The sequence below is a fragment of the Enterococcus sp. RTP21361st1_A6_RTP21361_211029 genome (genome assembly GCF_040910045.1).
In the GTDB taxonomy this organism is placed as follows: Bacteria; Bacillota; Bacilli; order Lactobacillales; family Enterococcaceae; genus Enterococcus_D; species Enterococcus_D gallinarum.
Genome location: NZ_JBDGBK010000011.1, coordinates 1 through 53,184, shown reverse-complemented (window position 1 = coordinate 53,184; position 53,184 = coordinate 1). Strand labels below are relative to the sequence as shown.

49 protein-coding genes are annotated in these 53,184 nt (G+C 41.6%); 14 read left to right on the top strand and 35 right to left on the bottom strand.

Annotated features, from left to right (window positions below; genetic code table 11):
• Positions 1–271 precede the first annotated feature (271 nt).
• The 3 genes from copZ to AB5Z52_RS03400 all read right to left on the bottom strand — a co-directional run bounded on the left by copZ (position 272) and on the right by AB5Z52_RS03400 (position 2,032).
• Positions 272–481 carry a copper chaperone CopZ gene (gene copZ, locus AB5Z52_RS03410; RefSeq protein WP_086269458.1) on the bottom strand — a complete coding sequence of 70 codons (210 nt, stop codon included), beginning with the start codon at positions 479–481 and terminating at the stop codon, positions 272–274.
• A gap of 3 nt (positions 482–484) precedes the next feature.
• A complete protein-coding gene (locus AB5Z52_RS03405; protein ID WP_003127665.1) occupies positions 485–931 on the bottom strand; it encodes a CopY/TcrY family copper transport repressor in 447 nt (148 codons plus the stop codon).
• Between the two features lie 114 nt (positions 932–1,045).
• Entirely contained in the window at positions 1,046–2,032 is a 987-nt protein-coding gene (locus tag AB5Z52_RS03400; RefSeq protein WP_257602532.1) for an aldose epimerase family protein, read from the bottom strand.
• Between the two features lie 148 nt (positions 2,033–2,180).
• On the opposite strand from AB5Z52_RS03400, the gene AB5Z52_RS03395 reads away from it, so the two are divergent.
• Complete coding sequence (locus tag AB5Z52_RS03395; RefSeq protein WP_242387660.1) at positions 2,181–2,540, top strand: iron-sulfur cluster biosynthesis family protein; 360 nt, start codon at positions 2,181–2,183, stop codon at positions 2,538–2,540.
• Positions 2,541–2,630: 90 nt separating this feature from the next.
• On the opposite strand, the gene AB5Z52_RS03390 is transcribed toward AB5Z52_RS03395, so the two are convergent.
• The 3 genes from AB5Z52_RS03390 to map are packed head-to-tail and all read right to left on the bottom strand — an operon-like array spanning position 2,631 to position 5,585.
• A complete protein-coding gene (locus AB5Z52_RS03390; RefSeq protein WP_288551575.1) occupies positions 2,631–3,845 on the bottom strand; it encodes a glycosyltransferase family 4 protein in 1,215 nt (404 codons plus the stop codon).
• Between the two features lie 19 nt (positions 3,846–3,864).
• On the bottom strand, positions 3,865–4,788 hold the full coding sequence (locus AB5Z52_RS03385) for a YihY/virulence factor BrkB family protein (protein WP_003127661.1): 924 nt from the start codon (positions 4,786–4,788) through the stop codon (positions 3,865–3,867).
• A gap of 32 nt (positions 4,789–4,820) precedes the next feature.
• The gene (gene map, locus AB5Z52_RS03380; protein ID WP_003127660.1) at positions 4,821–5,585 is read right to left on the bottom strand and encodes a type I methionyl aminopeptidase; all 765 of its coding nucleotides are present in this window, start codon (positions 5,583–5,585) and stop codon (positions 4,821–4,823) included.
• Positions 5,586–5,756: 171 nt separating this feature from the next.
• Here map and AB5Z52_RS03375 point away from each other — a divergent pair, with 171 nt between their 5' ends.
• Positions 5,757–6,197 (top strand): flavodoxin, encoded by a 441-nt coding sequence (locus AB5Z52_RS03375; protein ID WP_003127659.1) that lies wholly within the window; start codon positions 5,757–5,759, stop codon positions 6,195–6,197.
• Positions 6,198–6,265: 68 nt separating this feature from the next.
• On the opposite strand, the gene AB5Z52_RS03370 is transcribed toward AB5Z52_RS03375, so the two are convergent.
• Entirely contained in the window at positions 6,266–6,853 is a 588-nt protein-coding gene (locus AB5Z52_RS03370) for a TetR/AcrR family transcriptional regulator (RefSeq protein WP_003127658.1), read from the bottom strand.
• A 231-nt stretch (positions 6,854–7,084) separates the two neighbouring features.
• On the opposite strand from AB5Z52_RS03370, the gene AB5Z52_RS03365 reads away from it, so the two are divergent.
• The 6 genes from AB5Z52_RS03365 (at position 7,085) to AB5Z52_RS03340 (ending at position 12,632) form a co-directional block, all read left to right on the top strand.
• Positions 7,085–8,320, top strand: coding sequence for an aminopeptidase (locus tag AB5Z52_RS03365; RefSeq protein WP_288551576.1), 1,236 nt, complete (start codon positions 7,085–7,087; stop codon positions 8,318–8,320).
• A gap of 197 nt (positions 8,321–8,517) precedes the next feature.
• Entirely contained in the window at positions 8,518–9,165 is a 648-nt protein-coding gene (locus AB5Z52_RS03360) for a metal-dependent transcriptional regulator (RefSeq protein WP_288551577.1), read from the top strand.
• 12 nt (positions 9,166–9,177) lie between these two features.
• Complete coding sequence (gene zwf, locus AB5Z52_RS03355; RefSeq protein ID WP_288551578.1) at positions 9,178–10,701, top strand: glucose-6-phosphate dehydrogenase; 1,524 nt, start codon at positions 9,178–9,180, stop codon at positions 10,699–10,701.
• A gap of 98 nt (positions 10,702–10,799) precedes the next feature.
• Positions 10,800–11,606, top strand: coding sequence for a bifunctional hydroxymethylpyrimidine kinase/phosphomethylpyrimidine kinase (locus tag AB5Z52_RS03350; RefSeq protein WP_288551579.1), 807 nt, complete (start codon positions 10,800–10,802; stop codon positions 11,604–11,606).
• Entirely contained in the window at positions 11,588–12,067 is a 480-nt protein-coding gene (locus tag AB5Z52_RS03345) for an ECF transporter S component (RefSeq protein ID WP_288551580.1), read from the top strand. Before AB5Z52_RS03350 ends, AB5Z52_RS03345 begins: the two co-directional genes overlap by 19 nt.
• A gap of 1 nt (position 12,068) precedes the next feature.
• Positions 12,069–12,632, top strand: coding sequence for a TIGR01440 family protein (locus tag AB5Z52_RS03340; protein WP_029487175.1), 564 nt, complete (start codon positions 12,069–12,071; stop codon positions 12,630–12,632).
• A gap of 137 nt (positions 12,633–12,769) precedes the next feature.
• On the opposite strand, the gene AB5Z52_RS03335 is transcribed toward AB5Z52_RS03340, so the two are convergent.
• The 19 genes from AB5Z52_RS03335 to AB5Z52_RS03245 all read right to left on the bottom strand — a co-directional run bounded on the left by AB5Z52_RS03335 (position 12,770) and on the right by AB5Z52_RS03245 (position 37,250).
• Positions 12,770–14,209 (bottom strand): glutamate synthase subunit beta, encoded by a 1,440-nt coding sequence (locus AB5Z52_RS03335; protein WP_288551581.1) that lies wholly within the window; start codon positions 14,207–14,209, stop codon positions 12,770–12,772.
• Between the two features lies 1 nt (position 14,210).
• The gene (gene gltB, locus AB5Z52_RS03330; protein ID WP_288551582.1) at positions 14,211–18,698 is read right to left on the bottom strand and encodes a glutamate synthase large subunit; all 4,488 of its coding nucleotides are present in this window, start codon (positions 18,696–18,698) and stop codon (positions 14,211–14,213) included.
• Positions 18,699–19,055: 357 nt separating this feature from the next.
• Positions 19,056–21,851: an isoleucine--tRNA ligase gene (ileS, locus tag AB5Z52_RS03325; protein ID WP_288551583.1), complete on the bottom strand. Its 2,796-nt coding sequence runs from the start codon at positions 21,849–21,851 to the stop codon at positions 19,056–19,058.
• Between the two features lie 375 nt (positions 21,852–22,226).
• A complete protein-coding gene (locus AB5Z52_RS03320) occupies positions 22,227–22,976 on the bottom strand; it encodes a DivIVA domain-containing protein (protein WP_003127647.1) in 750 nt (249 codons plus the stop codon).
• A 19-nt stretch (positions 22,977–22,995) separates the two neighbouring features.
• Positions 22,996–23,778, bottom strand: coding sequence for an RNA-binding protein (locus AB5Z52_RS03315; RefSeq protein WP_003127645.1), 783 nt, complete (start codon positions 23,776–23,778; stop codon positions 22,996–22,998).
• An 18-nt stretch (positions 23,779–23,796) separates the two neighbouring features.
• On the bottom strand, positions 23,797–24,069 hold the full coding sequence (locus AB5Z52_RS03310; protein ID WP_029487179.1) for a YggT family protein: 273 nt from the start codon (positions 24,067–24,069) through the stop codon (positions 23,797–23,799).
• A gap of 17 nt (positions 24,070–24,086) precedes the next feature.
• On the bottom strand, positions 24,087–24,701 hold the full coding sequence (locus AB5Z52_RS03305; RefSeq protein WP_288551584.1) for a cell division protein SepF: 615 nt from the start codon (positions 24,699–24,701) through the stop codon (positions 24,087–24,089).
• 13 nt (positions 24,702–24,714) lie between these two features.
• Positions 24,715–25,389 (bottom strand): YggS family pyridoxal phosphate-dependent enzyme, encoded by a 675-nt coding sequence (locus AB5Z52_RS03300; RefSeq protein WP_138371645.1) that lies wholly within the window; start codon positions 25,387–25,389, stop codon positions 24,715–24,717.
• Positions 25,390–25,401: 12 nt separating this feature from the next.
• Entirely contained in the window at positions 25,402–26,640 is a 1,239-nt protein-coding gene (gene ftsZ, locus AB5Z52_RS03295; RefSeq protein ID WP_003127641.1) for a cell division protein FtsZ, read from the bottom strand.
• A gap of 31 nt (positions 26,641–26,671) precedes the next feature.
• Positions 26,672–27,988: a cell division protein FtsA gene (gene ftsA / locus AB5Z52_RS03290; RefSeq protein ID WP_003127640.1), complete on the bottom strand. Its 1,317-nt coding sequence runs from the start codon at positions 27,986–27,988 to the stop codon at positions 26,672–26,674.
• Positions 27,989–28,142: 154 nt separating this feature from the next.
• Entirely contained in the window at positions 28,143–29,093 is a 951-nt protein-coding gene (locus AB5Z52_RS03285; RefSeq protein ID WP_003127639.1) for a cell division protein FtsQ/DivIB, read from the bottom strand.
• 86 nt (positions 29,094–29,179) lie between these two features.
• On the bottom strand, positions 29,180–30,274 hold the full coding sequence (gene murG / locus AB5Z52_RS03280; protein WP_003127638.1) for an undecaprenyldiphospho-muramoylpentapeptide beta-N-acetylglucosaminyltransferase: 1,095 nt from the start codon (positions 30,272–30,274) through the stop codon (positions 29,180–29,182).
• On the bottom strand, positions 30,271–31,647 hold the full coding sequence (gene murD / locus AB5Z52_RS03275; RefSeq protein ID WP_368243477.1) for a UDP-N-acetylmuramoyl-L-alanine--D-glutamate ligase: 1,377 nt from the start codon (positions 31,645–31,647) through the stop codon (positions 30,271–30,273). The genes murG and murD overlap by 4 nt, the downstream gene beginning before the upstream one ends.
• A 14-nt stretch (positions 31,648–31,661) precedes the next feature.
• Positions 31,662–32,624, bottom strand: a complete 963-nt coding sequence (gene mraY / locus AB5Z52_RS03270; protein ID WP_005471888.1) for a phospho-N-acetylmuramoyl-pentapeptide-transferase — start codon at positions 32,622–32,624, stop codon at positions 31,662–31,664.
• A 12-nt stretch (positions 32,625–32,636) separates the two neighbouring features.
• Positions 32,637–34,844, bottom strand: coding sequence for a penicillin-binding transpeptidase domain-containing protein (locus tag AB5Z52_RS03265; protein WP_005471887.1), 2,208 nt, complete (start codon positions 34,842–34,844; stop codon positions 32,637–32,639).
• Positions 34,845–35,264, bottom strand: a complete 420-nt coding sequence (gene ftsL, locus AB5Z52_RS03260) for a cell division protein FtsL (RefSeq protein WP_003127633.1) — start codon at positions 35,262–35,264, stop codon at positions 34,845–34,847.
• Positions 35,265–35,269: 5 nt separating this feature from the next.
• Positions 35,270–36,229, bottom strand: a complete 960-nt coding sequence (gene rsmH / locus AB5Z52_RS03255; RefSeq protein ID WP_041119495.1) for a 16S rRNA (cytosine(1402)-N(4))-methyltransferase RsmH — start codon at positions 36,227–36,229, stop codon at positions 35,270–35,272.
• Between the two features lie 14 nt (positions 36,230–36,243).
• Entirely contained in the window at positions 36,244–36,675 is a 432-nt protein-coding gene (mraZ, locus tag AB5Z52_RS03250) for a division/cell wall cluster transcriptional repressor MraZ (protein ID WP_003127631.1), read from the bottom strand.
• A 206-nt stretch (positions 36,676–36,881) separates the two neighbouring features.
• On the bottom strand, positions 36,882–37,250 hold the full coding sequence (locus AB5Z52_RS03245; RefSeq protein ID WP_288551586.1) for a DUF3397 domain-containing protein: 369 nt from the start codon (positions 37,248–37,250) through the stop codon (positions 36,882–36,884).
• Between the two features lie 331 nt (positions 37,251–37,581).
• Here AB5Z52_RS03245 and AB5Z52_RS03240 point away from each other — a divergent pair, with 331 nt between their 5' ends.
• Positions 37,582–37,701 carry a DUF4044 domain-containing protein gene (locus tag AB5Z52_RS03240; protein ID WP_005471881.1) on the top strand — a complete coding sequence of 40 codons (120 nt, stop codon included), beginning with the start codon at positions 37,582–37,584 and terminating at the stop codon, positions 37,699–37,701.
• 126 nt (positions 37,702–37,827) lie between these two features.
• Here the strand turns inward: AB5Z52_RS03240 and cls are convergent, their stop codons facing one another.
• The 5 genes from cls to secA all read right to left on the bottom strand — a co-directional run bounded on the left by cls (position 37,828) and on the right by secA (position 44,762).
• A complete protein-coding gene (gene cls / locus AB5Z52_RS03235; RefSeq protein WP_003127628.1) occupies positions 37,828–39,273 on the bottom strand; it encodes a cardiolipin synthase in 1,446 nt (481 codons plus the stop codon).
• Between the two features lie 109 nt (positions 39,274–39,382).
• Positions 39,383–40,267, bottom strand: a complete 885-nt coding sequence (gene ftsX / locus AB5Z52_RS03230) for a permease-like cell division protein FtsX (protein WP_003127626.1) — start codon at positions 40,265–40,267, stop codon at positions 39,383–39,385.
• On the bottom strand, positions 40,260–40,946 hold the full coding sequence (gene ftsE / locus AB5Z52_RS03225) for a cell division ATP-binding protein FtsE (protein WP_005471877.1): 687 nt from the start codon (positions 40,944–40,946) through the stop codon (positions 40,260–40,262). Before ftsE ends, ftsX begins: the two co-directional genes overlap by 8 nt.
• 117 nt (positions 40,947–41,063) lie before the next feature.
• Positions 41,064–42,171 (bottom strand): peptide chain release factor 2 gene (gene prfB / locus AB5Z52_RS03220; protein ID WP_103300934.1). Its coding sequence is split into 2 segments (ribosomal slippage): positions 41,064–42,098 and positions 42,100–42,171, totalling 1,107 coding nucleotides; the frame shifts between segments, so codons are not numbered across the junction.
• 92 nt (positions 42,172–42,263) lie between these two features.
• Positions 42,264–44,762 carry a preprotein translocase subunit SecA gene (gene secA / locus AB5Z52_RS03215; protein WP_003127623.1) on the bottom strand — a complete coding sequence of 833 codons (2,499 nt, stop codon included), beginning with the start codon at positions 44,760–44,762 and terminating at the stop codon, positions 42,264–42,266.
• Positions 44,763–45,270: 508 nt separating this feature from the next.
• Between secA and AB5Z52_RS03210 the strand changes: the two genes are divergently transcribed.
• From AB5Z52_RS03210 to AB5Z52_RS03200, 3 genes are all read left to right on the top strand, one after another.
• Complete coding sequence (locus AB5Z52_RS03210; RefSeq protein ID WP_288551587.1) at positions 45,271–46,530, top strand: extracellular solute-binding protein; 1,260 nt, start codon at positions 45,271–45,273, stop codon at positions 46,528–46,530.
• 81 nt (positions 46,531–46,611) lie between these two features.
• Positions 46,612–47,958: a carbohydrate ABC transporter permease gene (locus tag AB5Z52_RS03205; RefSeq protein WP_003127621.1), complete on the top strand. Its 1,347-nt coding sequence runs from the start codon at positions 46,612–46,614 to the stop codon at positions 47,956–47,958.
• 2 nt (positions 47,959–47,960) lie between these two features.
• Entirely contained in the window at positions 47,961–48,830 is an 870-nt protein-coding gene (locus tag AB5Z52_RS03200; protein WP_003127620.1) for a sugar ABC transporter permease, read from the top strand.
• Positions 48,831–48,921: 91 nt separating this feature from the next.
• Here the strand turns inward: AB5Z52_RS03200 and AB5Z52_RS03195 are convergent, their stop codons facing one another.
• Complete coding sequence (locus AB5Z52_RS03195; RefSeq protein ID WP_288551588.1) at positions 48,922–49,281, bottom strand: helix-turn-helix domain-containing protein; 360 nt, start codon at positions 49,279–49,281, stop codon at positions 48,922–48,924.
• 128 nt (positions 49,282–49,409) lie between these two features.
• On the opposite strand from AB5Z52_RS03195, the gene AB5Z52_RS03190 reads away from it, so the two are divergent.
• Entirely contained in the window at positions 49,410–50,252 is an 843-nt protein-coding gene (locus tag AB5Z52_RS03190; RefSeq protein ID WP_288551589.1) for an aldo/keto reductase, read from the top strand.
• Positions 50,253–50,270: 18 nt separating this feature from the next.
• The gene (locus tag AB5Z52_RS03185) at positions 50,271–51,065 is read left to right on the top strand and encodes an SDR family NAD(P)-dependent oxidoreductase (protein ID WP_041119499.1); all 795 of its coding nucleotides are present in this window, start codon (positions 50,271–50,273) and stop codon (positions 51,063–51,065) included.
• Between the two features lie 250 nt (positions 51,066–51,315).
• Here the strand turns inward: AB5Z52_RS03185 and raiA are convergent, their stop codons facing one another.
• From raiA to AB5Z52_RS03170, 3 genes are all read right to left on the bottom strand, one after another.
• Positions 51,316–51,873, bottom strand: a complete 558-nt coding sequence (gene raiA / locus AB5Z52_RS03180; protein ID WP_288551590.1) for a ribosome-associated translation inhibitor RaiA — start codon at positions 51,871–51,873, stop codon at positions 51,316–51,318.
• 133 nt (positions 51,874–52,006) lie between these two features.
• Positions 52,007–52,681 (bottom strand): ComF family protein, encoded by a 675-nt coding sequence (locus AB5Z52_RS03175; RefSeq protein ID WP_005471862.1) that lies wholly within the window; start codon positions 52,679–52,681, stop codon positions 52,007–52,009.
• Complete coding sequence (locus tag AB5Z52_RS03170) at positions 52,671–53,114, bottom strand: helicase-related protein (protein ID WP_353939397.1); 444 nt, start codon at positions 53,112–53,114, stop codon at positions 52,671–52,673. Before AB5Z52_RS03170 ends, AB5Z52_RS03175 begins: the two co-directional genes overlap by 11 nt.
• Positions 53,115–53,184 lie beyond the last annotated feature (70 nt).

Sequence of the window (53,184 nt, the reverse complement as noted above, 5' to 3'; positions counted from 1 at the left end):
ATCTTACTGTGATCCATCTTACTGTGATCCATCTTACTGTGATCCATCTTACTGTGATCCATCTTACTGTGATCCATCTTACTGTGATCCATTTCCGAATGTCCTCCGTCCATTTCGTTATGGCTCATCTCAAATTCCTCCTTTTTGCTGGAAAGTTTTGCGCCCTACTGGAACGCGTTGGGGGGGGTGACAGAAGTTGCCTACCGTCTTTCCGCAAACAATTAAATGAACTTTTTTCATTCCATATCTTTCAAGAACAGCGGTGAGAGACTTATTCAACCGTGGCTGTGTACCCCACCTCCGTTACTTTAGCGATGATGTCATCATCTGTAACAAGTTGTTCGTCATATTTGACTTTAGCATTGGCTTTCTTTAAATTTACCTTTGCTTTTTTGACACCTGGCACTTCAGACAATGCTTTTTCTACCCGAGCAACACAGTGGTCGCAGCTCATTCCTTCAATGTGATAGATTTTTTTCATGATTTATTCTCCTTCATTCATTGTACATTGACATTGTCCCGGTATACAGTTGCAAGCAATAGCGGCTACCGGTTCTTTTTGCGCCAGTGCCTCTTCCAACATTGTTAGATCTTCATTCGTTAGTTCCGATTCACGAATCATTTCTGCCAATGTTTGGCCGATTTTTTTTGCACAGATATGAGAGAATAAACTCTCTGTGGCACTTTGAATCGTAGCATCCTCGGAAACCAAAGGATAATAAACAAATTTTTTTCCTTGGGTTTCTGTCCGCAATACGCCTTTTTTCACTAGACGGCCTAGTAATGTTTTAACGGTTGCTGTTTTCCAGTCTTTGGATTCGCTAAGAAGTGCCGTGACTTCTTGGGCATCGGATTTTCCTAATGTCCAAATCACTCGCATGATCTCCCATTCGGAATCACTGATTTTTATAGGAGCACTTGATGATTGCATATTTTTTCCTCCTTGCTTGTTCACGATTTAAGTTTACATCTGTAATCGAAAATTGTCAAAAAAAACCTCTGCAGTGTTTGAGATCAACTGACAGAGGTCATATATTATCTATGATTAATAAAAAACACGATAACGAGTCACAGAATGGAAAGGTTTTTCTGGACGTAAGAGGATCTCCCCAAACTGAGGATATTTTTCTGTTCCAGGAACGCCTTGGGTCTCAATAGCCATTCCGCCATGGTTTGCAAAAGGTCCGGTTTTCATTGGTGCTCCTTCTTCGCCATCTCGTGTGGTATAGATGACTACAGCCGGTCGATCCGTTGTAACTGTGAGGGAAACTTTTTCATCAGGGCTCGTCACTTTCAAGTCCCAGTCCTGAGTATGGTCCAATAAGAATGGATCATCAAGTAATGTTGTGCCCATTTTTCGTGCTACACGAAAGTCAAACTTCGTATCAGCAACAGGTTGTTTTTTTCCTGTTGTTGTGACATCAGGATTCGTTTCAGCCACATATTCCGCATTGATTTGAACCATGTGATCATCGATTGGATTTCTAGTGTCACCGGTCAAATTGAAATAGCCATGATTCGTGGGATTATATAGTGTAGGCTGATCGGTTGTGGCATCGTAAGTAATCGTAAATGAATCATCATTTTCCAATGTATAAGTCACTGTGTATGAAACATTGCCCGGAAATCCACTATCGCCGTCTTTGCGTTCTGTCCGATAAATTACGCCAGCTGCGGTTTCTGTTTCAAATGTTTCAGCTTTCCAAGTATCGGTATCCAATCCCTTAAATCCGCCATGCAATGTATTGCCATTATCATTATCTTCTGTTTGATACTCTTTCCCGTCGATAGTAAATCGGGTTCCTGCAATTCTGCCGGCAACTGGCCCAATCGTTGCGCCATAATAACGCGCTTTCTGGTGTCCTGCGATCGTATCATACCCAACAACTAAGTCTCGGCCGCCATCAATCGGCACGATCCAATCCAGTAAGCGTGCTCCTTCCGGGCTTGTCACAAGTTTGACACCGCTATCATTTTCAACTTCATAAACTGTTCCCATTTTTTCTGTTTCTCGTTGCTGTACACTTGGCATTGACCATCCTTCTTTCTTCACTGAAATAACTTCTCATTCAGTATAGACGTTTTAGCCTCAAAACGTCAATAAGCTGAAAGCAGATTACTTTTGTTCTGAGGGAAATGCTCTTAGAATGAAAATGAAGAGAAAGAAGGAGGAACACATGATGGAACTAAAAATGTCACAAGCAGTCATCAACAAACTAGAAGGATATCATAGCAATGAGGGTGCTTTTCTGCTGGATCTGGATGACGGTGTCGGACCTTATTCGAAATTAGGGATCTGTTCTCTCGATACAAGTTTTCGTTTCTTGCTGGTCTCAGACAAAGAGGTTCCCGCACCTTACACCATTACTCTCTCATCTGCGGTTGGACCTATTTATATCAAAGACTATACAGCCAATTATTTCGACCAAGAACCAAAGCTTAATTTAAATGAGCGTTTCCAATCGATTATGTTAGAAACAGAATCTGGCGTTGTCGATCGTAACGTTGAAATAATCGATTTGCGCAAACAATCCTTTTAGGGATAGATACAAAAAAAACGACCCACACGTGACTTTCAGCTTCAACTGAACATGTCATGTGAGGATCGTTCTTTTACTGATGGACCGAGATTATTTTTTATGCCTAGCCCGTCGTTTTCTGCGCGAGGTCCGCTGAGGTTTTTTTGATTCTGTTGGTTCCTTTATTGGCTCCTCGGTTGTTTCTAGTGAGTCGCCTGTTCTCTTTGTCAAAACTTCCTGACGAAAGCGCCGATTACCTAGAAATTTCAAGGCGCACATCAATGGTTGGCGATTCTCTCCCACCAAACCAATCAATTCAATAAATAATTCAATCCCAAATGCGGTACTAATGATCAGTAGAATAATTGCCGTATTACTGGCATAGTTCATCAACAGTGCAATAAAAGAAAATACCATTGCTAACGCATAGATTGTCAATACTGCTCCCCGATGAGTAAATCCTAAAGAAAGCAAGCGATGATGAAGATGCATTTTATCAGCAGAAGAAATTTTTTGTTTGTTGAACTTCCGTCGAATCATCGCATAGACAGTATCGGTGATTGGTACGCCCAGAATCAGCATAGGCGTGATCACGGTAATAAACGTCGCATTCTTCAACCCTTGCAATGAGAGAACGGAAATCATAAACCCTAAGAATAAAGCACCCGTATCACCCAGAAAAATCGTTGCTGGATAAAAGTTATAGGGAAAGAATCCCACGATGGCAGCGACTAAAGTAAAGATTGTCATAGATATAAAAACCGCTGTATCAGGAAGAAAAAAATAGCTGATAATGCCCAAGGTAATCAAACTAATAATAGATACCCCACTAGCTAATCCATCCAAACCATCAATCAAATTGACAGCATTCGTAATTGCTAAAATCCACAGTATGGTCATCGGCATTCCGAACAAACCTAGATCAATCGTACCTATATAGGGGATAGAAATTGTACTGATCCTTATACCAGCAATAAAATAGATTTCCAAAGCTGCAATCAGCAAACCAGAGATCTTTTGCAATGGCGATAGTTCATGAATATCATCAATCAATCCAACAATAATCACAATTAGCGCCCCTAATAAAATGCGCCAAGCAAAGTTTATCGGAATCATATCGTTCAATTCCCACAAGATAGCAAACGAAAAGGATAGGAAAATAGCTAAACCACCAGCGGTAGGCATCGCTTTTTCGTTGATGCGTCTTTCTCCGGGCTGATCAACGGCACCAATTCTTAGAGCAATAAATTTAACAACTGGAGTTATCACTAAAGATATGATCATCGTGATGAAAAGACGTACAATAAATTTAAATGCAAATTCCATCGCTCATTCTCACTTTCATTTATTTCTCCTTATTGGAAAATGTATCTTCAAGTTTTGATGAGATACGTTCCACGGGATCTTTTCGTTCTTTGATCTCTTGTCCCGATAAATATTCTTCTACAACTGCGTTGATGATGCCGCCTAAAATAATGATCGTTGCTGCCAGATTCAGCCAAATCATCAACACAATGAAACTCCCGATGATTTGATAGCCGCTGATCCTAGCAGCAAAAAAGCGGGCATATAAGCCAAACACTTGCGACAGCAGCATCCAGCCCGCAGTAGCAAATACTGCGCCAGGAAGCGTTGACCGAAGTTTTACTTTGGCATTAGGCACCAACCAGTAGATTAACATCAAGATAAACAGCAACGCAATGATCGTCAAAGGCCATTTGACAGTTTGGAAGGTAGCAATCAAATCATCTTGAATATGGAAGATTGGTTGTAGAAAGTCTAAAATGATCTTCCCTAAACCAATAACCATCGTCACACCTACGATTGCAATCATAAACAAGAGAATAATGACAAAAGAGACCGCACGAACAACAATAAAGTTCGAACGCTGATCGACACCAAACGCTTTGTTCATGGCAATTTGTAATGCATTGATGCTTTGGCTGGCTGACCAAAGAGCTGCAAGTGCCGAAATAGACAACAAGCCGCCGGAACCAGAAGTCAGCAGATTCTCAATGGCCGGTCCGATAAATTCATACACTTGACCAGGAATCAATTCTTGGACATAGGGCAGCACGTTACTAGGAGCGATTGAAAGAAAAGGCAGCAAGTTTCCGATCGCGATCAGCAATGGAAACAAGGATAGTAATAAATAATAGGCTACGACAACTGAGGTCGTTCCCATTTCAGATTCCGTGATCCGCGTTTGTGTCGTTTCTATAAATCGCATAAGCTTTTGATTGCTTTTCGCCTTATCGATCCATTTCATTTGGGGTTCCTCCGACATCCATCCATTCTTTTCTAGTAGGTTCCTTCTTCTCCTTGAGAAGTCAAGATCCGTGGACCATCTTTTGTGATAGCTAAGCTATGCTCATATTGACAACTCAATCCACCATCAAGTGTGTACGCTGTCCAACCATTTGGATCCATCTTCATTTTCCAAGTTCCTGTGTTGATCATCGGCTCGATCGTGATGACCATCCCTTCTTTCAAGCGTAGGCCTTTCCCTGCTTCGCCATAATGAGGAATCATTGGTGCTTCGTGGATCGTTGGACCAATGCCATGACCGACAAAATCACGGACAACACCATAGCCTTCACCTTCCGCATACGTTTGGATCGCATGACCAATATCACCGATTCGATTCCCAACTTGTGCTTGTTCGATTCCCAAATACATTGCTTTTTTCGTTACTTCCATTAAACGATCGATTTCTGGGGTCGATTCACCTACGACATAACTCCAGCAAGAATCGGAGATTCCGCCTTTTAGATCAATACACATATCTACTTTGATCAGATCACCATTTTTTAATACTTTTTTTCGGGGAAACCCATGACAAATCTCATTGTTGATGCTGCAGCAAGTCGCATATTTATAATCTTCAAAGCCGATCTGTGCAGCGATTCCGCCATGGCTTTCAATATAATTTCTCACAAATACTTCGATATCCCAGCTAGTGATCCCTGGTTTAATAAACGTACGAAGTTGTTTATGAACGTCCGCAAGTAATGCGCCGGACTCAGCCATTTGATCAATCTCTCTGGCAGATTTTAATGTTATCATTTTCTCGTCTCCCTTATTTAAATTCCTCTTATTTTACCATAGAAAGCAAGAATTTTACAAAGTCTGCTGATTCACCTAAGACTTTTTTCAAGAATTGTTATTCTTGACTGGGTTTGCTATAATCAGAGAGGGTTTTTACTGTTGACCGTTAAAGGATCGGAGGACTTATTTATGACTTTAGCTAAAATCGTTTACGCAAGCATGACAGGCAACACCGAAGAAATAGCTGATATCGTTGCAGAAGCACTTGAAAATCTGGCTATTGAGGTAGATATCAATGAATGTACGCAAGTAGATGCCGATGAATTCGAAGAGGCAGATATTTGCATTGTAGCCACTTATACCTATGGTGATGGTGAACTGCCAGACGAGATCGTTGATTTCTATGAAGACTTGCAAGAATTAGACCTGAGTGGAAAAACATTTGGTGTTTGCGGTTCAGGTGACACGTTCTACGATGATTTTTGCAAATCTGTCGATGATTTTGAAGCAGCTTTTGCCAAGACCGGTGCTATCAAAGGAGCAGAAAGCGTCAAAGTTGATTTGGCTGCCGAAGAAGAAGACATTCAAAACTTAGAAGACTTTGCGAAAAAAATCGTTGCATCTCTTTAATGCGCATACATAAAAAAGCATGTATCCCACGCTGGGTACATGCTTTTTTCTCTTTACGTATGATTTAATTATTGATCGAATGACTTGTATGAAATATCAATCGGTGTTTCTCGATGAATGATATTTTCTGCGGTCTCGGTCATCAATTTTGCAATTTGGTCTTCTGTCGGATGAAGAATTCCCGAAGACATCAATGCGGCTAATCCAGTGGCAACGATCCATACACCCGTATGCAATGATTTCAGTTCGACTTCTGTTAAATCCTGATATTTCGGATCTTTTTTCACAGATTTGACGAATAAATCAAAAGAAAATTTTTGCATGGAATCGCCACCGCCATACTCTTCCAGGTAAAGCGCGCGATACAAGCGTTTTTCTTTATTCGCAAAACCAATGTAATTCAAAGTCAGATCGACGATCACGTCCCCACGTCTCTCAATGGGAAATACTTCTGTTGCTAGATAATCATAAATTTGATTGATCAAGGCACTTTTAAGGTCATCCATGTTTTTGAATTCTAAGTAAATCGGTTGGGTTGAACACTTCATTTTCGCTGCAATATTACGTGCGGTAAAACGTGTGAATCCTTCGGTTGCGACAACTTCATAGGCAGCTTTTAAAATCTGGTCTCTAGTAATTGTTTTCTTTCTTGCCATAATTTTTTAATCTCCTTAATTCTGCTATACATCGCTTTCAGAAAAACCTTTTATTCATTGTATCATGTTTTTTTAAGATTGCAAAACAACTTTTAAGATTGTCCTAGTCCCTATTTGCTTCCAATTCAGCATGAAAAAATCTGTTTTTTTGACTTCGATTTCATTTGTTTTCAAAAAAAGATAGTGCTATCATAGAGAAAGTTATAGTTAGAAAAATTAGGAGGAATTTTAATGGTTTTACCAAATTTTAATCAAAATCTTGAGAAATATGCCCAACTAATCACAGAAGTTGGCGTCAATGTTCAAAAAGGCCATACGATCGTCATCCAAATCTCTGTTGATCAAGCACCTTTGGCTCGCCTTTTGACAAAAAAAGCCTATGCATTAGGGGCAGCAGAAGTCATCGTTCAATGGACAGATGATGTCGTTCAAAAAGAATTTCTTGCCCACGCCGACAGCGATCGCTTGGAAACGATTCCCCAATACAAAATCGATCAAACAGACGATTGGGTAGCAAAAGGTGCGAGCCGTATCAGTGTGGTTTCAGCCAATCCCGATGCATTAGCAGGTGTAGATTCAGACCGCGTAGCGACTTATCAAGCCGCCTCGGGGAAAGCCATGATTAACTTGCGAAAAGCAACCCAAGCCAACAAAGTGAGCTGGACGGTTGTGGCAGCCGCTGGTCAAGATTGGGCACAAAAAGTCTTCCCTGATGCAACACCAGAAGAAGCGCAAGACTTGCTTTGGGATCAAATTTTCAAAACAACGCGCATCTATGAAGAAGACCCTGTGGCAGCTTGGAAGAATCATGATAAAACGTTGCAAGAAAAAGCCAATGAACTCAACGAAGAACAATTCACAGCGTTGCATTATACTGCCCCAGGCACAGACATTATTATCGGCTTGCCAAAGAACCATTTATGGGAAGGTGCCGGCAGCTTCAATGCCCGTGGCGAAAAGTTTATGGCAAACATGCCAACAGAAGAGGTCTTTACCGCTCCTGATAGCCGCCGCATCGATGGCTATATTTCAAGTACGAAACCATTAAGCTATGCGGGAACGATCATCTCTGGGATGAAGTTCACCTTTAAAGATGGGAAAGTGGTTGATTTCTCTGCAGAACAAGGAGAAGAAGTTTTAGCAAAATTATTAGCCATTGATGAAGGCGCAAAACATTTAGGCGAAGTGGCCCTTGTTCCTGATCCTTCACCAATCTCACAATCCGGAATCATTTTCTTCAACACCCTTTTTGATGAAAATGCTTCAAACCACTTAGCTCTTGGTTCGGCTTATGCATTCAGCTTACAAGGCGGAACAGAAATGAGCGAAGAAGAATTGGCCGCTGCTGGTCTCAACCGCAGCCAAACACACGTTGACTTTATGGTAGGATCTGCCCAAATGTCCATCGATGGAATCAAAGAAGATGGCACAACAGTCCCAGTATTCAGAAATGGCGATTGGGCTTAATACACACTAAAAAGACTGAGAGGATGAATCATTCTCTCAGTTTTCTTCTTCTTAAAAAAACTGACTGTCAGAATAAGCGAATAAAGTAAAGCGGTTTATAAAAAACCTTCTTCTTCCCACGGTTTTTTCCGTAGTAATCTGTGGCTTTTTTTGATAGAATTTAGTTTGATAGTCTTTGATAAGAGAGGATGAATACCATGACACCAAACCGCGAAGATTATTTGAAGCTCATCTTGGAATTGGGCGGTGATCAGAAGAAAATCAACAACAAACAAATCGTTTCTGGTCTGGATGTGTCTGCTGCTTCAGTAAGCGAGATGATTTCTAAGCTTTTAAAAGAAGGCTTAGTGGAACACTCTCCTTATCAAGGCGTCCAATTGACCGAAAGCGGACTAGCTTCGGCAAGTGCTCTCATTCGTAAACATCGTTTATGGGAAGTATTTTTAGTGGAGCATTTGAATTATTCTTGGAATGAAGTCCACGATGATGCGGAGGTACTTGAACATGTCACATCAGGGACATTGGCTGATCATTTAGAAGCCTATCTAGGACATCCTAAGTTTTGTCCTCACGGCGGAATGATCCCCGAACAGGGACAACCCGTCCACGAAGGAGAAAAAACGACGATGAGTGCTTACCCTGTCGGGACAAAGATCCGAATTGCTCGCGTGTTGGATGAACGGGAATTGTTGGACTATCTGGTAGCCATCGACCTGAACATTCATGAAGAGTTTGAGATCGTTGATACGGCTGCCTACGAAGGACCGATCACCATTAAAAATGCGGATAAAGAAATTGCTGTCAGTTATAAAGCAGCTAGTACGATTTTTGTAGATAAATTGTAAGGAGTGAAAACGATGGAAAAAAAGGTGCTTTTTACTATTTTTGGCGGAACCGGTGACCTTGCACAACGCAAACTTTACCCTTCCCTCTTCCGTTTGTATAAAAAAGGCGATCTTAAAGAAGATTTTGCTGTAATCGGTACGGCTCGCCGTCCTTGGTCAGATGAACATTACCGTGAAGTTGTTATGGGAACGATCGAAGATTTGATCGAGTCAAAAGAACAAGCTGAGACTTTCGCTTCACATTTTTATTATCAGTCTCATGATGTAACAGATACCACTCACTATGACTCATTGAAAGAGCTGGCAGATTCTCTAGATCAGAAGTATCAGCTTGAAGGAAACCAACTGTTTTATCTGGCAATGTCTCCAAACTTCTTTGGTACCATCGTCTCACATTTAAAATCACAAGGCATGCTTGAAACCGAAGGCTACCATCGTGTGGTGATTGAAAAACCTTTCGGAAGTGACTATGCCTCTGCGAAACAATTGAACGAAGAAATCAATCAAGTTTTCAGTGAGCAAGAGATCTATCGAATCGATCACTATCTAGGAAAAGAAATGATCCAAAATATTTCTGCAATCCGTTTTGCCAATAATATTTTTGAATCGCAATGGAACAACCGCTATATCGACAATGTTCAAATCAATATCGCTGAAGATCTCGGCGTTGAAGAACGCGGCGGCTATTATGATAAGAGTGGTGCCTTAAAGGATATGGTCCAAAACCACATCTTGCAGATTCTCTCTTTGCTAGCTATGGAACCACCAGTCGCTTTCTCAGAAAAAGAACTCCGTACAGAAAAAATCAAAGCATTGAATGCGATTCGCATTTATTCAGAAGAAGAAGTCAAAACCAATTTTGTCCGCGGACAGTATGCTCACGGGCAATTAGAGGATCAGCAGTTTGCTGGGTATCGTGAAGAAATGAATGTTGCGGAAGATTCTGCCACCGAAACATTTGTCGCAGGCAAGTTTTTGATCGACAACTTCCGCTGGTCAGGAGTCCCTTTTTATGTACGCACAGGGAAACGTTTAACAGAGAAAGGCACCCGTATCAATATCGTTTTCAAGCAAGTTCCAGTGAATGTTTTCAAGAAAGATGTGACTGATTGCGAAAGCAAGAAGAAATTAGCACCTAATGTCTTGACGATTTACATTCAACCGACGGAAGGCTTTTCACTTTCTCTAAATGGCAAAGAAATCGGTCAAGGATTCGACACCCTTCCTGTTAAACTAGATTACCGCAATAGTACTGAAATCGTAGATAATACGCCAGAAGCCTATGAAAAATTGCTCTTAGATGCTTTGAATGGGGACGGCACCAACTTTACTCATTGGGACGAAGTTGCTCAATCATGGCGCATCGTCGATGTCATCCGACATGCTTGGGATAAAGAAACACCTGATTTTCCGAACTATTCAGCAGGGACCATGGGACCAAAAGCCGCCTATGATCTATTAGCAGCTGATGGCTTTGAATGGATTTGGAAACCAGATGAATGGTATCGTGAACGAAACTTACTAAATAATCAATAAGCATCAGCCAATTGGATGGGTAAAAAAACAGCCAATTGGCTGTTTTTATTTTTGCTCCATTCGCTATAATAAAACGAAAGACTAAAGGATGTGAATCAATGAAACAAGTATTGACCATTGCTGGCTTAGACAGCTTAGCAGGTGGTGGTGCCACTGCAGATATCAAGACCTTTGAAGAATTCAATACCTTTGGTCACATGGTGCTCACTTGTGTCGCAGCCATCAATGAGGAAATCACCATTTATGATATCCCTCCTGCAACGCTGAAGGACCAATTAGCTTCAGTTACAGCTTTCACCCGTTTAGCAGCCATCAAAATCGGCCTATTACATACACTGGAAACGATCGAATTAGTGAAAAATTTCCTAGTGACCCAAGACTGCCCGATCATCTTAGATCCAGTCTTAGCTTTTAAAGAAGGACAGACAAAATCCAATCAAGAGTATCAACACGCCCTGCAATCCTTATTTTCCTTAGCCACTATCGTTACTCCCAATTTGGTTGAAGCAGAATATTTCGCAAATCAAGCCATTACTACTCGGGAACAAATGAAGATAGCTGCCAAAAAAATCAAAGCACTGGGGGCTGCTTTTGTGTTGATCAAAGGTGGCGCTCGTCTGAACGGGCAGCAAGCCTGCGACCTGCTCTACGATGGGGATGACTTTTTCTTTTTTGAGACACCAAAATCACCCAAACAGACAACGAACGGCGCCGGTTGTACGTTATCCGCTGCCATCGCTGCGCTCTTGGCTACTGACCGCTCAATGACAGATGCTGTACAGCAAGCCAAAGACTTTGTTTTTGCCGGCATTGAAAATGGGCTACAGCTGACAGAATCTTTAGGAAATGTCGATCAACTTGCTTATTTTAGGAAAGGAGTTACCTCATGTCTACCAAGAAACTAACAACGTTAGCTATGCTGACAGCACTGACTACCGCTCTTTCTTTATTATTTGTCCTGCCAGTTCCTCAGACAAAAGGTGTCGTGACCCTTTGCGAAGCCGGCATCTATACCACGGCTCTTTTATTAGGCGGTCCTTCAGGTGCGATCGTCGGCAGCTTGAGCGGCGGAATGATCGACTTTTTGTCCGGTTATCCAGAATGGGCATTGTTTTCTATTTTGATCCATGGCTGCCAAGGCTACCTTACTGGTCGTTTTCGTCACTATCCCCTGCTGGCACTTTGTTTGGGAAGCGTGACGATGATTTTAGGCTATGCCGCAGCAACGACCATCATGTTTAGCTTTGGAGCAGGCATTGCTTCGATTCTCAGCAATAGCCTTCAAAATGTTTTTGGTATATTGGTAGCATTTCCGCTTGTCAATTATTTAAAACGAACGCAAAAATTTTCTTTGAATGAGAGGTAAGATTCCAATGAATGATTTTCATCAACTTAAAAATGACTTAGTAACCATCACAACTGAAGTAATTGACGCAGCACACTTAACGCAAAATGATTTATTTGTTTTAGGCTGTTCTACTAGCGAAGTCGTTGGCGGGATGATCGGCAAAAACTCCAGCGAAGAAGTAGGCTACATCATTATTAAGACCATTAAAGAGGTGTTGGATCCGCTTGGCATTCGCTTAGCGGTTCAAGGATGCGAACACTTGAACCGTGCATTAGCTGTAGAGCGTAGCACTGCTCAGTATTATCAATTAGAAGAAGTGGCAGTTGTCCCTGCACTTCATGCGGGAGGTGCTTGTTCTGTAGCGGCATTTCGCTTGTTTGATGATCCCGTTGAAGTGGAGCATATCGTTGCGAAAGCTGGCATCGATATTGGTGATACTGCCATCGGCATGCATGTCAAACACGTACAGATCCCTATTCGGCCAAGTATCAAAACGTTAGGTGCAGCTCATGTGACTGCATTAGGCTCACGCCCCAAATATATCGGCGGACCGCGGGCACAGTACAAAGTATCTGCTATGTGACGAAAGATTCAACAAAACCGAAGGATACCTGCTAAGCTTCTTGGACGATTCTTCCTTCGCGCAAGATTGCGCATCGCTTTTCAGAGATAGCCTTCGGTTTATTTGTCTTATCTGTCGCATTTTTCCCGTTGTTTTTGCTAAATTTGTTGATAAATCAAGGCCCTCAGCGATTGATCGACTTTCTCCGCAGCGAGCCGCCCCTCTCGAATTGCCCAAATCACTAAGCTAGGACCTCTTTTTGCATCACCAGCTACCAAAACCCGTTCATTATTGGTTGTATAATCATCATAGATTTCACGGACATTGAAGGTGTCTAACAAGTGTGTTTCTGGACCTAAGAAGCCCATTGCCAACAAAACTAAATCGGCTTTCATCACTTGCTCTGTACCAGAGATTGGCTGAAAAATCTCATCTACTTTGACTGTTTCGATCCCAATCACCTGTCCCCGTTCCGCTCCTACAAAAGCAGTCGTCGAAATGCTGTGATACGTATGTTCCTGTAGAACCGCAGCAACTTCTTCCTGACCATACCCGATTTTAGCTGTCATTGGGTATTCAGGCCATGGATTTCCAGCTAAACGCTGTGGTGGAAGCTGTGGCGTGATTTCCAACTGACGAACAGAAGCAGCCCCTTGGCGCATCGCAGTCCCTAAGCAATCATTTCCGGTATCTCCACCGCCGATCACGACCACGTGTTTGCCTGCCAAGGATTCATTCGCAGCTTTTCCATGGTTCAATACCTCTTTGGTTGCTGCTGTCAAATAATCAACAGCAAACTGAATCCCAGTCAAAGACCTTCCTGGGATCTTTAAATCCCGCGGAACACTGGCGCCAGTAGAAATAATAACACGATCATAAGCAGCTTCTAATTCTTCAGCAGAAATGTCGCGGCCGACTTCGACATTCGTTAGGAACGTCACGCCTAGTTCTGCCATCAAATCGATTCTGCGCTGAACCACTGTTTTATCTAGTTTCATATTAGGGATACCATACATCAGCAACCCCCCGCAACGATCACTGCGTTCATAAACCGTCACTTGATGACCTAACTGATTCAAGCGCCAAGCAGCGGATAGACCAGCTGGTCCACTGCCAATGATGGCGATTTTGAAACCAGTTGCTGCTTGCGGTTCTCCCGATGCTCGGACCCAATCATTCTCAAATGCAGTGTCGATAATGAAACGCTCATTGTCATGAATCGTGACCCCGCTCCCATTTAGTGCCTCCGTGCAGCCTTTCTCACAAGGAGCTGGACAAACCCGTCCGGTCATTTCAGGTAATGGATTCGTTTTCGCTAACCGTTCAAAAGCCGCTTGAAACCTGCCTTGATAAACAAGATCATTCCATTCAGGAATCAAATTATCGTTGGGGCATCCAGATACTGTCCGTTGCCCACCATAGAAAGAACCGGTATGACAAAAAGGAATGCCACAATTCATACATCTTGCTGCTTGTTCTTGCCGCTCACTTGCTGGCAATGGTTCTTGCAGTTCTTGCCAATCAGTGATCCGCTCTGCTACCGGACGATACGGATTTTCTTTTCGAGGGTATTTTAAGAAACCAAAAGGATCTGCCATACTAGTCATGCTCCTTTCCTGGGATCGTCATCTGAGGACCGACAACTGACTCAAAAGCTTTAGCGATCAGTTCATCTCCTGAGAGACCTTGTTGCGCCAATTGATGAGTCGCTTCCACCATTTGATGATATTCCTTAGGATAAACTTTGATGAACAACTGCTTATGATAGAGCCAATCGCTTAGAATCTCGGCTGCTTTTAAGGAATCTGTATAGGCAAAATGGTTCTCGATCAATTCTTTCAATACCGCATCATCCCCGCTCTCATCTACCTTAAACAATTCCACCATTTCTAAATTGCATTGAGCAGCAAACGCTTGCTCCGGATCGTACACATAGGCGACACCTCCAGACATGCCAGCAGCAAAATTGCGGCCCGTCTTGCCTAGAATAACAGCGACACCTCCAGTCATATACTCGCAGCCATGATCGCCGATTCCTTCTACAACCACTTTAGCTCCGCTATTTCGAACACAGAAACGTTCTCCTGCCAGACCTCTGAAATATCCTTCTCCTCGATTTGCCCCAAAGCAAGCCACATTACCTACAATGGGCGACTGTTCAATATCATAACTAGCATCTGCTGGCGGTACAATGATCAAACGGCCACCACTCAATCCTTTGGCTACGTAATCATTGGCTTCTCCAACCAATCTCAGCTCAAGTCCTTGCGTTGCAAAGGCACCAAAACTTTGACCCGCAATTCCTTGATAATTGAATTGCAGCAATCCTGGAGGAAGTTCATAGTTCCCAAAACGTTCTGCAATCCATCCCCCTATGCGGGCACCAACAGAACGTTGAATATTGTTGATCGGTTGACTGATAGCAACAGGATGTTGTTTTTCAATTGCTGCTTTGGCAAAACTATCCAATTCTGGCCATTGTCGTTTCTCCAAAAAAGGATCCGTCACTTTACGTGCAATCGGAAGTGTCGTACCCAAGATGCGAGCGAAATCCAATGATTTTGCTTTCCCTTTGGCAATGAAACGAGGTACCAAGACTTCTGTGTGCCCCACCATCTCATCAATGGTACGAAAACCCAGTTCTGCCATGATTTCTCTGAGGTCTTCTGCTAAGAAAAACATAGTATGAATAATATGTTCCGGTTTACCAGCAAAAAACTTTCGTAAAGCTGGATTTTGGGTGGCAATACCCACGGGACAAGTATTCAGACTGCAGACTCTCATCATCACACAGCCGATCGCAACAAGGGCCAATGAAGCAAAACTGTACTCTTCAGCACCTAAAAGTGCCGCAATCGCAATATCCCTTCCCGTCATCAATTTACCATCCGTTTCTAAGGTCATCCGCTGACGAAGATGATTCAGTGCCAATGTTTGATGAGCTTCTGCTAACCCCATTTCCCAAGGCAAGCCCGCATCTCTGATGGAATTGCGGGGAGAAGCACCAGTACCGCCATCATAGCCTGATATTACAACAACATCAGCACCTGCCTTGACAACACCGGTTGCAATCGTTCCAACACCCATACTGGCAACCAGCTTCACATTGATTCGCGCATAAGGGTTGATGGTCTTTAAATCATGGATCAATTGTGCCAAATCTTCAATCGAATAAATATCGTGATGAGGAGGTGGTGAAATCAAGCGAACCCCAGGGGTTGATCCGCGAATCTCAGCGACCCAAGGGAAAACTTTATTTCCAGGCAGTTGACCGCCTTCACCTGGCTTCGCTCCTTGAGCCATCTTGATCTGCAACTCATCGGCACTCATTAAATACTCCGCATTAACTCCAAAACGTCCAGAAGCAACTTGCTTGATCCGACTATTGTAATTTTTGCCGTTGACCGCTTTGAAACGCTCGCGATGTTCCCCGCCTTCTCCACTATTTGATTTAGCTCCGATGGCATTCATTGCCTCAGCAATACATTTATGAGCTTCCTCACTTAGCGATCCATAAGACATTGCTCCTACTTTGAATCGTTTGACGATTTGGACAGCAGGCTCTACTTCCTCCAATAGAATTGGCTGACGCGAAGGTGTGAACTCCCATAGTGAACGAAGTGTCGTGGGTGTGCTTAAAGCCTCTTGATTCATGACAGCTGCATACTCCTTGTACAACTGATAATCTCCTGTGCGCACCGCTTTTTGAAAGTGATAGATGGTTTTGGGATTAAAAAGGTGATGCTCACCTTCTGCTTTAAACTGAAAGCTGCCTCCCGAATCTAGATAATCCTGTTGTTTTTCACCATAGGCAGCTTCGTATCGCTCAAAATACTCTTGTTCGATTTGTTTCAACGACAGGCCGCCAATCCGAGAAACAGTTCCCGTAAAATAAACCTCAGTGACTTGTGGTGAGATACCGACAGCTTCAAAGAGCTGAGCACCATGATAACCGGCAATAGTTGAAATTCCCATACGAGACATAATCTTTATGAGTCCCTTCTCACAGGCCTGTCGATAATTTTCGACATGATCACTCATGTCATAATAATGCAGCGTTTCGTAAGCCCCGTAAGGATGAATCCCACTGGCACCGTAGCCAACTAACATAGCATAGTGATGAACTTCGCAGACTTCAGCCGTGTCAACAATGAGTGAGGCAAGCGCTCGCTTTCCTTTTCGCACCAAGTAATTATGCAAACCCGAAACAGCCAACAAGACAGGAATTGCCATCTTACCTAGTTGTGGTGCAATGGGTTCGCGATCACTTAACACGAGAATCGTAGCCCCTTGATCAATTTTGGCTTCACTTTCTTTAAAAAGAGTATCCAATGCTTGGTGCAGTGTTTGTTGCTCATTGCCAGTCACAGAATAAAGAGTAGAGAGGACTGCCGCCGATTGTTGTTTCTGATTTAGATGTTTGATCTTCAGATACTCGCTTGTGGCTAAAATCGGACTAGCGATTTTTAATTTATGGCAATTTTGGCTAAGATCTTTTGTAACATCGCCATCTCGTCCCAGAAATAATTCTGTACCGATCACTAGCTTTTCGCGAATCGCATCAATTGGTGGATTCGTTACCTGTGCGAATTGTTGCTTAAAGTACGTAAAAAGCGACTGGGGACGTTCACTTAAGATTGCTAATGGTGAATCAAATCCCATGGAGATAACCGGTTCCTCTCCTGTTTGAGCCATAGGGATCAGCAGTGTCCGGATGACTTCGTCGGTGTACCCGTGAAGTTTCCATAACCGCTGTAGTGTCTCTGTCGATAATCCATCAGAAAAAGGGGGTTCTGGTAAGTCATCCATCGTTAACAAATTTTCTGTCAACCATTCGCGATAAGGATGAGCTTGCGCGTATTTTTCTTTGATCTCTTTATTTCTCAAAATCAAGCCATTTTTGGTATCGACCAAAAACATATTGGCTGGACCTAAAACCCCTTTTTCAATTACCTCTGCTGCGGGTAGATCAACCACCCCTGATTCGGATGCTACGACAACTAAGCCATCCCTCGTAATTGAATAACGGGAAGGCCGCAACCCATTGCGATCCAAAGCAGCACCCACCAGCTCACCATCCGTAAAACAAAGCGCTGCCGGTCCATCCCATGGTGCCATAAAACTAGCATTGTACTCATGAAAAGCAACTAGTTCTTCTGGCAAACCGGCTTCTTTCGACCAGGCTTCAGGTACCATCATCAAAAGCGCCTGAGGTAAATCTCTCCCTTGGCGATACAAGAATTCCATGCAATTCTCAAGTTTTGCGGAGTCCGAATTTTCCTCATCATAGACTTCGATTTGATGACTATGCATCCAATTTTCGGCTCCTCTTAACGTATTGATTTCCCCATTATGGGCTAAAAAACGAAAAGGCTGCGCGCGATTCCAGCTAGGAAAAGTATTGGTTGAAAAACGAGAATGAGTCAATGCGATACTGGAAGTCATACGCGGATCTTGTAAGTCCGTATAAAACAGTCCGACCTGATAAGCATGTAACATGCCTTTATAGACGATTGTTTGGCTAGAAAGACTGCAGATGGCTAGTTCCTTGGCTGCATAGTTTTTTTCTAATTGTCGCCGCAAATGATACAAACGGTCCTCAAAATCTCTTCCGACTGTCACATCGAGAGGTTTTTCAATAAAGAATTGACAAAAACTAGGCATCACTTTTTGTGCTCCTGGACCACATTGCGAATAGTCATAGGGAACTTCCCGCTGCCACAACACCCGAAATCCCATTTGCTGAATATCCTGAGCAACGGCCTTTCTTAATTTGACTGCGGATTCTCGTTCTTGCGGCAAAAAAAACATGCCTACTGCATAGTGACCTTTCGGCGGTAAAACAATCTCTGCCGCTAAAGCAATTGCTTGAAAAAAAGAATCAGGTAATGCCATCAACACACCAGCACCATCCCCTGTATCTGGTTCGGCTCCTGTTCCGCCACGATGATTCATTCGTTCTAACATCGTCAACGCATTTTCAATCAGTTTTCTCGAGTATAATCCATCTTTTTGTACGATAAAGCCCATGCCACAAGCATCACTTTCAAAACGAGGATCATACATTAATGTCTCTTTTTCCCTCATCCCCTCATCCTTTCTTTAAATATTCTGAATATTCCGATTTTTAACAGTTTACCTTTTCTATGTAAATCTTGCAATCTTTTTCTGCAAGTTGGTCTAGCTTCCTCTCAAAAACGCTGAACGGGTAAAACCGATTGGGACAAAGCAAGCACGATTGCCTAGCGCTGCATTTTTGTCACTTCTATGCTTCTTATCATCAGTTGCTATTGCTAGGAGAAAACGATGAAAAAGACACAAAAGCTGATAACTAAGTCAGCACAATGAAATGATCACAAAAAAAGTGTGCCATCGGACGATCTAAGTAGATCGTCCAACGGCACACTGATAATTTTGGGTTTACCTTTATTTCTCAGCTAATTTTTATTTCTCAAAGCCTTCAGCAACGGCTTCTGGATAATATTCTTCCACCAAATGAGCACAACGCCCGCAAAGTGTTGGCAGTTTCTCATCCACTCCGACATCTGTCCGCACTTGCCGACAACGGTCGCAAACTTCACCATCGGCTTTTTCGATCAAGATTGCACCATCTTCAAATTGTAGCGCTGCTTCTGGAGCGGCACTTCCTGCCTCTTTGATTTCGAAGAAGTCTGGTGAAATGATCAATAATTGGGCCAAATCAGCATCAACAGCCGTTAATAGGTCTGCCAGCGGTTGTGATGGATAGATGGTCACTTTTGCTTCCAATGACCTACCAATCAGTTTTTCATTCCGTGCTTCTTCCAGTGCTTTCAGGACATTGTCACGGAATGAAAGAAATGCCGTCCACATATCAAGCAACTCAGCTTGATTCGCAAATGATTCATAACTTGGCAATTCAGCTAGTTGAACATAGGCTTCCTCTTCTTTTAAGTGAGACCAGATTTCTTCGGCTGTGTGAGGAATGATTGGCGTCAACAATTTTGTCAAAGCCACTGCCGTTTGGTAAAAGACAGTTTGCATTGCTCGCCGTTGTGGATCATTTTCCGCTTCGATATAAACAACATCTTTCGCAAAGTCTAAATAGAAAGCAGAAAGATCGCCAGTCAAGAAATTGATGATCGTCTTATAGATATGCAAGAAATTGTATTTCTCATACCCATCTTCACGAATGGTTTTGATCGTTTCGTTTAATCGAACCAGCATGTATTTGTCTACAGAGCGTAAGTTTTCATAAGAAACCATATCCGTTTTTGGATCGAAATCAGCCGTATTGGCTAATAAGAAACGCATTGTATTACGGATCTTACGGTAAACCTCGGAGACTTGATTCAAAATATCCATTGAAACTCGGACATCTGCTTCATAATCTACACTGCTAACCCATAGGCGAAGGATATCGGCACCCATTTGTTTGATTACTTTCTCTGGAGCAATGGTATTTCCAAGAGATTTACTCATCTTCCGGCCTTCACCATCCAAGGTAAACCCTTGAGACAAGACTGATTTGTAAGGTGCTTCCCCATTGATCGCCACACTTGTGGTGATACTTGAGTTAAACCATCCACGGTATTGATCTGAACCTTCCAAATACATGTCAGCTGGGAAAGTCAACTCTGGACGTTGACGCAAGACTGCTTCATGAGAAGAACCAGAATCAAACCAAACATCCATGATATCTGTTTCTTTAGAGAATTTGCCATTTGGTGAACCCGGATGCGTAAAGCCTGCAGGCAATAATTCTTCGGCTTCTTTTTCAAACCAGATATTTGATCCGTGTTGTTCAAATAGCGTTGCAACATGTTCGATCGTTTCTGGCGTAATGATTGCTTCGCCGTTTTCGGCGTAGAAAATCGGCAGTGGTACCCCCCAGGCACGTTGACGTGAGATGACCCAATCGCCTCGATCACGAATCATGTTGTACAAGCGTGTTTTGCCCCAAGGAATGATCCAGTCCACTTTCTCGATTTCATCAAGGATGTTTTGACGGAATTGATCGATTGAAGCAAACCATTGTGGTGTTGCCCGATAGATAACAGGTTTTTTGGTCCGCCAATCATGAGGATAACTATGGACAAAGAAATCAAGTTTCAATAATGCACCTTTTTCTGCTAACAAATCGGTGATCATTGGGTTCGCTTTATCATAGAAGATTCCTTCAAATCCTGGTGCTTCTTCCGTAAACATCCCACGACTATCGACAGGAGATAGGACATCTAATTTGTATTTTTTGCTTACGATGTAGTCGTCTTCCCCGTGCCCAGGAGCAGTATGAACCAATCCAGTACCTGCTTCCAGCGTGACATGGTCACCTAGCATCACCAATGAAGTCCGATCATAGAAAGGATGCTGGCCAGTCATGTATTCTAGTTTTTCTCCAGCAATTTCTTGCAAGATTTCAACACTTTCCCATCCAATAGCTGCTTGAACAGTCTCCAACAAATCTTTGGCGATCACAAATTTACGGCCATCTGCCATGATTTGAACATAAGTAAACGTTGGGTTTACTGAAATTCCTAAGTTTGCTGGTAATGTCCAAGGTGTCGTCGTCCAAATAACGAAAGATGTATCTTCATCAAGGATTCCTTTTCCATCTGCTACAGGAAAAGCGACATAGATCGAAGGTGATTTGACATCTTTGTATTCGATCTCTGCTTCTGCCAATGAAGACTCGCTGGATGGTGACCAGTAGATTGGCTTTAATCCTTTATAGATGTAGCCTTTTTCTGCCATCTTTCCGAATACGCGGATTTCAGCAGCTTCGTAATCAGGTGTCAAAGTGATGTAAGGATGATCCCAATCACCTGAGATTCCTAAACGTTTAAAGTCCTCACGTTGGGTATCTACTTGTGTCAAAGCATACTCTTCGCATTTTTTGCGATATTCCGCAAATGTCATTTCTTTGCGTTTGATGCCCTTGTTTGTCAGCACTTGTTCGATCGGCAATCCATGCGTATCCCAACCTGGTACATAAGGTGAGCGGAATCCTGACATTGATTTAGAACGTACAATAATGTCTTTACTGATTTTGTTTAATGCATGACCAATGTGGATATTGCCATTCGCATAGGGAGGGCCATCATGTAAGACAAATGTTGGTTTCCCTTCGTTCAGTGCTTGTCTTTGTTGATAGATATTTTGTTCTTCCCAATCTTTTTGCCATTCGATTTCGCGATTAGGCAAATTTCCCCGCATCGGAAAAGCCGTTTTTCCCAGATGCAATGTTTCTTTCATCTTCATTGTATTCGCTCCTTTTACTGATTACTCATGATTATGGCATGTGCAAGCACATGTCGATCAAACAATTTTGTCTATCCTGCCTCAATTTCAGTGAATTCACTCATTGAATCGACCAAATCCTTCTAATAAGCCCATAGGCTATGAAGCTATAAAAAAAACACATCCATCCCGGAAAGGGACGAACGTGTTCGTGGTACCACCCAAATTTTATTGTCAGTGACAATTCTTTGTTGATCGGTAACGAGATCAAACGTTGGACTCTACCACTGTTCAAGACCAAGACTAACAGATGATCTAATTTCTTACAGGGTTTTATCCGGCTTCCACTCTCCCAGACTCGCTTTAAAAGTATAAGAAATTTTTCTGTTCTGTATATTAGTCATTTGTTTTATTTAATTCATCTAGTAATTGACGTGCATCATCCAATGTTTTCACTTCTGGATTTTCTTCTACATCAATTTCTTTCTCACTGGATTCCACGATTTCTACTGGACTCTCCACTGCTTCTGAGTTTACTTCAGAATCATTTTCGCTGTCAAGTTCTTTTGATAAAACTTCTTTGATTACTTGATGAGAATCTTTTACATAGCTAGAAAACGGCGCCAAAATTTCTTCCCATTCTGGACTTTTTACTTGCTCTAATTGTGTTTGCAGCATAACCAAAAGATTGTTGTGGAAAACGCGCGTTTTCTTCTTCAAATCATTGGTTTCAGTTGCCAATTGACGCGCATTATTGGTTGCATCCGTCAGAATTTCTTTGGCTTTTTCTTCTGCAGCTGTTGTCAATGCATGAGCACGTTTTTCGGCATTCGTTACTAATTCATCTGCACGGTTTTGAGCAGAAGTAACGATCACTTCAGATTCTTTGCTTGCGCTCGTTTTTACTTTGTCTGCGGTATCTTGAGCCACGATAATCGATTGGTTCAATGCATCTTTCAATTCATTGAAATACTCAAGTTTTTCTTCTGCATGCTTCAATGATTTTTCTAGTTCACGGTTCTTTTGAACAGCTTCTTCATAATCACGAACGATCATATCTAAGAAGTCATCGACTTCATCCTGATTGTAACCGCGCATTTTTACTGAAAAGCTTTTGTTTTGAATATCTAATGGAGTTAATGCCATAAGTTTACACCTCTTTGTTTTATTTACGTAATACACCTAATAACAATCTAACTTTTTCTTTTTTTGTCGTGCCTTCTAACCCCTGAATCTGGATACGCCCAAATCCTCTGATTGATACGATATCCAGTAGATCCAACATAAAATCCGGACGTAATGTTTCTGTCCAATTGACTTTCACTTTGCCAGACTCGATGAGTTGTTTGGAACGCTGGCGCGAAATATTATAGACAGCAGAAATGACAGTATCCAAACGGAGAGAGCTGACCGTTTCTCGTTCTTCGCTCCAGCCGTCTTTTGGTACGATCAATTCCGTGTACTTCGTTTCTTCGAGGCGAACTGAGACATTCCCGATTTTATCGACCTGTGTTTGGACAAAATGACTGATTTCGCTTGCCACAAATACTTGCCAATTTTCCCCATCAGAAATGATGTCACCAAAGTATTCCCTTTTGACCCCTGTGCCCATTAACGTTCCTAAAACCTTCCCATGACTTAAAACCGTGAATTTTTTTGGATAGATAATGGTGAATAATACCAAATCAAATTCTTCACTTGCTGGTTGGTAATAGTCTGGGTAGATCAGGCACCGTCTTCTTTCAGCAGCTTCATATCCGCCAAAAAATTGAAAACTCAAATCGGTTGATTGCCGAATCAGACTTTCTAAAATATAGGCTTGCCGCGGATCAAGAAAATCTGTTAAATAGGGTGCGTATTGCATCTGCACTTGTTCGATCCAGCCTTGCGCAGAATCAATAAAAGGGTGCTCATCGCTTCGAAAATGCTGATAGACATTTGCGTTCACCGATATTCACCCCTTACGTTAGAATAAGATTGCTTGTAGAAGAACGAACAGACCTTGCGTTGCTAGCTGCAGAACGATAATGGCAAATGCAATCGTAAAGTCGATGCCAGCGAAACTCAGATTTAGACGATCAAACAAACCTAAATATGGTTCACAGATTTTTGCTAAGAAACGTCCAAATGCTGATTGGTATCCTCCCGGAAACCAAGAAAGCAAGGCATAGATCACTAATAATACTGTATAGAGATATACTGCATCACTGAATAGATTTAATAACCTAAAGACTAAAATATGCTTTCCTCCTTGACTCAGATATCGAAGAAATTACTATCTGCTAATGTTTGAGCAGTTCCCTCGATCTCCATTCCTTTTGGCGTACATAAGAAGATTTCATCTCCAACACGCTTGATATCGCCATCTACAGCGTACACTGTTCCCGTCAAAAAATCAACTATTCGCCGTGCTTGGTACTCCTCAATTAAATGAAAATTAACAAGTACTGCATCGCCATTGATCACTTGTTTCGCGATTCCCATCGCTTCTGAATAAACTCTTGGTTCTACGATAGTAATCTTGCCTGCAGCCTTGGACTTTATTTCTTTTGTTTTGGGATTACTGCGTTGTTGGGCCATAGAAACGACCTTTTCCTCTGTCTTTTGGACAGGGCGTTGTTGTCTTTCAAAGGACGCACTTGATGCTGTTGAACGCTGCGCTTGCGCTTGCTGTGATGGCATATGGCTTCGTGAAAATGTATTCGTTGGATTTTCAGCACGAGTCGTGCGTGGTGCAACATAAGAACTACCTTGATTGACGGCGATATTTTGCGGGGATCGCACAGATTCTTGAGCTACCACGCTTTCTTCGTAATAATCTTCTTCATCCGTCAATCCAAAAAAATTGGTCAATTTCTCTTTTAAAGACATATGTCAACCTCCTTTACTCCTGAAATAATGCGGTGCCGATGCGAACAACTGTCGCACCCGCTTGGATCGCAACGGCAAAATCATTACTCATTCCCATACTTGTTTCTGTACATGGAGCATGTGCCAAGTGCAGCGCTGCGATTTTTTCTTGTAATTCTTTCAACTGATGAAAATAATGGAGCTGCTCTGCTTCTGAAGAAGCAAGTGGTGCCATGGTCATCAAGCCGATGACATTGATTTTATCAAAGGGCTGCAACTCTTCAATAAATGAAACAACGTCGTCTGGTGCAATTCCTTGTTTACTTGCTTCACCTGAAATATTGACTTCTACAAAACAAGCAATCGTTTTTGCTGCTCGTTTTTGAATTTCTTGCGCCAATTTCAGCGAATCTAACGCATGGAAATAATCAACTTCATTTATAATTGATTTTACCTTTCTGCGTTGCAAATTACCAATAAAATGCCAGTTTACTTCTGGAAAATCTGCTAGTTGCTGCTTTTTTTCCAGGAGTTTTTCTACTCGGTTTTCCGCACAGTCAGTGACACCGGCTTCGATGATCTTCCGTGTTTTTTCACTATCGACAGATTTTGTCACAGCAACCAGACGAACCTCACTTGCTTTTCTAGAAACAAGAGCACAAGAATCCTGGATCTCTTGCTGGATCTTGTGCAAGTTCTCAGAAATCATGTGCTCTGCCTCCTAGCGTTTGCGACGGAAGAATGGTGGTGTACTTAATTCATCGTCGTCATTTGTTTTTACTTCATCTCTATTGAATGTATCAAATTCTTTTTTTTCAACATTCTCAAATTGGCTTTCTTCTACTTTAGGACGAACGTTTTGTTCTTTACGAATATCCCAATCACCAAAGCCATGATCATCTTCTACGTGTGAAGGTTTCGCCTGATCCATATCTAACGTTGGTTTTTGTGGAATTGAATGGATTTGACTTTGTCTGCTTGTACGAGAAGAGCGTTCCTTTTTTGAAGGATCAATACCTGTTGCAATCACAGTCACGCGGATTTCATCTCCTAAGTCTTCATTGATTGAAGTTCCTAGAATAATGTTTACGTCGCCTGTTGCAGCACTTGCTACGATATCAGAAGCATCTTGTGCTTCAAATAAAGTCATGTCTAATCCGCCAGTGATGTTCAGTAAGACTTGTTCTGCACCATCGATAGATGTTTCTAGCAATGGAGAAGAGATCGCCTTTTTCGTTGCTTCGATGACACGTTCTTCGCCGCTAGCAACACCAATACCCATCAATGCTGTTCCTTGATTTTCCATTACTGTTTTCACGTCAGCAAAGTCCAAGTTGACATAGCCTGGTGCAGTAATCAGATCAGAGATTCCTTGTACCCCTTGACGCAATACATTGTCTGCTTCACGGAATGCTTCTAGCATTGGTGTCTTCTTGTCAACAACTTCCAATAAACGGTTGTTGGAGATGATCAATAATGTATCGACGTTTTCTTTTAGTTTTGCAATTCCTTCAGCTGCGAAACGGCCGCGTTTTGGTCCTTCAAATGTGAATGGACGAGTTACTACGCCGACTGTCAATGCACCGATTTCTTTGGCAAGTTTTGCAACGATCGGAGCTGCCCCAGTTCCGGTACCTCCACCCATGCCGGCAGTGATAAAGATCATATCAGCGCCTTGCAAGGAATCACGAATTGCGTCTTCACTTTCTTCTGCTGCTTTTTCTCCAACTTCAGGTTGAGAGCCAGCACCTAGACCGCGAGTATATTTAGGGCCTAATTGGATCACTGTTTCAGCTTTTGAATTTTTCAATGCTTGCACATCTGTATTGGCAGCGATAAATTCGACACCTTTAACGTTTTCTTCGATCATACGGTTGACAGCATTGCCGCCGCCGCCGCCGACACCGATAACTTTGATTACAGCGCCATCATTGATATTGTTATCAATTGAAAATTCCATAGTTTATCTTCCTCCTGAGTATCGTTTTAGATTATTCAAAGATATTTGAGAAGAAATCTTTTACACGATTCGTGATCGATTCGCCTTTCTTCTCTTCTTCTGGTTCTTCATAAGTTTCTTCTGGAGCCTCATACTGCTCATAAGAAATCTCTTGTTGAACAGCAACAGGTTGTTGCGTCGTACGTTCACCCGTGATCGCGCTTTTAGCAAGCTGATAAACTTCACTTAAATTAGCAGAATAATCAACGATACTGATCACATTAGTGAAAACCGGATTTCTCAATCCCATATGGTTTGGCACGTATAATTTCACATTTGTTTCGAAGACTTCCTGTGCTAAATCGACAACGCCAGGTAAGCTAGCAGCTCCGCCAGTCAAAATAATTCCGCCTGGTAATTCAAACGCATCGATTTCATTCAAGACATCTTTTGATTTATTAAAGATTTGCTCCATCCGTGCTTCGATGATTTCAGCAAGATACCGTTCATCGATTTTGACAGGTTCAGATTTACCAATGACGTCCACTGGGAATTCTTCGCTTGCCGATGTACGTTCAGGATAAGCATCACCATAATTGATTTTTAGCGCTTCTGCATTATTGAAAGAAGTATTCAACACAGTAGAGATGTCTTTTGTTACAAATTCTCCACCTTCTTGATTGACATGGGTGAATTTCAACTGTTTGTCATGCATTACCGAAGTTGTTGTTTGACCGCCACCAATATCAATCACGATCGTACCAAAATCTTTTTCGCCATCTGATAAAATCGATTCAGTCAAAGCTAGTGGTGTGATTACAAGTTCGTTAACAATCAAGCCGGACTTTTCAACACATTTGCGAATATTGTGCAAAATCGTTTTAGGGCCTGTATAAACTACCCCAAACATCTCCAAGCGGACACCGATCATTCCGCGAGGATCTTTGATCCCTTCAAAGCCATCCACAGTAAACTCTTGCGGTAAAATGGCAATGATCTGTCTTTCAGGAGGTGTAGATCGAACGAGCGCTGCTGATGCTACGTTACGCACGTCGTCATCTGTGATTTCTTTTGATTCGCTGTTGACAGCAATCATCCCTTGGCAATTTTCAACTTCTAACAGATTGGCTGGCACACCCACGCTCACACTGCGAATTTGGATACCCGCTTTTTCTTCTGCTTGTCTTACTGCTCTTTGGATGGCTTGAACCGTCTTGTCAATGTCTACAATGATTCCGCGGTTGATTCCTTCTGATTTTGCATTTCCTACACCAATAATGTTCATTTGGCTATCAACGTATTCAGCTACAACAACTTTCACAGATGTCGTACCAATATCGAGGCCAACATACATTCCCGTTTTTGCCATGGATGGGGTTCCCTCCTACTTAATTTGCATATATCGCGAACCTTGAAAAGTTCGTATTTATATCTAATTAGAATAATTTGTTCACTGTTACCAATTCTACCATATAATAGCGATTTTTAGAAACAAGTTAATGAAAAAAACTCTTGAATTTTTCCTAAGAATCCCCTTCGGTCGATTGTTCTGTTGCCGAGTCACTGTCTTTTGTATTGGAAATCGGATAGGTAAAGATGCCCACTTCCATATCGATGATACTGTCTTCTTTCAAATCTTTTGCGATTTGCGGATAATACTGCATTTGACTAGCCATATTTGAAATGTTCACAATCACTTGGTTACCATCATTCATATAGATCGTTAACAACTCGTCATTACTGTCCCGAGGCGTGTACTTGATTTGAGAAATTCCTTCACGAATCTCTTGACTGAGCTTCTGATAAGCAGTCAGTACTTCTTTGATTTTTGACTGATCTGAAAAGCTCTCTAAAATAGGTAGTCCTTCCAGAGGCTGGTCACTCGGTTCATTGACCACGACACCACTTTCAAGAATAGGTGAATAATGATTATCGCTTGCTAGCAATGCCACCTCTTGGTACTCCGATACCCGAATCTTGAACTGGTTTAAAGAAGTGATTGTCACTTGAACATTTTTGACACGAGGCAACGCTTTTTTGATGGCTTGTTCCGTTTGTTCGCTGTCAAAATACTGCGGCCATATTTCTTCTCCAGTCGTTAATTCCGAATGTTCAATAATTGATTGGGCGGACACTTGATCATTGCCCACGACTTTAACATCCGCTAACTTACTCAACGGGGAGACGTAATACAGAATAAATAACAACGGGATCAGCAAAACACCAATAATCAACAGCAATCGGCGCAACAATACTCGATTACGGTATTTTTTTAAATTGGGCAATCGATCAGCAAAAGAGCGGGGAGCTTGTTCTGAATCTTCAGTCTCTGCGCCTTCTTCGTGCTTTTCTTCTGTTTGGTCTTCTGATTGTTCTTCATCTGAGTGAATCCCGGAAATGACAGAGGGTGACCATACAGGTTGATCGCCTTTTTCTTTTTGATAACGCAGATTTTCTTTCTGCCAAGGGGTCAATTCTTCTGTCGTGGGGGTGGTTTGATTATCATGAGATTTCTTATCTTTACTGATGACAATCTCTCCTTTCTATCCAACACATTGTACTATTTGATTACCTCTTGCACAAGTCGAAATAGTCGCTCAGATGCATCACCGATTCCTTGCTCTTTCGACGCCTTTGCCATTTCCATCCGTACGTTTTCATCACTCATGATCGCATCGACACACTCAATTAGATTTTGACTGTTCAACTCATTGTCCGCAATCATCTTGACTGCCCCAGCATTGACTAAGCTTTGCGCATTTTTTGTTTGATGATCATTCGTCACATAAGGACTAGGAATCAAAATCGCTGGTAATCCCAATGCAGTAAATTCAGCGATCGATGTAGCGCCAGCTCGTCCGATCAACAAGTCACTATTCGCCATGACTTCTGCCATTTGATCGATGTAGGGGCGAATGCTGATATTTGGAAAGGCATCTTTCGACATACCGATCTTCTCTTCGATTTCTTGGTAATAACGGTCACCAGAAGCATATAACAGTTGATAATCTTTCTTTGCAAAAAGCGGAATTGCTTCGATAATCGCTTGATTGATTTTCAGTGCTCCTTGACTGCCGCCAAAGACTAAAACAGTTTTTTTCTTAGGGTCAAGGTCATAGGAAGCAAGGATCGCAGACTTCTGACTGTTTTTTACTTCTTGCCCGCGGGGATTCCCCACCAAGACCGTCTTCTTATCCGGAAAATAGTGCGCTGCATCCTGAAAAGCAATAGCAATCTTGTCCACATATCTGGTCAAAAATTTATTAGTAATTCCAGGAACACTATTTTGTTCATGGATGATCGTTGGGATCTTAAGTACTGATGCCGCGTAGACCACAGCACCAGAGACATAGCCCCCTGTCCCGATCACTACATCCGGTTGAAATTCTCTGAGTATTTTCTTTGCTTCACGATAACTTTTCAGGAAAAGTTGGACTGTTTTGACATTGTCCAATGAAAGTTTTCGTTTAAAGCCTTGTATTTCTAACGTCTTAAAAGGAATCCCGGTTGGTGGAACGATTTTGTTCTCTAATCCACGGGTAGCCCCAATATATAAAAATTCAGCTGTTGGATCAATGGAACGAACATAATCGACAAAAGACAATGCCGGATAGATATGCCCGCCGGTTCCACCGCCAGTTACTAGTATTTTCATTCACTTCGCTCATTTCTGTTAAGTTCTGCTACTGCCGCCATAAATTTACCCCCCCGTACTTCAAAGTTCGGGTATTGGTCCCAGCTTGCATTGGCCGGTGATAATAAAACGGTATCTCCCGGTTGGCTTAATTGATAAGCCAAAGGAACAGCTGTAGTTACATCTTCTGTCAATTTAATCGTTTTGATTCCTGCTTTACGTGCGGCTTCAGCAAGTTTCTCTTTTGTTTGTCCGAACAAAACAATCGCTTTGAGATCTTGCAGTGATGGAATCAGCTCATCAAAGGAGTTGCCGCGATCCAATCCTCCAGCCAACAAAATCAACTGATCCTTTTGGAAACCACCTAAAGCCATCTCTGTCGCCAAGCTATTTGTGGCTTTCGAATCATTGAAAAAGCGAACCCCTTCAATCGTATCAACATACTGAGTACGATGAGGTACACCGCTAAATGTATGCAATGCTTGAACGATAGCCTCATTTGCTATCCCTTCTAATTTTGCCACTGCGATTGCAGCTAATGCATTTTCAACATTGTGACTGCCGGGAACGCCCAGTTCAGAAACAGGCATGATTGCCTCATCTTTGAAATATAACTGCTCTTCAAAAAGATACGCACCAGCCACTTTTTGTTGTGTCGAGAATGGAATCACTTTTGCTTTTGTTTGTTGAGAAAGTTCGACTAATTCTGGCTGGTTCCAATTGATGACTAGAAAATCTTCTGCTGTCATATTTTGCTGCAGCCGCCATTTAGCCCGCACGTATTCGGATCGATTGCCATGATAATCTAGATGAGCTTCATAAATATTCGTGATGACTGCAATCTTGGGATGTAATGTTTCGATCCCCATCAATTGGAAGCTGGAAAGTTCCATGATCAAGCGATCTTTAGCGCTAGCGGTTTGGGCGACGGTACTTGCTGGAAAGCCAATATTTCCAGACAACAATGCCCGGCCTTCACTAAATCCCGTATTTAAAACATTAGCGATCATCGTAGTGGTCGTGGTCTTTCCATTCGTTCCAGTGATCCCAATGATCGATGCTTCCGAAATTTTGTAAGCTAACTCTACTTCCGTAATGATTGGGATATTTTTCTCGATCGCTTTTTGGACAATAGGCTGATCATAAGGAATCCCAGGATTTTTGACCACAAGTGAAAAACCCTCATCCAGTAGTTCAATTGGGTGACTGCCGGTGATTACTTTAACGCCTAACGCCAAAAGATCCTGTGCTTCTGGATTTTCGGCAAAGGGTTTTCCGTCATTAACAGTAACAAGCGCGCCCAAATCATGTAACAATTTAGCCGCACTGAACCCACTTTTTGCTAATCCTAGCACAAGAACTTTTTTATTTTGATATTCATTTATATTTTTCATATGATTCCTCTCTCCTACCATACAATCACTAATGTGATGATCGAACATCCTAAAGCAATCAGCCAAAAAATTGTATCGATCTTCCATTCCGACCAGCCACTCATTTCAAAATGGTGATGAATAGGCGACATTTTAAAAATTCGTTTACCAGTCAATTTGAAAGAAGCGACTTGCAGCATGACACTTGCTGTCTCAATCACATAGACAAGTCCGACAAGTAATAATGTCCATTCTTGGTGAAGCAGTATTGAAACTGCTGCTAAAAGACCGCCCAATGCAAGGGAGCCCACATCACCCATGAAAATTTTAGCTGGTTTACGATTGTAAGGGAAGAAGCCGATCAATCCTCCAATGACCGCTAAGCAGACGATCAGGATATCGATTTGGTCTTGACGCCAAGCAATGAGGCCATAAGTTGCAAATGAGATCGTACCGAGTCCAGCAACCAAGCCGTCAATCCCATCTGTTAAGTTGACGGCGTTTGAAAAGCCAACTAACCAAAAAATCACAAATGCGCCGTAAAAGATCGATAGCGGCAGCTCAAATCCAAAGAGATTCAAAACATTCGCATTGCCTTCTGATAAAAAGACCAGATAAAAGACAATCCCACCGATGATTTGTCCGATCAATTTTTGTAAAGAGTTTAAACCCATGTTGCGTTTCTTGAAAATTTTGATGAAATCGTCCAAGAATCCAAGCGCACCATAAACCAAGATAATAAATAACAAAATGAACAGCGATGCGGTCAACTGCTTTTGCCATGCGCCAACCCAAACTGCTGTGATCAATGCCGCAATCAAAAATACGAAGCCGCCCATTGTAGGAGTGCCAGCTTTGACATTGTGCCATTTTGGCCCTTCTCCTCGAATCTCTTGTCCGTATTTTTTCATTTGAAAATAGCCGATAAACAGCGGCATTGCAGCAGTAACGATTGCAAAACTACTGGCAAGTGGCAATATCATCTCTGTCCATTCCATAGTGTTCTCTCCCTATTCTTTTTCGCTCAATTTGAAGGTGATTGTTTGATCCGTGATTTCCTCATAAGATGCAAGACTTTGGGAAACACAATACCCGTCGCCCTCAAATTTGACATCAACATCCAACATGTTGCCCAATTTGACTAAATCAGCTTTTGACCATGTGGTGGTGTCAGGCATATAAATTTTGTCACTATCCGTTAGCAAAAGAAGTCTTTCTCCTGGCAGTACTTTCGATCCACTGTCCACAGACTGATCGATAACTGTTTTTCCATCCCCTAATACTACAGGTGCTAGACCAATTTTTTGTACATCAGTTGCCGCGGTAGTTGTATCTAATTTACGATAATCATTGACGGTTACTTTCTGACTATTTTCTGTTGCTGTTTCTTCTAATGTTGCTTTCTTTAAATCCATCACGCGTTTCATCAACGGATTGGCGATTTTTGCCAATGCTTCGCTGTCGTGGTGTTCTGGTAATTTAATTGTTAGATAAAGAATGTATTCAGGGTCTTCTGAAGGAACCATTTCTACGATTGAGTACAAGTAATTGGAATCCCCAGATAAGTATTTCCCAGTTTTTGGATCAGCTACTTGGGCAGTCCCAGTTTTTGCTGAAATATTGTAACCAGGTACACTATAGACACCATACGCACTTCCGTAGTTTTCACTTTCTACCACATCACGCATATATTCTCGAACTTTCGTCGCTGCTTGTTCCGTGATAGGGTGTCCAACAACTTCTGGCTGTGTTACAGTCTCTTCACCTGTTTCATTGTCCACGATTTTGCTGATGTATTGCGGCTTGACCATCGTGCCGTTATTTGCGACTGCGGTAAAAGCCTGCATCATTTGAAAATTCGTCACACCGATTGCTTGACCAAATGAAGTCATTGCTTGACTGACCGGATTATTTTCCGGCATGATCCCAGTATTCTCATTTGGCAGACCCGAGTACGTACTGCGACCAAATCCAAACTGTTGCAAGTATTGTTGCCAACGGTCTGTCATTCGTTGTTCCAAAGTAACCATCCCAATATTACTTGACCAAGAAAGAGCTTGACGCATCGTCAATGTTCCTTTTTGACCAAAGTCCCAGTCATTGATTGTCGCATCATACAGTTTCAATCCGTCCGGACTTGGTGTAAAAGTTTCATTTTCATCGAATATCCCTTGATCGATAGCAGCAGCTGTGGTTAAGACTTTCATGGTCGATCCTGGTTCATAGTTGTCTTCGACCAATAAATTCTGCCAGGTTTTGATGGTACTTAAATCATCAGGATCATAGGTTGGCCTTTGTGCCATCGCCTCGATTTCTCCTGTTTTTGCATTCATTAATGTGGCAGTCAGATCTTCTGGCTTGTATTCTTTGAACACTTTATCCATGAGCGTTTCTAAATAGCTTTGAATCCGGCTATCAATCGTTGTATAGATATCTTTGCCATCTACCGCTGCCACTGATTCTGCCACCGTTCCCGGTAGCGGGTTTTGATTGTTATCCTTTTGATAGACGATTTTCCCGTCTGTTCCGGATAATACATCATCATAAGCAGCTTCTAAACCAGTTTTTCCTACTAAGCCAGAAGAGTCGTTCTCCTCATTTTCTGCTAGAGCATAGCCGATAAAGTGAGAAGAGAAAATTCCATTAGGATACATTCTAGAAGGATGATCTGTAAAATAAAGGCCAGCGATTCCTTCTTTTTTCATTGCTTCTTCGATCGCTGTCTTTTTCTCCAGCGTCATTTTACTTCCTTGGCTACCGAATTCCACTTGCCAACGTTCTTCTTTTAGACCTTTTTCCAAAGTTTGCACAGCCTCATTCTGATCAATACCTAGTTGCTCATTCAGAATTTTGGCTAATTTATCAAAGTTCTTCTCTTCAGCATATAAATTCTTTTTCCCACTAACGTAGGATTTTGACAAAATAGCATAAACAGAATAAGAAGTTGCATCTTCTGCGATCGCGATCCCGTTGCGATCATAGATTGTCCCGCGTTTTGCTTTGACAACTTCGCTTCCTTGATAAAGGCTCTTGGTTTTCTCAGCCAATGAAGTACCTGCCACATTACCTACGATAACAATGTAGCTCAAACGCGTGACAAACAAAAAGAACAATCCAATACTCGTAGCAAAGAGAATAATACCTACTTTTTTGCGATTGTTCGTTGTAGTTTGGTTTTTCTTTTTCAAGTATTGCTTGAATTTATCTGTTAGCTTCATTTAATCCACTTTCCTTAAATTGTCATCATCGATCGACAATCCATTATCCTCAGCAACCTTTTTGATACGCTCAGTTTTAGAAAGTTCGTTTCTTTCTTGCTCTAATTGTTCTGCTTGACTATTTTTTTCATTGATGTCTGATTGGATCAGTGAAATATCATGTTCGACTTGACTGATCGTAGTCCGAATATTGATCGTCAGGATCGCTAATGTCAAAACGGCAATGATCACAAATGCTGCAATCAGTTTTTCTAAATTAGAGATACTTTTTAACCGGCGAGCAGGAGATGCTGGTACACGGATAACCTCAGGACGCTCAGGTTCGCTTGGCAGCTGTTCAATTGTCGGTTCAGAGTGAGCATAAAACTCTTGTTCAGACGTTTCTTCAAATTCATAATCATGAACTTTTAGTTCTGCCATAATTGCTAACCTTCGCTTTCCTTCATTTTTTCCGCGATCCGCAGTTTAGCACTACGGGAACGATTGTTTTCAGATACTTCTTCTTCAGAGGGAAGAAGTGGTTTTCGAGTAATTAATTTTAGTACTGGTTGAAATTCTTCGGGGATGATCGGCAACCCTGGTGGCACATCTTTTGGGGTGCTGTAAGCTTTGAACGTAGACTTGACGATTCGATCTTCTAAAGAATGGAAAGTGATAACACTGATTCGTCCATTTTTTTCCAATAAATCGATGGCCTGTTCCAAAGATTCTTCAATGACACCTAATTCATCATTCACAGCAATCCGAATGGCTTGGAAGATCCGTTTGGCCGGGTGTCCGCCTTTGCGCCGCGCCGGAGCGGGAATCGCTGTTTTGATAATCTCGACTAATTCTCCAGTCGTTTCGATTGGTTTATTTGCTCGTGTCCGTTCAATTTCACGAGCAATTTGTTTTGAAAATTTTTCTTCTCCATAACGGAAAAAGATTTTTACAAGTTGGTGATAATCAAATTGATTCACTACCTCATAAGCAGTCAAAGCAGCCGACTGATCCATCCGCATATCTAATGGTGCATCCTGATGATAACTGAACCCACGTTCTGCTTCATCTAATTGCGGCGAAGAAACGCCTAAATCATACAACACACCACTTACTTGATCGACACCCTGTTGCTGCAAAGCTTCCTTTAAATAGCGGAAATTGCTTTTTATAAACGTGACCATTCCTTTAGCCACATAAGACGCTAAGCGTTCTTTGGCATGATCGATCGCTTTTTGATCTTGGTCAAATGCGTAGAGGTGTCCCTCTTCTGATAATTGGGACAATAAATATTCACTATGACCCGCTCCACCTAATGTACAATCGACATAGATTCCATCCGGACGAATAGCTAAACCGTCCACTGTCTCCTTCAACATTACGGTGTAGTGTTGAAATTCTGCCATGCGCTTTCCTCTTCCTATAAGCCAAAATCAATCATTGTTTCAGCAATTTCATCAAAATTTTCTTCTGCTTCAGTGGTAAATGCTTGCCAACGCGCTTCATCCCAGATCTCAATCCGGTTGGAAACGCCGATGATCACGCAGCTTTTCATAAGTGACGCGTGTTCACGCAAGGTTGCCGGAATATTGATACGACCTTGTTTGTCGATCTCGCACTCCGTGGCAGCGGAATAAAAGAAACGTACGAATGTCCGAGCATCTTTCTTCGCCAAGGGCATTTCGTTCAGTTTTTCTTCTAGTTTTTCCCATTCAGATAAGGGGTAGCCAAATAAACAGCCATCTAATCCACGTGTCACAACAAATTTTTCTCCGAGTTTTTCTCGCAGTTTTGAAGGAACGATTAGTCGGCCTTTTGCATCTATCGAATGTTGAAATTCACCCATAAACATCGATAAATAACCCCCGATCTCCACCTGATAATCACAGTCTACCACAATCCCCCACTTTCTACCACATTTAACGTGAAATTTAAAAGTGAAGTTCTTTGACTAATTTTTACCAAACGAAAAAACAGGAGTTTCTTTCTCTTAAAAAGTTTTTAAAAAAACTTTAAGCAGAAAAATCTCGATGGGATAAGGGTTCTCCCTGTCACAAATTACAAATACGTGACGATATTTAAAATGATCAAAACAACATGGAAAATCAATGTAAACAAAAAGATACTCCGCCAGTACATTTTGATGTATCTGCCATACTGGATTTCTTCGTAATAATACGCTTGAAAGACAGCTAAGAGAATCCCCAGTAATAAGATAGAGATCAAATAATAGGGAGTGATCGATTGCTCAAAAGTAATCTTTGATAACTGATGAATCCCAATCACCAAAAAAGGCACAGCTAAGTCGGGTGCCTTCAGTCCAAACCGTTCTTTCAAAGACAACGCAGAAACTAAAAATCTGCAAGCAAAAAAAACGACTAATGGAAAGATATACCAAAATAAAACAGCAGGCCCAAATCCAGACATACAAACAAATCCTTTCTAACAGCTAGTGTAACTATACTTTATTTTCTTTACATCTATGTTTCAGTTCGTTTAAAAATCCGCGGTCCAATAAGACAGTCTGCAATCTTTTACTTTCCTTACTCAAGCATCCTGCTTATTTTCTACTTATTTTTTCTCTATATCTTTACTAATTAAAACAGAACAACCACCCTTCAACAAGAGAATCTTTGAAAAAACTTTTTGTGATCTTGCAAAATATTCAAGATTTCTTAATTTATAAGAATAGCAGCTTGAGTTCTTTGGTAATTGGAGGTAAACTGTGACTAGAAATCAATCTAAAAGGTGGATCACGATGAACGAAAAAAAACCAAAAAGCACCTTCGCCAAAATCACTCAAGTAGTTATTTGGACAATGCTTATTTTGACAGTCGGGTCAGTTTTTCTGGCAGCCTACACAAGTATCATGAAATAATAAAAAACAGCAGTTGCATGAATCACCTTCTAACGTTGATCCAAAAAACAAACGTTAGAAGAGGTGCTTCAGCATTACTGCTGTTTTTTTGTTACCCAACTTTCACCTACGTTTACTAAATAGTTTCTATAGAAGCGGCGAAACAAGTCGTGCTAATCCCTCTTTGACCTTGATCAACAATCGGCGATTCCGGTATTTTTCCAAAGTCAATTCCTCTGAATCCTTGGAGTCAGCAAAAAATGCTTGGCGCGCTTCCTCAGCAACTTTTGCATCATAGACAACTGTATTGACCTCAAAGTCAAGTCGAAACGAACGAACATCAATATTCGCAGAACCAATCGAAACGACCCCACTGTCAACAATCATCGTTTTGGCGTGCATAAAACCTTTCTCATAAGTCTCTACCACTGCACCATAGGCTAATAACTCAGCAGCAAAAGAGTAAGTTGCCCAATAGACAAGTGGATGATCTGGTTTATTAGGGATCTGCAAATGAACAGAAACACCGGACAAAAGTGCCAGTTTCAAGGCATTGTGGATCGATTCATCAGGAATATAATAGGGAGTTTGAATCAAAATTTCTTTTTTGGCTAAATTAATCATCTTCAAATAAGTTATCTTTATCTCTTCGTGTTCTGAATCAGGACCGCTAGTCACTACCTGTGCAGCAATCGTTCCGTTTGTTTCGATCATTGGAAACAACGCTGCTTCATATTTGATTTCGATAGCATGTTGTGAATTCCAGTCCATCAAAAACCGGTTTTGTAGTGAGTAAACAGCTGGTCCTAAAATTCGCAGATGATTATCCCGCCAATAACCAAATTTTTCTACCTCACCTAAATATTCATTTCCAACATTGAAACCACCGGTATAACCAATCTTGCCGTCGATCACGACAATTTTCCGATGATTGCGATAATTGATCCGAGGATTGAGATAAGGAACGAACAACGGGAAAAAGAACGCAACTTGACCGCCATGAACCCGTAATTCATCGAAGAATTTCAGTGAAACCTGGGTGCTGCCCCAAGCATCCAAAAGCACACGGACTTTCACTCCTCGTTTGGCTGCACGGATCAAAGCATCTCGTACTTCTCCCCCCAATGTATCACTGCGATAAATATAATATTGCATATGGATATGATCTGTGGCGCCTTCAATATCTTTGAGTAATGCATCAAATTTTTTTCGACCATCTTTATAAAGAGTCATTTCATTTGTAGTGGTATATAACGACTGACCATAGATCGTCAATAAATAAACGAGCTGTTTGACTTCTACTTGCGCAGTGGGCGGATGGGGATAAAGATTCCGCTGCAGCGCTTGCTTTTGCTCTTCCAGCTCCACGTTCAAACCAATTTTGGCTTGTGTCCTCAAATCGAAAATTTTTTCTTTGGAGATTCCGCGACCAAAGAAAAAATAGAGTACAAATCCCACGACTGGTATAAACAATAAAACAAGCAACCACGCCCATGTCTGAGCCGTTTGCCGTCTTTCTCTAAAAATAATCACAATCGACAACAAAATGTTCACGAAGAAAATGATCGTGAACAGGTTATCCATAACTAACATACCAACCCTCACCTCTCCTAAAAGAATAGCGAACTTGCAGTCTAAAGTAAAGGTGTCGGCAAATGAAAAACAGACCTGCTAGTCAGCAGATCTGTTTCAATAACACGTTCTACGCTTTTAAGAAACGGCGCATTGAGATGATCGATCCTAATGAACCAATCACGATTCCGATCAGAGCCATGACACCACAAACTTGCAGTAGAAACTGATTTGGTGCAATCAAACTATAATTGGAACGTAGCAGTGCTGGATTGACTAACAAGTAAACTTGGTGATAACCAAAATACATAATAGCGATAGGGACAATTGATCCCAGCAATCCGATCCAGCCGCCTTCTAAGAAGAAAGGCCAGCGAATGTAACCATTTTTAGCACCTACCAGACGCATAATTTGAATCTCTCTTTGACGAGACAAGATCGTGATCCGAATCGTATTTGAAATCAAGAACATTGCCACAAAGATCAATAGGATAGCAGCCCCAAGTCCCCAAGTACGAACCGCAGCTGATAGAGCAAAGATCTTGTCAGAAGAATCGCCACCATAGTCTGCTTTGAAAACATTTGGCAATTCTCCAGCTTGTTTTGCAATTTTTTTCGTGTATTCAGGATCTGTGGCACTAACAACGTATACGTTATAAAGCGGATTGCTGTCCCCTTCGAATAAGTTCCAAGAATCCCCCATCGCATCCTGAATTTTTTTCAATTCATCATCACGACTCGAAAAACGAACGTCTGAAACATTCGGTAATTCTTTAAGCGATTGTTCCAAAGTATCCATGTCTTTTTGTTCTGTTCCGATATCCACAAAGACAGAAACATCCACATTCTTACGGATGTCTTCGGCTAACTTCGTTGCATTTAAAATAACACCCAAAAAGATACCGACTAACGTCAACGTGATCGTGACTGCACTGAGTGACGCGATCGTCATCCAGCCGTTTCGTTTTAAACTTTTAATACTCTCAAGGAGATGACGGAAAAACGTTCTAATCATCGTAACCATATTCTCCTTCCGCTTGGTCGCGAATGATCCGACCATTTTCAATTGCGATTACACGGTGACGAATCGTATTGACGATCGTGCTATTGTGTGTCGCCATCACTACTGTTGTTCCTTGTGCATTGATCCGATCCAACAACTTCATGATCTCCCAAGAATTCTCAGGATCTAAATTTCCTGTTGGTTCATCTGCAATCAATACTTTCGGGGTATTCACGATTGCTCGTGCAATAGAAACCCGTTGTTGCTCTCCGCCTGAAAGCTCACTTGGGAAGACTCGTACTTTGTGTTTCAATCCTACAAGGTCCAATACTTCCATTACCCGTTTTTTGACCTCCCGAGGCTTGCGGCCAATAACTTGCATCGCATAAGCGACATTCTCATAAACCGTTTTTCGCGGAAGCAATTTATAATCTTGGAAAACAACACCGATTTCGCGGCGCATCAATGGCACTTCGCGATTCTTGATCGTCAACAGGTCATACCCTGCTACATTAAGAACACCCTTCGTTGCTTTTTCTTCACGATACATCAATTTGATAAAGGTCGATTTCCCTGCACCGGAAGGTCCGACGACATAAACAAACTCACCTTGATCAATTGAAATCGAAAGATTACGGATAGCAGTCGTACCATTAGAGTACTTTTTCATTACTTCTTTCATTTCAATCATGCAGCTATCTCTCCATCTCACTTTTTTTTCATACTGGCTTATTATAGCATGAATATATTTCACAATGCTTTCAACAGATTACAATTATATTTCAATCTGTTTAATAGCCCAGTATAGTTATTTTTGATTTAATTTCAACTTGAGGTAGGCATCGATAAAGCCGTCTAAATCACCATCCATTACTGCTTGTACATTTCCTGTTTCAAAGTTAGTCCGGTGATCTTTGACCATGGAATACGGATGAAAGACATAGGAACGAATTTGTGAACCCCAACCGATCTCCATCTGTTCTCCGCGAAGCGCTGCAGCTTCCTGTTCTTTCTTTTCTACTTCTAGTTGATAAAGTTTTGCTTTCAACATTCCCATTGCTTGTTCCCGGTTTTTCAACTGCGAACGTTGTGCTTGACTAGCCACTACGGTACCAGTTGGAATGTGCGTGATTCGTACAGCAGACTCCGTCTTATTGATGTGCTGACCGCCCGCACCGCTCGCTCGATAAGTATCGATTTTCAAGTCATCACTATTGATTTCGATATCAATCGCACCATCTAGCTCTGGCATGACATCTACCGAACAAAAAGAGGTATGCCGTCTTTTGGCTGAATCAAATGGTGAAATCCGAACTAAGCGATGGACGCCTTTTTCTGATTTCAAATACCCATAAGCATTATGGCCTTTGATCAACAAAGTGACACTCTTAATTCCGGCTTCGTCTCCTGCCTGATAGTCCAATGTTTCGACTTGATATCCATGTTGCTCGCAAAAACGAGTATACATCCGCAACAACATACTGCCCCAATCCTGGGACTCGGTGCCGCCAGCACCTGGATGCAGTTCGATGATTGCATTGTTTCGATCATATGGTTCATCTAACAGCATAGACAGTTCATAAGTTCCCATTTTTTCATTCAAAGCTTGGATACGTTCTGCTAGTTCTGCTTCCATTTCTGCATCTGGTTCTTCTTGGATCATTTCCAAAAGAACTTCCAACTCTTCAAATTCTTCTGCCAATTGATTGAACTGATCATAGGTTTCTTTATTGGCATTGTTCTCGTTGATCACCTTCTGTGCTTGCTCAGAATCATCCCAAAACGTAGGGTCCGCCATCTGGTGTTCTGCTTCAGCGATTGCCTCTTCTAACTGATCTAAGTCAAAGAGACCCCCTAAAACTATTTATTTTTTCATTCATTTGATTCAATTGATTCCGGATATCTGCGATTTCCATTTGATTTCCTTCTTTCTTCACGCGTATTGTAAATGAACGGAAAAGGCTGGACAAGAAAAGCTGCCAGCCTTTTTCCTAACGTATCAATTCTTCTATTTTTTGCCGTGACAGTTTTTGAATTTTTTGCCACTGCCGCAAGGACACGGATCATTACGGCCAACATTTTTGAAACTAGGATCTTCTTCTGGGACTGTTTCAGTTTCTTGAGCTTCTCCTTGAGCGACTTGTTCTCGTTGTACATTTTGGCGAATCTCGGCTTTCATAAACAAGCGTGTCACTTCATATTCGATCGCTCCCACCATATCTTCAAACATGTTGTATCCTTCAGTTTGGTATTCAACCAATGGATTGTTCTGCCCATATGCCCGCAGACCGACTGACTGTCTTAATTGGTCCATCGCATCGATATGGTCCGTCCATTTCGTATCCACCACTCGCAGAATAACTACTTTTTCAAATTCTAACAATTGTTCTTGACTGTTTAATTGGGCTTTTTTCTGCTCGAAAACTTCTTCTGCCCGTTGATAGAGATAGTCTTTGATTTCTTGTGGTTTTTTGCCTTTGATATCATCAACAGAGATGGAATCTTCATGCACTAAAGCATTTCCGGCAAAGTCGACGATCCCTTCATAATTCCAATTGCTTTCTTCTAATTGGGTATGGCTATCGACAACTCGTTCAATCGATCGTTTGACCATATTCATCAATGTTTGTGAAAGATCCTGCTCTTCCATGATGACTTCTTGACGTTGACCATAGATGACTTCCCGTTGCTCACGCATAACATCATCGTATTGCAAAACGTTTTTCCGGGTATCGTAGTTGTTACCTTCTACTCGTTTTTGCGCAGATTCTACTTGTTTAGACAACATCTTACTTTGAATCACGGCATCTTCTTCATCAATCTTCATCCGATCCAAGAACACTTTGATCCGCTCAGAACCAAACCGTTTCATCAAATCATCTTCCAAAGAAAGATAGAATTGAGAAACCCCTGGGTCTCCTTGACGCCCAGAACGTCCTCGTAATTGGTTATCAATCCGGCGAGATTCATGACGTTCCGTACCGATGACCGCTAATCCGCCTAATTCAGCAACACCTAAGCCTAATTTGATATCTGTTCCCCGACCAGCCATGTTCGTTGCGATCGTTACAGCACCTTTTTGTCCTGCGTTCAGAATGATTTCAGCTTCTTTAAAGTGATTTTTGGCATTCAGTACTTCATGAGGGACTTTCTCTCTGTCCAACATGCTTGAAAGCAGCTCGGAAGTTTCTACAGCTACTGTACCAACAAGAACTGGTTGCCCTTTACGATGCCGTTCTTTGATATCTTGCACCACTGCGTGGAACTTACTTTCCAGCGTTGGATAAAGTAAATCTGCACGGTCATCACGAACGATTGGTCGATTGGTCGGAATCTGAATGACTTGCATATTGTAGATTTCACGAAACTCTTCTTCTTCTGTTTTTGCGGTACCAGTCATACCAGAAAGTTTTTTGTACATCCGGAAATAATTCTGGAAAGTGATTGTAGCCATCGTTTTGGTTTCATCTTCGATCTCAACATTTTCTTTTGCTTCGATAGCTTGGTGCAATCCGTCAGAATAACGACGTCCATCCATGATCCGTCCAGTAAACTGGTCGACGATCAAGACTTTGCCTTCTTGTACGACATAGTCGATATCGCGGATCATGATATAATTCGCCCGCAACGCTTGGTCCATATGATGGGTCAACGCTGTATTTTCGATATCATACAAGTTTTCCAAGCCAAATGTTTCTTCGGCTTTCTCGATCCCTTTTTCAGTCAATCCAATTGTTTTTGATTGGATGTCGATTTTGTAATCTTCTTCTTCTTTTAATCGTTTCACAAAATTATCGACCCGATTGTATAGTGCAGTCGATTTTTCTGCTTGTCCAGAAATAATCAATGGTGTTCTGGCTTCATCGATCAAGATTGAGTCGACTTCATCAACGATGGCATAATTCAATGGCCGTTGAACCATTTGATGGCGGTAAACCACCATATTGTCGCGTAAATAGTCAAAGCCTAGTTCATTATTCGTACTGTAGGTGATATCACAGGCATATGCAGCCCGTTTTTCTTCTGCTGTCTTCGAATTGATGTTTAACCCAACAGTCAATCCTAAGAAATTATATAACTCACCCATTTCTGTAGAGTCACGGGTTGCCAAGTATTCATTGACCGTTACAACGTGTACACCGGCACCACTTAACGCATTCAAATAAACCGGCAATGTCGCAGTCAAGGTTTTTCCTTCACCGGTACGCATTTCAGGGATATTTCCGTCATGAAGCACGATCCCCCCCATTAATTGGACATGGTAAGGATACAGCCCTAAGACGCGTTTTGCCGCTTCGCGAACCACAGCAAAGGCTTCTGGCAATAATTGGTCTAACGTTTCACCTTGTTGAAAACGACCACGAAATTCATCTGTTTTTTCGCGCAATTGTTCGTCAGATAAAGCAGCCATTTCGTCCGCATGAGATTCAACTTGTGAAGCAATATGGTCAAGACGTTTTAATTCTTTTTTATCATTCTCGATTAATTTTCTAAAAAAATTGGCCATGCCTATATAATTCTCCTTTTATTTCTACTTTTCCTAACTGGAAACTCTCCTAACTATTTTATCACTAGTTCATCATAAAGGAAATATTTTTCGGCGCAGTTCATGTTTCTCCATGATTTTTTTTAACTCTTTTTTTCTTTTTTCAATTGCTTTAAATAGATTTCTTTTACGCCCATTGCTTCTTGTGTCCAAAAGAAACTCTACTTCTCTTGCTCCTTAAAACAATCTCTGAAACAGAAAGCAATCGTTTGCTTTGCAACGGACGGAAAAATGATCTGCCACATTTTCATTCGCTTTGCAAATGTGAATAGAATAACTAAGTTATTTCCTGAAAATTTCGACTTTATCATTCCAATTGTAGAAAGGTTTTGTGTTAGACTGATTCTTAATTTTTCTTATAAGCAATAGAAAACCAAAAAAGTTGTTCATTTTCTGCTTGACTATTATTGCAATCGATTGCATAATTAGGTCTGTAAACGCAAACAATTAATTTTTAGGAGGAACAAGAATGAAGGTAGATGTAAAACGATTACTTATTGGGGGAAGTATTTTAAGCTTGTCTGCAATCGTACTAGGCGCTTGTGGCAACAGCAACGACGATGCTACTTCAAGCAATGGCAGTGCAGCGGAGTCTAGTGCAAAAGTCGAAGGTGATATTAAATTATGGGTAGATACCGAACATATTGATGCCTTACAAGGGCAAGTCGACAAATTTGAAAAAGAGTATCCTGATGTAAAAGTAACAGTTGCAGCTGGCTCTTCTGCCGATGCCAAAGCAGACGTCTCAAAGGACCCTGAACAAGCAGCCGATGTATTCATGATGCCTCATGACCAAGTAGGACAAATGGCTGAAGCTGGTCTGATTTATCCAATCGGTGATAAGCAAGCAGCAACAATCAAAGATACGAACGTGGAAGCAGCAGTTGATGCCGTGACTTGGAAAGACAAAATTTACGGCTATCCTTACGGTGTTGAATCTCAGGTGCTTTATTACAATACTTCTACATTGACAGCAGATGATGTAAAAACTTGGGAAGGATTGACTTCCGCTGGAAAAATCGGTACCAACTTTGCAGAAGACGGTGCAAACTACATTTTTGGCCCTCTATTTATGAGCAACGGAAATGTTCTTTATGGAGAAGACGGTGAAGATATTAATGGAACCAATTTCAACAACGAAGCTGGTGTTGAAGTCTTACAATGGATCGCCGATCAAAAAAATAATAGCGGTGTCCTTCAAGCCAGTGAATCCGCGTTGTCTGATTTGCAATCTGGTAAATCAGATGCCTTCCTTTCAGGTCCTTGGTCAAAAAATGACGTAGAAAAAGCGCTTGGAGACAACATGGGTGTTGCCGCCTATCCAACAATCGACTTCGGCAGTGGTGCGAAACAAATGAAAGCTTTCTTAGGTGTAAAACTTTATGCTGTCAACCAACAAACCGAAGCGCCATTAGCAGCTATGGCTTTAGCAGAATATTTAAGCAACCAAGAAACACAAGAAATCGAATTTACTGAAAACGGCGTTATCCCTTCAAATAAAGATGCACAAGAATCTGATGCAGTAAAAGCTGATGCAGTAGCAAAAGCTGTGATGGAAATGTCTGATGCAGAACACTCTGTCGTAATGCCTAAATTGCCTGAGATGGTTTCTTTCTGGCCACCAATGGATGCGTTAATCAACGATACCTATAAAGGTCAAATCAAACCAGATCAGTTCCAAGATAAACTCGATAAGTTTGTTTCCGATATTTCAAAAGTAACCGAATAATCAACAACACATCACTATACATGACAAAGGGAAAGCCTGCTTTCCCTTTTCTAGTTAATTACGAAAGCAAGGTGAGAGGATATGTTCAGGAAAAAACATGCGTCGCATATCACTTTTAGAGAATTATTCAAAAAAGGCGATCTAGCGACAAAACTATCTTTTATTTTGATGGGAAGCGCTAATTTCGCCAATAAACAATGGCTGAAAGGAATTATTTTCATCGTATCACAAGTTGGTTTTATCGCTTGGTTCATAAGAAATGGTTTCCACGCTCTTCTGATGCTGCAAACATTAGGAACACAAAAACAAGGGTTGGTCTATAACGAAGCACTTGGTATTGAAATCTTGCAAAAAGGTGACAATTCAATGCTCTTATTGCTTTTCGGTATTGCTTCCCTGCTCGTTTGTGCACTCTTGATTATTCTCTATATCATTAATTTGAAAAGCGCCCGTCATTTGTACGAATTAAAACAACAAGGACTTAAAATCCCTACGACACGCGACGATTTACATAGTCTGGTGAACGAACGCTTTCATGCAACATTGATGACAATCCCATTGATTGGTGTCTTATTTTTTACTATCTTACCGCTCTTATATATGATTTCGATTGCCTTCACCAATTATGATCACAAAAATTTACCCCCAAAAAATCTGTTTACTTGGGTAGGATTGAAGAATTTCTCTAATGTCATCACTGGTGATATGGCGTCCACCTTTTTCCCAGTACTAGCTTGGACATTGACATGGGCTGTACTCGCAACGATCACTTGTTTCTTCTTCGGCGTGATCTTAGCCTTGTTGATCAACGCGAAAGGGATCCGTTACAAAAAATTGTGGCGCACCATTTTTGTTTTGACGATGGCAGTTCCTCAATTCGTGTCACTTTTGATCATGCGTAACTTACTAAACGGTTCTGGTCCGATTAACTCACTCTTACTGAATTGGGGATGGATCTCTTCTTCGATCCCGTTTCTGACCGATCCTTTCTTTGCGAAAGTCAGCATTATCTTTGTGAACATGTGGATCGGGATTCCAGCAACCATGCTTGTAACAACAGGAATCTTACAAAATCTTGATCAGGAACAACTAGAAGCAGCCGAAATCGATGGCGCCAATAAATTCCAAATTTTCCGCTCCATCACATTTCCTCAGATATTGTTTGTAATGATGCCCGCATTGATTCAACAGTTTATCGGCAACATCAACAACTTTAATGTTATTTTCTTATTGACTGGCGGCGGCCCATCTAACTCTAATTTCTATGGTGCTGGCTCGACCGATCTGTTAGTAACGTGGCTGTACAACTTGACAGTCAACACGATGGATTACAATTTAGCTTCCGTAATCGGTATCTTGATCTTTATCTTATCTGCTGTCTTTAGCCTGTTTGCGTACACGCGAACAAATTCTTATAAGGAGGGGTAACAATGTCTGTAAAGAAAAAGAAATCCGGCTACCAACAAGGGCAGTCAAAAACCCGTTTTCTGATTTATACGATTTTGATCATTCTTTCTGTTCTTTGGTTATTCCCGATCGTTTGGATCATTTTGACAAGTTTTAGAGGAGAAGGTGGGGCCTTCGTTCCTTATATCATTCCCAAAGAATTCACTTTTGAAAATTACCGACAACTATTAGCCAATGATAGCGGCAGCTACCCTTTTGTCCGCTGGTTCTTGAATACATTGTTTGTTGCTGTCTGCAGCTGTCTTTTGTCCACATTTATTACAATCGCAATGGCCTACTCTCTCTCACGGTTGCGCTTTAGACTTCGTAAACCTTTCTTGAAAGTTGCCTTGGTATTGAATATGTTCCCAGGCTTTATGAGCATGATCGCCGTTTATTATATTCTAAAAGCCCTCAACCTAACACAAAGCTTATTAGCGCTGATCTTGGTTTATTCGGCTGGAGCGGCACTGGGATTCTACGTTGCCAAAGGGTTCTTTGATACGATTCCAATGGCGCTAGATGAGTCTGCCATGATCGATGGTGCCAATAAATGGCATATTTTTACCAAGATCACATTGCCGTTATCAAAACCAATTATCGTCTATACCTCTTTGATGGCCTTCATGGGTCCTTGGATGGATTTCATCTTTGCTCGAATCATCATGGGTGATGACGTCAAAAACTATACCGTTGCGATCGGACTTTATTCTATGATGACAAAAACAACAGCCAATTCGTTGTTTATGTCCTTTACAGCTGGCTGTGTGCTGATCGCTATTCCAATCACTCTACTCTTTATCTATATGCAAAAATATTATGTACAAGGAATTACTTCCGGTTCAGTGAAATAACCCTCTTCCTACCTCACTTTTTTTAAGCAAAACTAGCAATCGCTGAGTGACTCTCGACTCGACGATTGCTAGTTTTTGTTTTTGATCTTCCCTACGCCTCTTGACTAGCTAACGCTACTTCAACGCCTTGTTCTTTCAATGTTGAAACATGCATTTCTCCCCAATGACAGAGAGCATCCAATACGCTGCTTAATGTCAGACCATAGTCGCTGAGAGAATAGACAACCTTTGGTGGAACTTGGTGATAAGAGGTTCGCAAAACGATGCCGTCTGTCTCCAGCTCTCTTAGTTGCTGCGTCAGCATTTTTTGACTGATATCAGGTATCCGTCGCTTCAAATCACTCGGACGCAAGGCGCCTTCTCGCAGATTACACAGAATAATCGGTTTCCATTTTCCACCGATCACATCCATAGTAGCTTCCACACCAATGTTGTATTTTTTTGGAGTCATACTTTAAACACTTCCTTTAAATTCAAAAAAGTTACTTTTTTGACACTATAGCACAAAAAAGTAGGTACTATTCATCTGAACTTTTTTAGTATAAGGTATATTTACCAAAAATCAAGGAGGAAATTTATATGATTCATTCATTAACCGACACAATTACATTGAACGAACAAGTCAGCATTCCTGGCTTTGGTTTAGGCGTCTTTCAAATTCCTGATGAAGAAGTAGCTACTGTTGTAAAAAACGGCATTTTAGAAGGTTATCGTTTGATTGATGCCGCGCAAATATATGATAATGAAAGCGGAACAGGCCAAGGGATCAAAGAAGGACTAGCAGCAACGGGACTTACACGAGAAGAACTCTTTGTCACTTCTAAAGTTTGGAACAATTATTTGACCTACGATGAAACGATCGCGGCTTTTGAAAAGTCCCTCGCGCTTTTGCAATTGGATTATTTAGACCTTTATTTGCTCCACTGGCCTGGCAAAAATGCGTATCAAGAATCTTGGCGGGCACTTGAAGACCTCCATCAAGCTGGAAAGATCAAAGCCATCGGCGTCAGCAATTTTCAGAGCCATCATTTGAAGAAATTGCTCGCTACAGCAAAAGTCAAACCTGTGTTAAATCAAGTGGAACTACATCCAAAATTAGCTCAAAAAGAACTGCGTGATTATTGTCAGCAACAAGGAATCAAGATCCAAGCTTGGTCTCCATTGATGCAAGGTCAGATTCTCCAACATCCAATCCTCGTAAAGATGGCTCAACGCCATCACGTATCCCCTGCACAAATCGCCTTACGCTGGCATATCCAGCAAGATATTTTACTGGTAGTTAAGACAGTTAATCCCGACAGAATGGAACAAAATCAGCAACTCTTTGATTTTTCTTTGTCGGAAGAAGATATGCGTGAACTTAATCGTTTGAATGAAGATCACCGGGTAGGTCCCGATCCGGATCAATTTAACTTTAACTAAGGAAATGGAGTGAAGGAAATGGAATTAGGATTAACAAAGAAAACAGCACTGGTCACTGGCTCTACGAAAGGTATTGGGAAAGCAATTGCTTTCGAGCTGGCAAAAGAAGGCGCGGATGTCATCGTCAATGGACGGCAAAAGGACAGTGTCAGAGCTTTCGTTGCTGAATTAAAAGAAAAATTTCCTAAGACGAATCCTCAAGTGGCTCCATATGATCTAGCCGATGCAGCAGCTCGCCAACAGCTTTTTGACCACTTCCCTAAAGTAGATATTCTTGTCAATAATATGGGGATCTTCGAACCAATGGATTACATGGAAATTACCGATGAAGTTTGGGAACATTTTTTCCATGTGAATGTTTTGTCGGGAAATGCTTTAGCAAAATTTTATTTGCCTCATATGCTCCAACAAAACTTCGGCCGTGTGATTTTTATTGCCAGCGAGGAAGCCGTTATGCCTTCTGGAGAAATGCCGCAGTACAGCATGACAAAAACGATGAACCTCTCTTTGGCTAAAAGTTTGTCAAAACTCACCGCTGGGACACAGGTCACTGTAAATACGATCATGCCTGGTTCAACACTGACCGAAGGCGTAGAAACGATGCTGAAAACGATGTATCAAGAAAGTGATTTGCCGGAGTCCATGTGGGAAGAAGATTTCATGAAAAAGCATCGCCCACTGTCTCAAATTCAACGGCTCATTCGTCCAGAAGAGATTGGACGCTTTGTAGCTTTCGTTGCTAGTCCTTACGCATCCTCTTTCTCTGGAGCCGCCTTGAGACTCGACGGTGGTTTAGTACCAACGATTTATTGATTTCTCAGCAAAGAACTATGTCAAAAAGACTTTAGCAAACACAGCAGCCGAAAGGCCATGAAATTGCCCCTATGATCCCGCAGATCGGATTTACACCTGCAGGATTGATAGGGCAATTTTATTTCACTCAGCGAATCATTTTGTTTAACTGCCCCTTTTATCACAGCTTTTTTATTCAAAAAAACAGAGTAGATCACTCTGCTCTGTCAAAAAAGACTTTTTTGGGGATTTCCGACAAGTCATTCTTTGATCAATCGGTTTCGATCAATCCATACTTGCCGTCTTTACGGCGATAAACAATGCTTGTGCCGTTTGTTTCGGCATCTTCAAAAATGAAGAAGTTATGTCCTAGCATATTCATTTGCAAAACGGCTTCTTCACTATCCATCGGTTTTAGAGAAAGACGTTTTGTACGTACAATGTCTAGTTCTGCTCCATTGGTTTCTTCTTCGTTTGTATCCGTTGTGAATAAGTCGCCATTTTCTGGAGCCACTAAAGCTGTTTCCCGAGATTTACGGTTGATTTTCGTTTTGAATTTACGGATTTGGCGTTCTAATTTATCAACAACCAAATCAATACTTGCATATAGATCAGGAGAAGTTTCTTCCGCACGCAAGACTAGGAATGGTAACGGAATGGTTACTTCAACTTTTGCTGTTTTTTCGGTATATACTTTCAAATTAACATGCGCTGTTGCTTCAGGCACATCATTAAAATAACGCTCTAGTTTACCTACTTTTTTCTCAACGTAATCGCGGATCGCTTCAGTTACCTCGATATTTTCGCCACGTACATTATATCTAAACATAAAAATTACCCCTTTCGTCTACCACACTAAGAAGGAAAAGGACCACTCTCTTCTTCTTCTTAACTCTATTATATCGAAGTATCTTGCATTTGGAAAGCGAATCGCTAAGATTTTTTTAAGCGTTTACAATTCCTTATCTGGCAAAAGAAAAGGACGTGATCGTTTTCGGCTGGCAAGTCAAAAGTACTTCTGCAGCATGATAAATTGTTTGTCCAGTCGTATACACATCATCCACCAGCAACACACGTTTGTCTTTGATTTCTTGACCCTTTTCGATAATAAATGGTTGCGGAGCTGCTAATCGTTCGTTTCTAGTCATTGCTGCTTGAGGAGGTAAATGGATCTTTTTCTTTAGTAAGGATCGGTAATCAATCCCGGCAGCTTGTAATACTGCTGTCACTTGATTAAAGCCACGCTGCTGATAGCGTTCATGAGAAAGGGGGATCGGGATGACCAGATCATAGAGCAATCCTTTGAAAGCTTGCTTGATCTCTGGGAGAAAGGTAGCTCGCAGACGAAAATCGCCCATTAATTTGTATTGATGTAGCCACTCCTGCATTCCTTGATTGTATGTCATCAGAGCACGATGCTGTAGCTGAAACTTTGGATAACGTTGCCCCCAATAGCGACAATCCCGACAATTTTGGCTTTCATTACAACATGTCTTGCAGCAGCTAGTCAAATCAACAAACTGCAATTTACTCCTACAGTCTGGACACTTCTCTGAAGCAGGAATTCCTAATGGCCATAAAATCTCCCGCAGCCACAGTTCTCGTGCAAACTCCTGTTGGCACCAGCTACACTTCACTTGCCAACCACTCCTTTGCTAATCGATTCATCGCTTGGATTTCCAAGATCGCCTTACGAATCGCTGATGTTGCTTGATCATAGAAAAAGAGAACTTCTCCATGATTGAATGGACCTTTTCGATCAACTCGTCCAGCAATCTGGACCAGTGCTGATTTAGAAAAAACAGGATGATCTGCTCCCATCACCACTACAGAAACATTTTCAAAGGTAACACCTCGTTCCAAGATGGTAGTTGTGAAAAGAATCTGATACTTTGAATTGCGCGCCTTGACTACTTTTTCTATTCGAGCAGGGTCTTTTGCTGAAACACTGGTTATCGTCTCCTCTTTTAAGAATGATCGAACAGCTTTTTCTAGCCGTTCCATAAAAACAATACTTGGGCAAAAAACTAAGTCAAAATTTGTTTGAGATAGGCGTTGCAGATGAAACAATAAGCGCCGTAGCAGACTGTAGACAAAAGCTGTTCCAAACTCGTAACTCGAGCTTGGAACAGCTTTTTAT

Coding starts and splice junctions, on each gene's coding strand:
- copZ (WP_086269458.1), bottom strand. CDS start 481: ATGAAAAAAATCTATCACATTGAAGGAATGAGCTGCGACCACTGTGTT.
- AB5Z52_RS03405 (WP_003127665.1), bottom strand. CDS start 931: ATGCAATCATCAAGTGCTCCTATAAAAATCAGTGATTCCGAATGGGAG.
- AB5Z52_RS03400 (WP_257602532.1), bottom strand. CDS start 2,032: ATGCCAAGTGTACAGCAACGAGAAACAGAAAAAATGGGAACAGTTTAT.
- AB5Z52_RS03395 (WP_242387660.1), top strand. CDS start 2,181: ATGGAACTAAAAATGTCACAAGCAGTCATCAACAAACTAGAAGGATAT.
- AB5Z52_RS03390 (WP_288551575.1), bottom strand. CDS start 3,845: ATGGAATTTGCATTTAAATTTATTGTACGTCTTTTCATCACGATGATC.
- AB5Z52_RS03385 (WP_003127661.1), bottom strand. CDS start 4,788: ATGAAATGGATCGATAAGGCGAAAAGCAATCAAAAGCTTATGCGATTT.
- map (WP_003127660.1), bottom strand. CDS start 5,585: ATGATAACATTAAAATCTGCCAGAGAGATTGATCAAATGGCTGAGTCC.
- AB5Z52_RS03375 (WP_003127659.1), top strand. CDS start 5,757: ATGACTTTAGCTAAAATCGTTTACGCAAGCATGACAGGCAACACCGAA.
- AB5Z52_RS03370 (WP_003127658.1), bottom strand. CDS start 6,853: ATGGCAAGAAAGAAAACAATTACTAGAGACCAGATTTTAAAAGCTGCC.
- AB5Z52_RS03365 (WP_288551576.1), top strand. CDS start 7,085: ATGGTTTTACCAAATTTTAATCAAAATCTTGAGAAATATGCCCAACTA.
- AB5Z52_RS03360 (WP_288551577.1), top strand. CDS start 8,518: ATGACACCAAACCGCGAAGATTATTTGAAGCTCATCTTGGAATTGGGC.
- zwf (WP_288551578.1), top strand. CDS start 9,178: ATGGAAAAAAAGGTGCTTTTTACTATTTTTGGCGGAACCGGTGACCTT.
- AB5Z52_RS03350 (WP_288551579.1), top strand. CDS start 10,800: ATGAAACAAGTATTGACCATTGCTGGCTTAGACAGCTTAGCAGGTGGT.
- AB5Z52_RS03345 (WP_288551580.1), top strand. CDS start 11,588: ATGTCTACCAAGAAACTAACAACGTTAGCTATGCTGACAGCACTGACT.
- AB5Z52_RS03335 (WP_288551581.1), bottom strand. CDS start 14,209: ATGGCAGATCCTTTTGGTTTCTTAAAATACCCTCGAAAAGAAAATCCG.
- gltB (WP_288551582.1), bottom strand. CDS start 18,698: ATGAGGGAAAAAGAGACATTAATGTATGATCCTCGTTTTGAAAGTGAT.
- ileS (WP_288551583.1), bottom strand. CDS start 21,851: ATGAAGATGAAAGAAACATTGCATCTGGGAAAAACGGCTTTTCCGATG.
- AB5Z52_RS03320 (WP_003127647.1), bottom strand. CDS start 22,976: ATGGCATTAACTCCATTAGATATTCAAAACAAAAGCTTTTCAGTAAAA.
- AB5Z52_RS03305 (WP_288551584.1), bottom strand. CDS start 24,701: ATGTCTTTAAAAGAGAAATTGACCAATTTTTTTGGATTGACGGATGAA.
- AB5Z52_RS03300 (WP_138371645.1), bottom strand. CDS start 25,389: ATGATTTCTGAGAACTTGCACAAGATCCAGCAAGAGATCCAGGATTCT.
- ftsZ (WP_003127641.1), bottom strand. CDS start 26,640: ATGGAATTTTCAATTGATAACAATATCAATGATGGCGCTGTAATCAAA.
- ftsA (WP_003127640.1), bottom strand. CDS start 27,988: ATGGCAAAAACGGGAATGTATGTTGGCCTCGATATTGGTACGACATCT.
- murG (WP_003127638.1), bottom strand. CDS start 30,274: ATGAAAATACTAGTAACTGGCGGTGGAACCGGCGGGCATATCTATCCG.
- murD (WP_368243477.1), bottom strand. CDS start 31,647: ATGAAAAATATAAATGAATATCAAAATAAAAAAGTTCTTGTGCTAGGA.
- mraY (WP_005471888.1), bottom strand. CDS start 32,624: ATGGAATGGACAGAGATGATATTGCCACTTGCCAGTAGTTTTGCAATC.
- AB5Z52_RS03265 (WP_005471887.1), bottom strand. CDS start 34,844: ATGAAGCTAACAGATAAATTCAAGCAATACTTGAAAAAGAAAAACCAA.
- ftsL (WP_003127633.1), bottom strand. CDS start 35,264: ATGGCAGAACTAAAAGTTCATGATTATGAATTTGAAGAAACGTCTGAA.
- rsmH (WP_041119495.1), bottom strand. CDS start 36,229: ATGGCAGAATTTCAACACTACACCGTAATGTTGAAGGAGACAGTGGAC.
- mraZ (WP_003127631.1), bottom strand. CDS start 36,675: ATGTTTATGGGTGAATTTCAACATTCGATAGATGCAAAAGGCCGACTA.
- AB5Z52_RS03245 (WP_288551586.1), bottom strand. CDS start 37,250: ATGTCTGGATTTGGGCCTGCTGTTTTATTTTGGTATATCTTTCCATTA.
- AB5Z52_RS03240 (WP_005471881.1), top strand. CDS start 37,582: ATGAACGAAAAAAAACCAAAAAGCACCTTCGCCAAAATCACTCAAGTA.
- cls (WP_003127628.1), bottom strand. CDS start 39,273: ATGTTAGTTATGGATAACCTGTTCACGATCATTTTCTTCGTGAACATT.
- ftsX (WP_003127626.1), bottom strand. CDS start 40,267: ATGATTAGAACGTTTTTCCGTCATCTCCTTGAGAGTATTAAAAGTTTA.
- ftsE (WP_005471877.1), bottom strand. CDS start 40,946: ATGATTGAAATGAAAGAAGTAATGAAAAAGTACTCTAATGGTACGACT.
- secA (WP_003127623.1), bottom strand. CDS start 44,762: ATGGCCAATTTTTTTAGAAAATTAATCGAGAATGATAAAAAAGAATTA.
- AB5Z52_RS03210 (WP_288551587.1), top strand. CDS start 45,271: ATGAAGGTAGATGTAAAACGATTACTTATTGGGGGAAGTATTTTAAGC.
- AB5Z52_RS03205 (WP_003127621.1), top strand. CDS start 46,612: ATGTTCAGGAAAAAACATGCGTCGCATATCACTTTTAGAGAATTATTC.
- AB5Z52_RS03200 (WP_003127620.1), top strand. CDS start 47,961: ATGTCTGTAAAGAAAAAGAAATCCGGCTACCAACAAGGGCAGTCAAAA.
- AB5Z52_RS03195 (WP_288551588.1), bottom strand. CDS start 49,281: ATGACTCCAAAAAAATACAACATTGGTGTGGAAGCTACTATGGATGTG.
- AB5Z52_RS03190 (WP_288551589.1), top strand. CDS start 49,410: ATGATTCATTCATTAACCGACACAATTACATTGAACGAACAAGTCAGC.
- AB5Z52_RS03185 (WP_041119499.1), top strand. CDS start 50,271: ATGGAATTAGGATTAACAAAGAAAACAGCACTGGTCACTGGCTCTACG.
- raiA (WP_288551590.1), bottom strand. CDS start 51,873: ATGTTTAGATATAATGTACGTGGCGAAAATATCGAGGTAACTGAAGCG.